This is a genomic window from Pseudoxanthomonas kaohsiungensis (assembly GCF_010211765.1).
In the GTDB taxonomy this organism is placed as follows: Bacteria; Pseudomonadota; Gammaproteobacteria; order Xanthomonadales; family Xanthomonadaceae; genus Pseudoxanthomonas; species Pseudoxanthomonas kaohsiungensis.
On sequence record NZ_PDWO01000008.1, the window covers coordinates 110,859 to 167,156 of the forward strand.

Sequence of the window (56,298 nt, forward strand, 5' to 3'; positions counted from 1 at the left end):
CCCTGCTGTACGGCGTCGGCCTGAACCTGGTCAAGCGCTACATGGTCGGGCTGCCGCCCGCCGCCTCGGCGGCCGTGACCCTGGGCTGTTCGGCGGTGCTGCTGCTGCCGCTCGCGCTCACGCACTGGCCGGCCGGCCCCGTGCCGGCACTGGCCTGGGCCGCGGCGGTCGGCCTGGGCGTGCTGTGCACCGGCCTGGCCTTCATCTACTTCTACCGCCTGATCCACCGGATCGGCGCGGCCCGCACCTCGACCGTCACCTACCTGATCCCGCTGTTCGGCGCGCTGTTCGCCTGGTGGCTGCTGGATGAGCCGGTGACGGCGACGATGCTGCTGGCGGGCGGCCTGATCCTCGGCAGCGTGGCGATCAGCCAGCGCGCGAACTGATCCCGGCCGTCGATCGCGTTCGCGTGGCCGCCGGTCGGCCCCGCGGGTCAGCTGCCGGCCACCCGCACCGGCAGCGGCACGTTGCACAGGTCGATGTGCCCGGCCGGGCGCTTGTAGAAGTCGTCGCGGCGGTTGCGGCGCGCTTCGACCATGTCGCGGAAGGTCTGCGTATCGGTGCGCAGCAGCTGCAGGCGAGTGCGTTCCTGCGGGGGGACTTCGCTGGCCAGGCGGACCGCGCGGATCGGCGTGCGTTGCGCCGGATCGGCGTAGAAGCCCATCGGTTCGGGGCCGCGGCGCAGAGCGCTGAGCAGTTCGATGCCCTGGATCACGCGCCCGACCTGGGTGATGTTGCGGTCCAGCTGGCGCGGCGACTGGCCGATGACCACGTACAACTCGGCGCCGATGCTGCTGTCAGCGTCCAGGTTGCGGCCGGCGCCGACCACGCCGTAGCAGTGCGCCATCCAGGCCTTGCCCGCGGCGGCGTCGCGTCCGGCGGCGAAACCGTCGGCGAACCCGACCTGCGGTGCCCAACCGTCGGCGTCGGGCAGCACGTCGAAGGCCAGGCCCTGGATGCCTCGTTCGAACTCGGCCGGCAGCTTGCGTTCCGCCGCGCCCAGGTCCTTCGCCTTGGCTGCATCCTCGGCGTCGGCGTCGCCGAACTGGGCGACGAAGTTGTCCTGCACCCGGTAGATGCTGGTGCCGTCCCAGAAACCGGCCCGGGCCAGTGTGCGGATGTTGGCCACATGTTGCGGGGCGAAGCCCGGCGCCAGTTCGATGACGACCCGGCCGGCATCGAGTTCCAGGTAGAGGACGTTTTCCGGTGCCGGCTCGCGCCAGTCCGAGGCGGGGGAGGCGTCCAGGATCTGCTGCATGCTTCGGTAGGGGGCGGCGGCCGCCGCGGGCGGCGCGAGGACGGCCAGGGCGCAGGCGAACAGCATCGGGCGCAAGGTCATGTCGGGTCTGCTGGCAGGAGATGGCTTGGATTCTCGCCGTGGCGGCCTGGCGCGCCAAGCGCGGCGGCGACTGGCCGGCCCGCATGGCGGTCCGTTCGGGCATGCCCCCGGTTGGGTGACTACCGGCACATACGCTATACCGAAGTTGAGAATAGAGTGGCCTCCAACGTAGCGACCCACGCACCGATGGAGCCGCCGCCATGGGCGAGATCGAAGCGCAACTGAAGAAGTTCCAGAAGGAGCTCAGCGCCGGCACGGTGTCGCTGGCGTTGCTGGCGGTGCTGGCGCGGGCCGCCGAGCCGCTGTACGGCTACCTGATCGCCAAGCGCCTGGAACAGGTCGGGGAGGGCGTGCTGAGCGGCAAGCAGAGCGCGCTGTACCCGGTGCTCCGCAACCTGGAAGGAGCCGGCTTGCTGGAAAGCCACGTCGAGCCGTCCGTGGCTGGCCCGCCGCGGCGCTACTACCGCATCACCGGCGAGGGTCGGCAGGTCCTTGGCCAATGGACCGCCGCCTGGCGCGCCACCCGCGATTCCGTCGATTCCGTGCTGGAGGGAGTATCCGAATGAACACCACCGCATCCCCGCAGCCGGCCACGGCGCGGCCCCTGCCCACCACCATCCCCGAATACCTGGAGCAGCTGCGCGAGGCGCTCAGGGGCGCCGATCCGGCGATGGTCCAGGACGCGCTGTACGACGCCGAGGAATACCTGCGCTCGGAACTGTCCGAACAGGCGGGCCGCACCGAGTCCGAGGTGATCGCCTCGGTCGCCGGCAGCTATGGCGCGCCTGAAGAGGTCGCCGACATCTACCGCGAGACCGAGGTGACGGTGAACCGCGCGCTGCGGCCGCCGCGCCCGCCGAAGCGGCGCTCGCTGGCCGGCCGCTTCTTCGGCGTGGTCGCCGATCCGTACACCTACGGCTCGCTGTTCTACATGCTGCTGGCGATGGCCACCGGCACGTTCTACTTCAGCTGGGTGGTCACCGGCGCCAGCCTCTCGCTGGGGCTGATGATCCTGATCGTCGGCATCCCGTTGCTGCTGCTGTTCCTGATGTCGGTGCGGCTGCTGTCGCTGGTGGAAGGCCGCATCGTCGAGGTGCTGCTGGGCGTGCGCATGCCGCGGCGGCCGCTGTACACCCAGCGCGACAAGCCGTGGCTGATCCGCTTGAAGGAACTGTTCACCGACTGGCGCACCTGGACGGCGATGGGTTACCTGCTGTTGATGCTGCCGCTGGGCACGGCGTATTTCAGCGCCGCGGTCACCCTGCTGGCGCTGTCGGCCGGCCTGATCGCCGCGCCGGTGGCGCTGGCACTGGGCCACGCCGGCGTGTTCTCGCTGGACAGTGTCGTCATCACGCCGGATTCGCCGTGGCTGTGGCCGCTGTGCTTCGTGGCCGGCGTGCTGATGCTGTTCGCGACCTTGCACCTGGCGCGCCTGGTCGGCCGCTTCCATGGCTGGCTGGCCAAGCAGCTGCTGGTGCGCGACCCGGTGGTCTGAGCACCCCGCGTAGAGCCGGGCCCGCCCGGCTGTTCACGCCTGGCGAAGCGATGAGAGGCAAGGGCAGCGGGGCAAGCCCCGCTCTACGATGCAAAGGAAAAGCCCCGCCGAAGCGGGGCTTTCTTTGTTCCGGCAAGCGATCGGTCAGTCCGCGTATTTGGCGATGAATTCGCGTACCTGCGGATAGACGTTCTCGCGCCAGCGACGGCCGCTGAAGATGCCGTAGTGGCCGGCGCCGTCGACGGTGAGGTGCTTCTGCCTGGTCTTCGGAATACCCGTGCACAGGTCATGCGCAGCCTGGGTCTGGCCCAGGCCGGAGATGTCGTCCAGCTCGCCCTCGATGGTCATAAGCGCCGTACCCCTGATCGCCGAGGGCTTCACCAGTTCGCCATTGACCTTCCACTTGCCGCGCGGCAACAGGAACTCCTGGAACACCGTGCGGATGGTGTCCAGGTAATACTCGGCCGGCATGTCCAGCACCGCGTTGTACTCGTCGTAGAAGCGGCGGTGCGAATCGGCGTCCTGCAGGTCGCCCTTGACCAGGTCCGAATAGAAATCCCAGTGCGACATGAAGTGGCGGCTGGGGTTCATGGCCAGGAAGCCGGCGTGCTGCAGGAAACCCGGATACACCTCGCGGCCTTCGCCCGGGTAGGGCTGCGGCACGCTGTGGATGACGTTGTTCTCGAACCACGACAACGGATTGCGCGTGGCCAGGTTGTTGACCGCCGTCGGGCTGCGGCGCGCGTCGATCGGCCCGCCCATCATCACCAGCGAGCGCGGCACCGCCTCGCCGCGGGCGGCCATCAGCGACACGGCGGCCAGCACCGGCACGGTCGGCTGGCAGACGCTGATCACGTTGAGGTTGGCTGCGCCGATGAGGCGGATGAAGTCCTCGACGTAGGCGACGTAGTCGTCCAGGCCGAAAGCGCCCTCGGTGGTGGGCACCATGCGCGCGTCGATCCAGTCGGTCACGTAGACCTTGTGGTCGCGCAACAGGGTGCGGACGGTGTCGCGCAGCAGCGTGGCGTGGTGTCCCGAGAGGGGGGCCACGACCAGCACCACTGGGTCGTCCTTCAGCGCCGCGATGGTCTGCGCGTCGTCGCTGTAGCGCTTGAAGCGCACCAGGCGGCAGAACGGCTTGCGCAGGATCTCCTGCTCCAGCACCGGTACCTTGTGGCCTTCGACCTCCACCTCGTGGATGTTCCACGGCGGCTTCTCGTAGTCCTTGCCCAGGCGGTGCACCAGCTCGTTGCCGGCGGCGATGCGCTCGGCGCCGGGCAGCGACGAAGCCCAGCTGGAGGGGTTGGAGAAGATCCGCGAATTGGCCTCGGCCAGATGGACCCAGGGGGCCATCATCGCGCGGTTGAGTTCATGGAGTTGGTAGAGCATGGAATGGCCACGCTTCCGGTTGGGGTGCTGCATCGCACCATGCTAACCGGATTCGCGCCGCGGCGGCAGCCGGGCCGCCCGTGCCCGCGGGCAGTCCTTCATCAACGTGAGCCGGGCCGTCACCTGACGGCCCGGTTCTTTCCAGAATCAACAACTTGCGTGCTATTCGTTGGCCGGTCTCAGCCACGCGTAGATGATCCCGCCCAGGGCGCCGCCGACCAGCGGGGCGACCCAGAACAGCCACTGCTGGCCGATCGCGCCGGAACCGGCGAACAGGGCCACGCCGGTGGAACGGGCCGGATTCACCGAGGTGTTGGTGACCGGAATGCTGATCAGGTGGATCAGGGTCAGGGCCAGGCCGATCGCGATCGGGGCGAACCCGGCGGCGGCCTTGCCGTGGGTCGCGCCCATGATCACGACCAGGAAGAACGCGGTCAGCACCAGTTCGCACAGGAATGCCGCGGCCAGCGTGTAGCCGCCCGGCGACATCACGCCATAGCCGTTGCTGGCGAAGGCGCCCGCCGCGGTCGGGTCGATGCTGAAGCCGCCACCGCCCCTGGCGATCTGCAGCAGGATGAAGCCGGCCACGATCGCGCCGACCACCTGGGCCACGATGTACGGCAGCAGGTCCTTCGCGGGGAAGCGCCCGCCCGCCCAAAGTCCCAGGCTCACCGCCGGGTTGAAGTGACCGCCTGAGATATGGCCGAACGCGAACGCGCCGGTCAGCACGGTCAGACCGAAGGCCAGCGCCACGCCGAGGAATCCGATGCCGAGCGGATTGCCGTCGCCGCCGAAATTCGCCGCCAGCACCGCGCTGCCGCAACCACCCAGCACCAGCCACAACGTGCCGAGGAACTCGGCCGCCAATCGCTTCGTCAGAGTCATGGTCATCCCCGATGGACAGCCCGGAACGGGCAGCGGCGAGGGTACGCTTGGCCGCGACGGGCAGCGTTAGGAAAAAGTCAAAGCCGGTGCGGCGCTGGAATCGCCCGCCGGATGGCGCTCAGCGCTGCGGCAGCGGTATGAACTCGTCGTCGCCCACGATCCGGCCGAAGCGGCCGTCCAGCCAGTCCTGCTTGGCCTGTTCGATCCGCTCCTTCGAACTGGAAACGAAGTTCCACCACAGGTGGCGGTGGCCGTCCAGTGGCTCGCCCCCGAGCAGCATCGCCTTCAACGGGGTCTTGGCGCGCAGTTTGGGACGGGTGCCGCGGTCGGGAATGACCAGGTGGCGGGCAGGGATGTCGACCCCGTCCAGCTGCGCCTCGCCTTCCAGGATGTACAGCGCGCGTTCGACATGGCCGTCGTCCAGGGCGACCTCCGCGTCCGGCGCCAGGTCCAGGGCCACGTTGAGGGTGTCGGCAAAAACCTTCACCGGCGACTCCTCGCCGTAGCTGCGGCCGGCGATCACCCGCAGCCACACGCCGTCGCGCTGCTGCTGCGGCAGGGTCGCGGCCGGATGGTGGAAGAACGCGGGGTCGGTTTCCTCGTGCGCCTTGGGCAGCGCCACCCAGGTCTGCATGCCGTGCGCCTGGCTACCCGCCGCGCGTTCGGGCGCCGGGGTGCGCTCGGAATGGGCGATGCCGCGGCCGGCGGTCATCCAGTTCACGTCGCCGGGCCGGATCACCTGCTCGGAGCCGAGCGTGTCGCGATGATTGATCGCGCCCGACCACAGGAAGGTCACCGTGGCCAGGCCGATATGCGGATGCGGGCGCACGTCCAGGCCGCGACCGCCCTCGAACACCACCGGCCCCATGTGGTCGACGAACACGAACGGACCGACGCTGCGTGCCTGGATCGAAGGTACGGCGCGGCGCACCAGGAAGCCATCGCCCAGGTCGTGCACGCGCGGTTCGATGATGGTGGTCACGGCACGATCCTCGGCTGGAAGTTCGGCGCAGGATCGCATGGATCCCGCGCCCCGGCCGGTACCTGCGTGCGACGATGCTTTCCGTCGACGGCCCTCAGGCCGGCGCGCGCGGCGCGTCGCGGCGCGAGGCCAGCCGGTCGGCGCGCCGCGTCGGTGCCGGCAGGCGGTAGCCGTCGAGGAAGTGCATCACCAGGACCACCGCCGAGTCCAGCGACACCCGGTGCCCGGGCGAGACGATCAGCGGGTTGCAGCGCGGCTTGCTGCGCAGCGCGTAGCCGACGGTGTCACCGCGATGGACCAGGCGGCTGCGGTCGCCCCGCTGCGGGCCCGGTTCTTCGTAGTGCCCCGCCAACCGTTTCTTGGCCACGCCGATGGTGGGCAGGCCGGTGGCTACACCCAGGTGCGCGGCGATGCCGAGGCGTCGCGGGTGGGCGATGCCCTGGCCGTCGACCATCGCCAGGTCCGGCGGCGCCGACAGCATCGACAGCACATCCAGCAACGCGGGCAGCTCGCGGAAGCTGAGCAGTCCCGGCACGTACGGCATCTGCGTCGGACGCCGCGCCACGTGCATTTCCAGGGTCTGCAGCGAAGTCGCATCCAGCAGCACCGCGGCCGCGCGCACGGTGTGGCCGCCGTCCTCGAAGCCGACGTCCAGGCCGACCACCGTGCGCGGCGGGTCATGGAAGTCGTCGTCGAGCCGCACCCGTGCGGCCAGCTGCGCCTGCAGGGCGCGGGCACCGGCGATGCTGCCGTCCCAGCCGGGGAAGGGATTGCTGGCGGTGGCGGCTTCGACCATGGCGCCAGTATGCCGGTCGCAGCGGTGAAGCCGGGGCGATGGATGCGCGCCGTCCGCGCATGGTTGCAGCGAAAACCGTGGCCGCGTGCGGCCGCCGGCGGGAGTTGCCGCTAGAATCGGCGTCCCGCAATCGAAGCACCGGAGAAACGCCCAGTGACCCGCAAGCTCGTCCTGCTGCGCCACGGCCAGAGCCAGTGGAACCTCGAGAACCGATTCACCGGCTGGGTCGACGTCGATCTCACCGAGCAGGGCCGCAGCGAGGCTGCCGCCGGCGGCAGGCTGATGCGCGAGGAGGGCCTGCGCTTCGACGTGGCCTACACCTCCACCCTCAAGCGCGCCATCCGCACCTTGAACCTGGCGCTGGCCGAACTGGACCAGGACTGGCTGCCGGTGCACAAGAGCTGGCGCCTCAACGAGCGGCACTACGGCGCGCTGCAGGGACTGGACAAGGCCGAGACGGCGGCCAAGCACGGCGAGGAGCAGGTCAAGGTCTGGCGTCGCTCCTACGACATCCCGCCGCCGCCGATGCCGCTCGACGATCCGGGCCACCCGGCCAACGACCCGCGCTATGCCGGCCTGGACCGCAATGCGCTGCCGTCGACCGAATCGCTGGCCACCACCCTGGACCGGGTACTGCCGTACTGGCACGACGCCATCGCGCCGTCGCTGAAGGCCGGCAAGACCGTGCTGGTCGCCGCGCACGGCAATTCGCTGCGCGCGCTGTACAAGTACCTCAACCACGTTTCGAAGGAAGAGATCCTCGAACTCAACATTCCGACCGGCATCCCGCTGCTGTTCGAGCTGGACGACGAACTGAGCGTCAAGTCGTACCGCTACCTCGGTGATCCGGAGGCGGCCAGGCGCGCTGCCGAGGCGGTGGCCAACCAGGGCAAGGCCAGGTAACGGCCGGGCCCATCCGGCGGCGATGGACGACACCCGGCCCAGGCCGGGTGTCTTCGTTTCAGGCCGGTGGATAGCGCCCTGTTGCAGAATGAGATTGATTCGCATTTAATATGCGCCCAGCCAACGACCCCGCCAGGCCCCCAGGCCGAGCGGGATGGGCAAGGCGACCTCCTGCGGTGACCGGCCGCACAACGTCACCGGCTCGCGGCGGGCGCGGGCGACCGGAGCGATCCGGTCGCCTTTGCGCGAATCCCCCTCATTCCATCAAGACAAGGCAGTTTCCTCGATGCGTCCGAACCGTTCCTCCCGCCCGTCCCGCAGCCGTCGCCCTGATCGCCGCGCGTTCGCCAATGGCCACCTGCCGCTCGCGATCGCGCTGGCCCTGGCCGGCCTGTCCGGCACGGCGCTGGCCGCACCGCAGGAGGCGGCCAGCGCACAGGAGGGCGACGCCTCCGCCACCGACCTGGACGCGATCATGGTCGTGGGCCAGCGTGCCAGCCGCGTCAGCAACGGCGCGACCAACCTGGACCTGGAGATCAAGGAAACCCCGCAGTCCATCAGCGTGGTGACCGGCGAGCAGATGCGCCTGTTCGGCGCGAACAGCGTCAACGATGCGCTGCGGCTGGCGACCGGCGTGCGCGTGGACGAATGGGAAACCAACCGCACCAGCTACAGCGCCCGCGGCTTCGACATCCTCAACACCCAGATCGACGGCGTCGGCCTGCCCAACAGCTGGGGCATCGCCACCGGCGCGCAGGACACCTTCGGCTACGAGAAGGTGGAAGTCATCCGTGGCGCCAACGGCCTGCTGACCGGCGTGGGCAACGCGTCCGGCACGATCAACTACGTGCGCAAGCGCCCGACCAACGAGGCGCAGGGGATGGTCGGCCTGAGCTACGGCTCGTGGGACACGGTGCGTGCCGAAGCCGATTACTCGACTCCGTTCACCGACGACGGCCGCTGGGCCGGGCGCGTCGTGGCCGCGTACGAGGAGGGCGATTCCTGGCTGCGGGCCAACCAGAACGACCGCACCTTCCTCTACGGCGTGGTCGATGGCCAGGTCGGCGACAACGGCACACTGACCGTCGGCTATTCGCACCAGCAGGCCAATTCGGACGGCATCATGTGGGGCGCGCTGCTGTTCATGAACAGCGACGGCACCCAGAACGAATGGCCGCGCGATGCCACCACCACCCAGGACTGGACCTACTGGGATACGACCAACGAAACCGCGTTCGCCGAATACGTCCACCAGCTCGGTGCCGACTGGCGGTTGAACGTGTCGTACAACTACCGGCGCGCCAGCGGCGACGAGGACATGTTCTACGCCTACCTGGCGGACACCGACCTCGACGGCACGCCCGACGGACTGGATCCGGCCACCGGCCTGGGCCTGGTCGGCTATCCGTGGAGCGGCAAGGACGAGGTGACCAGCCACCTGGGCACCGCCAGCCTCAACGGCGTCTACACCATGTTCGGGCGCCAGCACGAGGCGGTGATCGGCGTCAGCGCCTCGCGCAGCACCACCGAGAACTGGGAGCGCAGCGCGGAGTTCCCGCATCCGGCCTGGGGCCTGCTGCCGCCGTTCCCGTACCCGACCGACGCCATTCCCGAGCCGTCCTGGAGCGAATTCTCGCAATCGGCGGAACTGGACCAGGACCTCAAGCGCGTGTTCGGCGCCACCCGCATCGCCGTGACCGAACGCTTCAAGGCGATCATCGGCGCCAACTACGCCGAGTACCGCCGCGAGGGCGTCTCCTATGGCGTGGACTTCGACGAGACCACCAGCCATACCAGCCCCTACGCCGGCCTGACCTTCGATTTCACCGACCGCGTGCTGGGCTATGTCAGCTATTCGGACATCTACCAGCCGCAGGACCAGAGCGACGCCGACAACCGCCTGCTGGACGCCAGCAAGGGCGTGAACTACGAGGCCGGCATCAAGGCCGAGTGGCTGGACGGACGCCTCCTGACCACGCTGGCGGTGTTCAAGGCCGACCAGCAGGGCCTGGCGACGCCGACGGGCGAGTACAACGAGTTCGGCCAGACCATCTACGCGCCGGTGGACGTGCAGTCCGAGGGCGTGGAGTTCGAGGCGGTCGGCAAGCTGGGCGACAACGTCGACCTGGTGTTCGGCTACACCGCGCTGGAGATGGACGGCCTCAATGGCGAGGACACCTATCCGTGGGTGCCGCGCCGCAGCGCCAACCTGGTCCTGAGCGCGCGCGCGCCGGGCTACGCCCCGCTGTCGTACGGCGTCGGCGGGCGCTGGCAGAGCGGGATATCCAATACCGAGAGCAGCGGCTTCACCGTGCGCCAGGACAGCTACGCGGTCCTCAACGCCTTCATGGGCTGGAATTTCGTCGAGAACGCGAGCGTGCGCCTGAACGTCAACAACGTGTTCAACGAGAAGTACATCAACACCCTGCGCTACAGCGGCTATTACGGCGCGCCCAGCAACTACACCCTCACCCTTGACTGGCGGTTCTGAGCGATCATCCGCCGCGAAGAGACAGTAGCCTGACGCCATGTCCACGCCTTCCTCCACGATCGATCCGCGCCCGGCCACGACCCGCGCGCCGCGCCTGCGCGTCGCCGCGCGGGTGGGCGCGGCGGTGCTGGGCGGGTATGCCTTCACCTGGGGCCTGATCGCCCTGGCCACCGCGCTGCTGTCCAAGGCCGGCATGGGCTTCCACGACGCCGAGTTCCTGTCCAGTGCGGTCGGGCTGCTCGTGTTCCTGGTCGCCTTGCTGTGGACGATGGCCTGTCGCCGGGTGGCGCTGGCCTGGGCGCTCCTGCTCGGCGGCGGCGCGGCGATGGCCGCGCTTGCCTCGCTCGTGCAGAAGAGCATCCTTTGACGCCATGGCCAGGACCAAGGAATCCGTCGTGACCCAGAGCTTCCGCCAGGCGATGGCCTGGCTGCACACCTGGTTCGGCCTGGTGCTCGGCTTCGTGCTGATGGCCGCGTTCTTCTTCGGCGCGCTGTCGGTGTTCGACCGCGAGATCGACCGCTGGTCGATCCCCGCCACGCGCTTCGAACCGCAGCCGATGCCGTCGTACGAGAAGATCCTGCGCCCGGCGTTCGAGCGCATGCAGCCGCTGCCGGCGGCGGTGGAGGCGATGGCGCCGCGGGTCGACGGTCCGATGCCGCAGCGCTTCGACACCGTCGGCAGCTGGAGCGCCTACACCACCCACCGCGACCCGGTGCTGGCGCTGTTCGCCGGCTACGTGGTGCCCAACGCGAAGGACCCGGACGAGCAGGTCTGGGCCTACGCCACCATCGATCCGCGCGACGGCACTTCGCTGCCGGATGACCGCCTCAAGCTGGGCAGCGGATTTTTCTACCCGATGCACTACAGCCTGACCCTGGACTGGAAGAACCTCGGCTTCTGGATCGTCGGCCTGGCGGCGCTGGCCATGCTGGCCGCGCTGGTGAGCGGGGTGGTCATGCACCGCAAGCTGTTCCGCGAGCTGTTCACCTTCCGCCCGGGCAAGGCGCGCCTGCGCAGCGTGCTCGATCTGCACAACCTGACCGGCGTGGTCGCGCTGCCGTTCCACTTCTTCTTCGCCTTCACCGGCCTGCTGATCTTCGCCGCGACCTATTACTTCCCGGTCGGCCATACCCAGCTGCACGACCTGCACGACCGCTATGCGGAGATCGAGGCCAGCCAGACCGGCCTGCCGCACGAGCGCGCCGGCGTAGCCGCGGGCCTGGCCAACGTCGATGTGATGGTGGCCGAGGCGCAGCGGCGCTGGGAGGCGGCTGGCAAGGCCGGCGACGTCGGCTTCCTGGTGCTGATGCACGTGGGCGACGCCAATGGCTATGTCAGCGTGTACCGCGCCGGCACCGACCGCATCGCCCTGGTCGGCGACGGCATCCACTTCAAGGCCAGCACCGGCGAGCTGATCCGCGAGGATCCGGCGGCCACGCCGGTCGCCAAGGCCGCCGAGTTCCTGACCGGCCTGCACCTGCAGCATTTCCGCCACTGGCTGCTGCGCTGGCTGTACGTGCTTGGCGGACTGGCCGGGGCGGTCTGCATCGCCACCGGCTTCGTGTTCTTCGTCGAGAAGCGCAAGCGCCAGCACGCGCTGGCCGGCAGCCAGGGCGCGCGGATCGTCGATGCGCTGGCGGTCGCCAGCGTCGCCGGGATGGTCATCGCCACGCTGTCGATCCTGGTTGCCAACCGCCTGCTGCCCGATGACCTGACTGGCCGCGGTGACTGGGAGCGCTACGCCTTCTGGGGCAGCTGGGTGCTGGCGCTGCTGCACGCCGCCTGGCGCAGCGCGCCAGTGGCCCGCGGCCTGCCCAATCCGGCCTGGCGCGAGCAGTGCTGGGTGATCGCAGCCCTGGCCGTGGCCGCGATGCTGCTGAACTGGCTCACCACCGGCGACCACCTGCTGCGCACGCTCGCCGCCGGCTACTGGCCGGTCGCCGGCGTCGACCTGGCGTTGCTGGCCACCGCGGCGATCGCCGCCGCCGCCGGCCGCATGTTCGGCCGTCGCACCACTGCGCGCGCCGATGCGCGCATGCGCGAGCAGGAGGCCGCGCATGCCTGAGCCGAGCCACGCGGGCTGGTTGCTGGCCGCGGCCCTGGCGGCATGCCTGGCAGGCATGGGTTGGCTGGCGCTGGCGATGGAGGTCCATGCCCGCCAGGTCTGGGGCAGGGCGCTGGCACGCGGGAGCGCGAAGCTGCTGCGCCTGCTCGGCGCGACGGCACTGGCCGCCAGCCTGTGGCTGTGCCTGGCGGCCGACCACGCCACGATGGCGGTGCTGGTCTGGACCATGGCCGTGGCGGGTGCGGCGCTGGCCATCGCCTTGACCCTGGCCTGGCGCGCGCGCTGGCTGGCGCTGCTGGCGCCGTGGGTGCGACGCTGATCCTGGCGCGGCGCCCGTGGCGCATGCGCCGGGCAGGGCGCGTCCGGCCTGCCCGGGGCGCACTGCGGCCAGCATCGTCCAGAGACCAGGCAGCGGGGGCAATCCATGTCGTTCGATGATCCGCAGGCCGTGGCCAGCTACGCGCAGGGACCGCTTCGGCTGGTGCCGGGCTTCGAGGCCCTGCAGCGGATGGCGGCGTTGCTGCTGGAGGAATCGGTGCCCGTCGACGGACGGGTGCTGGTGGTGGGGGCCGGCGGTGGCCTGGAGCTGAAGGTGTTCGCCGACCGGCAACCGGGCTGGCGGTTCGCCGGCGTCGATCCGTCGCGCGAGATGCTCTCGCTGGCGCGGTCCACGCTGGGCGTGCAGGCCGGGCGCGTGGATTTCCACGAAGGCTACGTCGACACCGCGCCGGCGGGACCTTATGACGCGGCGACGTGCCTGCTGACCCTGCACTTCGTCGAGCCCGGAGAGCGGCTGGCCACGCTGGGCCAGATCCGGCGACGGCTGTGGCCCGGTGCGCCGCTGGTCGTGGCGCACCACAGCTTCCCGCAGTCCGGGCCGGACAAGGCGCGCTGGCTGGAGCGCTACGCGGCGTTCGCCATCGGTTCGGGCGTGCCCGCCGCCAATGCCCGCAAGGCCATCGAGGCGATCGCCCGGCAGCTTCCGGTGCTGCCGCCGGACGAGGACGAGGCATTGCTGCGACGGGCCGGTTTCGAGCGGGTGGAGCAGTTCTATGCAGGCTTCACGTTCCGCGGCTGGGTGGGCCTGAACGCCGGTCCCTGAGTCCTCCAGGCCGCGGTACACACGCCGCCGTCGCGCCGCGCCCCTACAATCGCCGCATCCCACGCGACCACGCACATGAAGAAGAAGCTCAAGTGGATCGGCATCGCGCTGGCGGCGTTCGTGGCCGCCTCGCTGCTGTCGCTGTACGCGTACGGCCGCTTTGCCGAGCGCGCGCGCGGGCCGGCGGCGTACGCGATGGACGTGCAGCCGGCCGGCACGCCGCTGGACCGGGCGATCTCGCCGCTGACCTCGGCCCGGCCCGAGGACGCGGGCATCGTCATCCTGTCCGACAACCTCGATGCGTTCGCTGTGCGCGCCGCCACCGCGCGCGCGGCCGGGCGCAGCCTGGACCTGCAGTACTACATCTGGCACGCCGACTTCACCGGCAACATGATCCACCACGAACTGCTGCAGGCCGCCGACCGCGGCGTGCGCGTGCGGCTGCTGCTGGACGACATGAACGTGCACGGCAGCAAATCGGTGCTGGCGGCGCTCGACAGCCATCCGCTGGTCGAGGTGCGCCTGTTCAACCCGACCCGCGCGCGCGAGGGCACGATCGCCCGCGGCGTGGAGCTGCTGCTGCGCTTCTTCAGCCTCAACCGGCGGATGCACAACAAGACCTGGATCGCGGACGGGCGGGTGGCGATCGTCGGCGGCCGCAACATCGGCGACGAATACTTCGACGCGGCCGCCGACATCAACTTCATGGACACCGACGCGGCGGTGATCGGGCCGCCGGTGAAACAGGCCGAGGCGATCTTCGATGCCTACTGGAACAGCGCGTCGGCCATCCCGCTGTCGGCGCTCGTCGAGCCCGGCACCGGCGCGCTGGAGCGGGTCCGTGCCAGCATCGACGCCGGCCTCGCCTCGCCGCGCGCCGCGCCCTACCTGCAGCGCCTGAAGGACTCGCCCGGGGTCAACGACCTGATGGGCGGCAAGGTCCGCATCCACTGGACCGCCGACGCGGCGATCGTCTCCGACCCGCCGGAGAAGGCCGAGGGCGCCACGCCGCAGCCGGACTGGATGACGCCGGTGCTGGTCGAGCACGTCTCGGTGGTGGAGCGAGACCTGCGACTGATCTCGCCGTACTTCGTGCCCGGCACCGAAGGCGTGAACTGGTTCGACAGCGTCCGCCGCCGTGGGGTCGAGGTAGGCATCCTGACCAACTCGCTGGCGGCCAACGACGTGATGGCCGTGCACGGCGGGTATGCCGGCTACCGGATCCCGCTGCTCGAGCGGGGCGTCTCGCTGTACGAGCTCAAGCCGCACGGCAGCACCAGCGCCAGCCTGTTCGGTTCCAGCGGCGCCAGCCTGCATACGAAGGCCTACGTGCTGGACGGGCGGCGCGGCTTCATCGGCTCGTTCAACCTGGACCCACGCTCGATGAACCTCAACACCGAGATGGGGCTGCTGTTCGAGAGCACCGACGCGGCCGCCGAGCTCGAGGCGCTGTACCGGCGGAAGACCGATCCGCGCACCAGCTACCGGCTCGAACTGGTCGACGGCGCGCTGCGCTGGCAGGACGACGCCGCGCAGCCGCCCCGGACCTGGGACCGCGAGCCCGAAGCCAGCCTCTGGCGCCGTGGCGCCGCCCGCGTGATCGGCTGGCTGCCGGTGGAATCCCAGCTGTAGCGGGTGCGTCGCACCGGCGCGTGGCACGCCGGCCTTGAACTTTGACCCGGCCGCGGACGAGGATGCCGGGAGTCCGCGGGCCCGCGGGCCGGATGCCGCACCCCCGGAGGCCCCATGCAGGTTGCGCAGGACGCCACGTTCCGCTGGCCGCTCCCCTGGTGGCGCTCCGGCCCCGTGGCCCTGCGCTGGCTGCTGGGACTGGTGGCGAGCCTGCCGCTGGCGTGGGCGGCACTGGCGATCGCCTACGGCCCGCTGCCGCTGCCTGGCCGGGGCTGGCTGGCGCTGGCCTTCGCGGCATTCGCCGGATGGGCGCTGTGGGGCGCGCGCAGCCGCTGGCCGATGGGCGTCGTGGTGCTGCTGTTCGCCGCGTTGCTGGCGGCCTGGAGCCAGGTGAGGCCGAGGCACGACCGCCAATGGCGGCCGGAGGTGGCGGTCACGCCGCGGATCGCGATCGACGGCGACCGGGTGCTGGTCAGCGGGTACCGCAATTTCGACTACCGTGGCCGGGAGGACTTCGACGAACGCTGGGAAGAGCGCGAGCTGCGCCTGTCCGAAGTGCAGGGCGTGGACTTCTTCGTCTCCTACTGGGAGCCGGACGGGGCGATCGCGCACACCTTCCTCAGCTTCGACGTGGCCGGCGCCGATCCGCTGGCCATCTCGATCGAGATCCGGCCCGAGCGCGGCGGTGACGAGCGCGACATCGTGCGCGTGCGCAGCAACCACCGTGGCGAGGAGGTGTTCCTGTACCGGACCACCGCCTCGGCCGACACCGCGCGCGCCCTGTTCCGTGTCTACGCGTCCCGGATCAACGCGCTGGCCGATGTCCCGGAGTTCTACAACGTGCTCAGCAACAACTGCACGGTCAACATCGTCCGCTATGCCAACCAGGTCGGCCGGCTCGGCCGCTGGGACACCCGCCACCTGCTCAACGGCTGGAGCGACCGCTACCTGTACGATGCCGGGCTGGTCGACACCTCGATGCCGTTTGCCGAGCTGCGCCGGCGCTCGCTGGTCAATCCCGCCGCCCGGGCCGCCGACCAGGACCCGGCGTTCGCCCGGGCAATCCGCGAAGGACGGCCGGTTCCTGCCGCCGGTACCGGCGCCGGCCCCGAGGCCGGAGGCGGGCGATGAGCATGGAACTGCTGCTGGTCCTCGGCCTGCTGGCGGCGGCCATCGTCCTGTTCTCGCTCGGGCGGCCACGCGCCGACGTGGTCGCGCTGCTGATGGTCGCGGCGCTGCCGTTCACCGGGGTCATCGACGTCGGCGAGGCCATCGCCGGCTTCTCCGATCCCAGCATCGTGCTGATCGCGCTGCTCTTCGTGCTCGGCGAAGGCCTCGTGCGCACCGGGCTGGCCCAGCACATGAGCACCCTGATCCTGCACGTGGCCCGCGGCAACGAAGCGGTGCTGGTGGTGGCGCTGATGCTGGCGGTGGGGGCGATGGGATCGGTGATGAGCTCGACCGGCGTGGTCGCGATCTTCGTCCCGATCGTGCTGCGGATCGCGCGCAGCAGCCGGATCGCGCCGGGCCGGCTGATGATGCCGCTGAGCGTGGCCGCGCTGGTCAGCGGCATGATGACCCTGGTGGCGACCGCCCCCAACCTGGTGGTCCACGGCGAACTGCTGCGCGAAGGCCATGCCGGCTTCGCCTTCTTCGACTTCCTGCCGTTCGGTGCGCCGGTACTGGCGCTGGCGATCGGCTACATGCTCTTCGCGCGGCGCTGGCTGGGCGGCGGGGCACCGGTGCCCTCGCCACGCGCGCCGCGGCTGCAGGACTGGATCGGCGAGTACCGGCTGGAGGGCCGCGCGTTCCGGGTGCGGGTCGGCGCCGGATCGCCGCTGGTGGGTCGCGTCGCCTCGGCGCTCGAGGACGACGAGCTGGCCGGCATGAACGTGCTGGCGATCGAGCAGCTCGGCCGCTTCGGCCAGCGCCTGCTGCTGTCGGCGCAGGGGCGACGCCTGATGCCCGGCGATGCGCTGCTGCTGGACCTGCACGAACCGGGGATCGACGCGCCAGCGATGTTCGACGCATTGCGGCTGGAGTTACTGCCGCTGGAAGGGGCCTACTTTTCCGGCTACGCCAACGACATCGGCATGGCCGAGATGATGGTCGCGGTGAACTCGCCGCTGGCCGGGGTGAGCGCGCGCCGCGCGCGCCTGCAGGAACGCCACGAGCTGGCGGTCATCGGCCTCAAGCACGGCCGCACGGCCGAGGTGCGCGACCTCGAGGACGAGCCGCTGGAAGTCGGCGACACGCTGCTGGTGGCCGGCCCCTGGCCGGCGATCCGTGCCCTGGGCGCCGGGCCGGACGGACTGATCCTGCTCAACCTGCCGCTGGAATCGGATGAAGTCGCCCCGGCGGCGGCGCGCGCGCCGTTCGCCCTGGCGTGCCTGCTGCTGACCATCGGCCTGATGGTCAGTGGCGCGGTACCCAACGTGCATGCGGCGCTGATCGGCTGCCTGCTGATGGGCCTCACCGGATGCCTGGACCTGCGCAGCGCCTACCGCTCGATCCACTGGCCGAGCCTGGTCCTGATCGTAGGGATGCTGCCGTTCTCGCTGGCGCTGCAGCGCACCGGCGGCGTGGACCTCGCCGCCGACCTGCTGCTGGAGGCGGTGGGCGGTGCCGGTCCGCGGGTGGTCCTGGCGGCGATCTTCGCCGTCACCGCGATCTTCGGCATGTTCATTTCCAATACCGCCATCGCCATGCTGATGGCGCCGGTGGCGCTGGCGATCGCCCAGCACCTGGGCCTGTCGCCGTACCCGTTCGCGATGACCGTGGCGCTGGCCGCCTCGGCGGCGTTCATGACGCCGGTATCCTCGCCGGTCAATGCTCTGGTGGTCGGTCCAGGCGGCTACCGCTTCGGCGATTTCGTCAAGGTCGGCACGCCGCTGGCGCTGCTGACGCTGCTGGTCGTGGTGCTGCTGGTGCCGTGGGTGTTCGGGATGTAGCGCCACGATGTGAATGCAACGGCAAGGGCAACGGCGTGGGACGTTGGCTCCGGAGGGAGTCCGCCGTTGCAGAGGGGGATGGCCCACCCCTCGGGACGACATCCTGTCTTTACTCGGGTCGTGGCACATCCATGTGCCACTTGGTCCATCCCCTCTGCAACGACGGCCTCCGGGCGCTTTGGGGCTTGTGCCTTCGGCGAGGAAGGACCAGGAGCTGCAGCCGGCGGTCCTTCATTCCGGCGTTAGCCGGATCGAAGGCTTCGTCTTCATGCCACGCTGAGCCGCACGGCGCGAATCCCACCGCATCCGAAGTCCGTCGGCGCCTGGCGCTATGGCCCAAGTGGCACATGGATGTGCCACGGCCCTTCGTAAAGACAGGACGTCGTCCCGAAGGGTGGGCCATAGCGCCAGGTGCCGACGGACTCTTCCCGGAGCCGACGCTGTGACCTTGACCTTGACCGTGGCTGTTGCTGTTGCCGCAGCCGCAGCCGCACGCGTCAACCCGGTGCCAGTGTAGTCAGCAGCGCGCGCGCGGCGTTGAAGCGGTCCGCCGCCTCCGGCAGCGGCACGCGGATGCGCAGCTTGTCGGGGCCGTCCATCGCGTACAGCTTCGGCTGCTGCTGGATCATGCGGATCACCGACATCGGGTCGACCCGCGGCTTGGCCTCGAACACGATGCGGCCGCCGTTCTCGCCCAGGTCCAGCTTGCGGATGCCCAGCGCGTCGGCCTGCAGCTTCAACTCGGCGATGGCGAACAGGTGCTTGACCGGATCGGGCAGCAGGCCGAAGCGGTCGATCATCTCCACCTGCAGCTCGCGCAGCGCCTCGCCGTCGCGGGCACTGGAAATGCGCTTGTACAGCGTCAGGCGGGTGTGCACGTCCGGCAGGTAGTCTTCCGGGATCAACGCCGGCACGTTGAGCACCACCTCGGCGCCGCGCACTTCCTCGCCCGCGTCCAGGTCCGGCAGCTTGCCCAGGCGGATGCTGCGCACCGCGCGTTCGAGCAGCTCGGTATACAGGCTGAAGCCGACCTCGGCCATCTGCCCGCTCTGGTCCTCGCCGAGCAGCTCGCCGGCGCCGCGGATCTCCAGGTCGTGGGTGGCCAGGGTGAAGCCGGCGCCGAGCTCGTCCATCGAGGCGATCGCTTCCAGCCGCTTCTCCGCATCCGGCGTCATCGAACGGCGATCGGGCACCAGCAGGTAGGCGTAGGCACGGTGGTGCGAGCGGCCGACGCGCCCGCGCAGCTGGTGCAGCTGGGCCAGGCCGAAGCGGTCGGCGCGGTTGATGACGATGGTGTTGGCGTTGGGAATGTCGATGCCCGACTCGATGATCGTGGTCGACAACAGCACGTTGAAGCGCTGCTTCTGGAAGTCGAGCATCACCCGCTCCAGCTCGCGCTCGGGCATCTGCCCGTGGGCGATGCCGATTCGCGCCTCCGGCACGAGTTCGGCCAACTGCTTCTGCATGCGGCCGATGCTTTCGACGTCGTTGTGCAGGAAGTACAACTGGCCGCCGCGGGCCAGCTCGCGCTGGAAGGCTTCGCGCAGCTGCGCATCGTCCCAGGGCACGACGAAGGTCTGCACCGCCAGCCGGTTGGGCGGCGGAGTCGCGATGATCGAAAGGTCGCGCAGCCCCGCCATGGCCATGTTCAGCGTGCGCGGGATCGGCGTGGCGGTCAGGGTCAGCAGGTGGACATTCGCACGAAGGGCTTTCAGCGCTTCCTTCTGGCGCACGCCGAAGCGCTGTTCCTCGTCGACGATGACCAGGCCCAGGTCCTTGAACTTCACGTCCGGCTGCAGCAGCCGGTGGGTGCCGACGATCACGTCGATCCCGCCTTCGCTGACCTTCTGCAGCTCGGCCTCGATCTCCTTCTTGGTCTTGAACCGCGACAGCACCTCGACCTTGAGCGGCCAGTCGGCGAAGCGGTCGCGGAAGTTGCGGTAGTGCTGTTCGGCCAGCAGGGTGGTCGGCACCAGCACCGCGACCTGGCGGCCGGCGCTGGCGGCGGCGAACGCCGCGCGCACCGCGACTTCGGTCTTGCCGAAGCCCACGTCGCCGCAGACCACCCGGTCCATCGGCTGGCTGGACTGCAGGTCGCGCAGCACCGCCTCGATCGCCGCGTGCTGGTCGGGCGTCTCCTCGAACGGGAAGCCGGCAGCGAAGCTTTCGTACATCGGCCGGTCGATCTCCAGCGCCAGTCCGGCGCGGGCGTGCCGCCGGGCCTGGATCTCGAGCAGCTCGGCGGCCACGTCGCGGACCTTTTCCTGCGCCTTGCGCTTGGCCTTGGCCCATTGCTCGCCGCCGAGCGAATGCAGCGGCGCGGTCTCCGGCGAGGCGCCGGAGTAGCGGCTGACCAGGTGCAGCTGCGCCACCGGCACGTAGAGGCGGTCGCCCTTGGCGTACTCGATGTCGAGGAACTCGCCCGGCATGCCGCCGATGTCCATTGCCACCAGCCCACGGTAGCGGCCGACGCCGTGGTCCTCGTGGACGATCGGAGCGCCCTCGGTCAGCTCGCCCAGGTCGCGGATGATCGCTTCCGGCTCGCGCCCGGCGCGGCGTGCGCGGCGCGGCTGGGTCGCGCGTTCGGGGAACAGCTGGCGCTCGGTGAGCACCGCCAGCCGTGGCGCATCGAGGGCGAAGCCGTCTTCCAGCGGCGCCACCGCCAGCGCGAAGGCGTCGCTGCCGGCGAGGAAGGCGGGGAAATCGGCCACGACCTTCGGTTGCAGGCTGGCGGCCTGCAGCACTTCCAGCAGCGCCTCGCGGCGGCCGGGGGAATCGGCGGCCACCAGCACGCGGCCCGGGTAGCTGCCGAGGAACGAACGCAGGGCTTCGCCGGCGACATGCGGGTCGCGGCCGGCGACCGGCAACGACGGCGCCGGCTGGTCGCCCAGCGGCGCCGCCTCTTCGGCGCGTGGGTGGTCGCTGCCGCAGACCTCGACGCGTATGCCCTGGTTCAGCCGTTCGCGCAGCGTGTCCGGTGGCAGGTAGAGCTCCTCCGGCGCGAGCAGCGGATGCTCGACATCGTGGCGGCGCTGTTCGTAGCGGTTGCGCGTCTGCTGCCAGAACGCGGCGGCCGCCGCATTGGCGCCGTCCGCCAGCACCGGCAGCACGCTGACCGGCAGGTAGTCGAGAAGCGTGGCCGTGGTGTCCGAGCCGTCGCGCGCAGGCGGGAAGAACAGCGGCAGGTAGTACTCGATGCCGGCCGGGGCCAGTCCGGCCTTGAGGTCCTGGTACAGCGCGCTGCGCCGGGTGTCGACGTCGAAGCGCTCGCGCAACGCGTCGAGCACGCGGGCGATGCTGGCCTCGTCCATCGGCAGTTCGCGCCCGGGCAGCATGCGTACCGCCTCGATCCGGTCCAGCGAGCGCTGGCTTTCCGGATCGAAGCGGCGGATCGAGTCGACCTCGTCGTCCAGCATTTCGATCCGCAACGGCGCGTCGGCACCCATCGGGTAGACGTCGAGCAGGCCGCCGCGCACGGCGAAGTCGCCGGGGTCCAGCACCTGCGGCACGTTGCGGTAGCCGGCGCTTTCCAGCCGGCGCTTCTCCGCGTCCAGGTCCAGGCGCTGGCCGGTAGCCAGGTCGAAGCTGCCGCCGGCGATGTAGCGCAGCGGCGGCAGCCGCTGCAGCAGGGTCTGCACGGGAACGACCACGATCCCGCGCTCGAGCTGCGGCAGGCGCTGGAGCGCGGCCAGGCGCTGGCTGATGATGTCCGGATGCGGGCTGAAGCGGTCGTAGGGCAGCGTCTCCCAGTCCGGGAACGGCACCACCGGCAGGGAGGCGTCGTTGCCGAGCAGGGTAAGCAGGTCCGATTCGACCTGGTGCGCCGAGTGGGTGTCGCGGGCCACGAACAGCAGCGGGCCCGGATGGGCACGCGCGGCCTGCACCAGGTGCCAGGGCAGGGCCGAGGGCGAGGCGGGTACGCGCCACCAGGCACGGGCCTGGCCGCGCTTGGGCATCGGGGGAGCGGGGGGCACGGGCGGGGACGCGGACGGCATGGACCGCGCATTGTAGCCGCGGTGCGATGAGGGGCGGCGCGTGCTCCTGCGTAGGAGCCGGGCTCGCCCGCGACGCGACGCCGTCTGCACAGGCGTCGCCGTCGTGGTTCCGACCGGCGTGTCGCCAGCAAGCTGTGCTCCTACACCCGGGATCCGGCGCGTGTGGGCCGCAGGACCCGGCGCGTGCGGGTCAGAGGTCCAGCACCAGCCGGGTCAGGCCCGGCGGGACGCCGCTTTCCAGGCTCGGGCGGAAGCCCATCGATGCAGCCAGGTCGAGCATCGGTCCGTTGCTGTCGGGCGTGTCGCCGTAGAGGCGGTCGAGGGAGCGCCCGCGCGACCACTTCACCAGCTTCTGCATCAGGTGCCGGCCCAGGCCCAGGCCTGCCACGTAGTTGCCGAGCAGGATCGCGTACTCGGCCTGGCGCGTGCCGGGGACGATGCGCGCACGGGCGAGCCCGGCGATCATCGCTTCACCTGGCGGCAGCGGTTCGGCGCCGACCAGGACCAGCTCGGTCTTCGGGTCCGGGCGCGACAGCTGCGCGGCGGCCGCGTCGTCGAGCGAGTCGCCACCGCCGAAGCCGGCGCGCAGTTCCGCCGGCCCGAGCATGCCGAACACGCCCTGCAGCGGCGAGGCATCCTCCGGGCGGATCGGGCGGATCAGGATCGCCCGCCGGTTGGGCAGGACGAACTCTTCGTGCCAGGGGGGGAGGCGGTTGCGGGGCATGGGAGGGATATTCCCACATTCACGGGCAGGCCGTCGCAGGGCGTCGGCCGGTGGCTTGCTAGACTCCGGCTCCAATCGGTCCAGGAGGCGATGCCATGGCAGGCGGTGGTGATTCGGTCCGCGCGATCTTCTTCGCGCTGGGAGCCAACTTCGCGATCGCCGTGGCCAAGGGCGTGGCGGCCTACGTCACCGGTTCCGGCGCGATGCTGGCCGAGACGGTGCACTCGCTGGCCGACTGCGGCAACCAGCTCCTGCTGCTGCTGGGCCTGCGCCAGGCCAAGCGCCCCGAGAGCCGCGAGCATCCGTTGGGCCACGGCCGCGCGATCTACTTCTGGTCCTTCCTGGTGGCGGTGATGCTGTTCAGCGTGGGCGGCATGTTCTCGGTATACGAGGGCGTGCACAAGCTGATGCATCCCGAGCCGCTGCAGCAGTGGTGGTGGGCGGTCGGCGTGCTGGTATTCGCGATCGTGGCCGAGTCGGTTTCGATGCGCGCCTGCCTGCAGGAAGTGGACAAGGCGCGCGGCGACCGCAGCCTGTGGGAATGGTTCCGCGAGAGCCGGCAGGCCGAGCTGGTGGTGATCTTCGGCGAAGACCTGGCGGCGCTCCTTGGCCTGCTGTTCGCGCTGGGCGCGGTGCTGCTGACGGTGTTGACCGGCAACCCGGTGTTCGACGCGATCGGCACCATCGCCATCGGCGTGCTGCTGATCGTGATCGCGGTGCTGGTGGCGATCGAGGTCAAGGCGATGCTGATCGGTCAAAGCGTGGACCCGCTGCTGCAGGCGCAGATCGAGGGCTTCCTCAAGGGACGTGCGGAGATCGCGCAGCTGCTGCGCCTGATCACCCTGCAGCAGGGCAACGAGGTGCTGGTCTCGATCCATGCGCGCATGCACCAGAGCCAGGACGGACGGCGCATGCTGCGCGAGATCGACCAGGTCGAGGTCGCGTTGAAGGCGCAGTTCCCGGTCGTGCGCTGGTGCTTCTTCGAACCCGAAGGCGAGGACGTGGCGGGCTGAAAGAGGCGCGCGGATTCTTGGCTGGCATCCAGCATCCGGCCAAGAACAGAGCGCTTGGGGCGTCGGCTTCGGCGGGAGCCGCGCCAGGCCCGGGGTATCGCTCTTCCCTCGACTGGACATCCTGTCCAGACTCGGGCGCGGGCCATCCATGGCCCGCTTGCCGCGACACCCCGGGCCTGCCGCGTCTTCGGCGACCGGTTGGTGCGTGGCTTCGTTCGCGCCGGTTGCGACGCGACACCGAAGTACGCGGTGGATACCCGTTACAAGCCCGAGCAAGGGCGAGGGGTGCACGAATGCGGTGGACGTTCGCGAATTTGTGACCGGCAATAGCGACCTGGGACCCGGGCGTGGAACGAAGCCACATCATCAATCTGCGATAGGACTTCGTCGTGCCGGGGTATGGCGCAAGTGGCACATGGATGTGCCACGGCCCCTCGTAAAGGCAGGATGCCGTCCCGAGGGGTAAGCCATACCCCGGTATGGCGAAGGCCCCATCCGGAGCCGGCCAGGCTGCTGTTGCTGTGTTGCTGTGCTGTTGCTCCCGCTGAATCAGCCAGCCGGAACCTCAGCCCTCGTCGCGCTTCAGCCACTCCAGCCGCGTGGAGGTGCCCCGTTCGCCCAGCTTGTCCCCGAGCACCGGCAGCACCGGCGCGATCGCCTCGTCCAGCTTCCACGGCGGATTGACGATGGCCATGCCGCTGCCGTTGAGCCGCAGGGGCGAATCGTCTGGGCGCACCAGCAGTTCGGTGAGCAGCACCGATCGTGCCGGCAGCCCCTCGAGCTTGCGGAAGAACGGCTGCAGGCTGCGCCGCTGCTTGATCGGGTACCAGACCGCGCAGGTCGCCTGCGGCCAGCGTTCCAGCGCCTCGCGCACCGCGCGGGCGACCCGCGGGTATTCCTCGTCCTGCGCCTCGTAGGGCGGGTCGACCAGGACCAGGCCGCGGGCGATCCGGGTGCCATCCACGCGCGGCGGCAGCAGCGCATGCACCGCGTCGTAGCCATCGCGGGCATGCACGGCCACGCGCGGATCACTGGCGAACAGGGCCTTGAGCGCGGCTGCCTCCTCCGGCTGCAGCTCGCAGGCGGCCAGCCGGTCCTGCGCGCGCATGGCCTGGGCGGTGAGCAGCGGCGAGCCGGGATAGACCAGCAGCGCGTCCACCGGATTGTCCGCCGCGACCGCGCGCAGGTAACGGGCCAGCAGCGGTGGCGGATCCTGCAGGCCCAGCAGCGGCAGGATGCCGGTGGTCGCCTCGCCGGTGCGGCCGGCGGCCTCGCCCTTGAGCAGGTAGCGGCCGCGGCCGGCATGCGTGTCGAGGACGAAGAACGGCGCCTCCTTGCGCAGCAGCGCATCGAGCAGCCCCAGCAGGACGACATGCTTGAGCACGTCGGCGTGGTTGCCGGCATGGAAGGCGTGGCGGTAGTTCATGCGCGCAGCATAGCCGCCATGGCGGGCCCGGACTATGCTTGGCCCATGCCAACGATCCTGGTCGCCGACGACGAACCGGCCATCGCCGAGGCGCTGCTGTACGCGTTGCGCAGCGAGGGCCTGGAGGCCGAGCACTGCCTGCTGGGCGGGCAGGCGCTGGAGCGGGTGCGCGCCGGCGGGATCGACGTGCTGGTGCTGGACGTCGGCCTGCCCGACCTCAACGGCTTCGACGTCTGCCGGCAGTTGCGCGGCTTCAGCGAGGTGCCGGTGATCTTCCTGACCGCGCGCAACGACGAGATAGACCGCGTACTGGGCCTGGAGCTGGGTGGCGACGACTACGTGACCAAGCCGTTCTCGCCACGCGAACTGGTGGCGCGGGTGCGGGCGCGGCTGCGGCGCAGCGCCGTGCCGGCGGCCGGGGAAAGTTCCGGCGACGGCTGGGTGGAGCGGGGCGAGTTCGCAGTCGATCGTGGCGGCCACCGCATCCGTTACCGCGGCCAGGCGCTGGACCTCACCCGCTACGAATTCGTGCTGCTGGAAGCGCTGCTGCAACGCCCCGGCGCGATCCTCAGCCGCGCCCAGCTGATGGACCGGGGCTGGGACAGCGACGCCGACAGCGGCGACCGCACCGTGGACACCCACGTGAAAACCCTGCGGGCCAAGCTGCGCGCCGCCGGCGCCGAGCCCGACCCGATCCGCACCCACCGCGGCCTCGGCTACGCGATCGAGGCCTGAGTGCGGCTCGGCCTGCGCCTGTTCCTGGGCTTCTTCCTGATCGTTGGCCTGGCCGCGTTCTTCGTGATGCGGGTGTTCGTCGACGAGGTCAAGCCGGGCGTGCGCCAGGCGATGGAATCGACCCTGGTGGACACCGCCAACGTGCTGGCGGCGATGGCCGCCGACGACCTCAAGGCCGGCCGCATCGCCGAGGGCCGTTTCGCCGGCGACCTGGCCCGGGTCCGCGACCGCGACCCGGAGGCGACGATCTGGCGGTTCCCCAAGCGCAGCATCGACTACCGGGTCACGGTGACCGATGCGCGCGGGATCGTGGTGTTCGATTCGGAAGGCCGCGACCTGGGGCGCGACAACTCGCGCTGGAATGATGTCTACAGGACCCTGCGTGGCGAGTACGGCGCCCGTTCCAGCCCGGAGTCGCCGGGCAGCGAGCGCACGGTGATGCACGTGGCCGCGCCGGTCTTCGATCCCGAGGCGCCGGGGACGCTGATCGGGGTGCTGACCGTGGCCAAGCCCAACCGCACGCTCGAGCCGTTCATCGAGGCGAGCCAGCGCAGCATCCTGGGCAAGGGCGCGTGGCTGATCGGCCTGTCGGCGCTGGTCGGGCTGCTGATGACGTGGTGGCTGGCGCGCCGGATCGGCCGGCTCAACCGCTATGCGCAGGCGGTGGCGGCCGGGCAGCCGGTGGCACCGCCGCCGCGGCGGCGCGACGAGATCGGCGACCTGGCCCGCGCGCTGGAGGACATGCGCCGCAAGCTGGAAGGCAAGGCCTACGTGGAGCAGTACGTGCAGTCGCTGACCCACGAGATGAAGAGCCCGCTGGCGGCGATCCGCGGCGCGGCCGAACTGCTGCAGGAACCGCTGCCCGAGGCCGAACGGCGGCGCTTCGCCGCCAACATCCAGGCCCAGCAGCAGCGCCTGACCGAAACCATCGACAAGCTCCTGGCACTGGCCGAGGTCGAGCAGCACGGCTGGTTGCAACGGCGCGAAGCGCTGGACCTGTCGGCACTGCTGCGGCAGCTGGCGGCCTCGGTCGAACCGCAGCTGGCCGCGGCCCGGCTGCAGCTGCGCGTCGAGGGCGCCGACTCGCCGCTGGTGGTGCGGGGCGATCCGTTCCTCGTGCGCCAGGCGCTGGCCAACCTGGTCGACAACGCGATCGCGTTCTCGCCGGCCGGCGGTTCGATCCTGCTCGGCATCTCCGTGGCCGAGGGGCGGGTGCGGGCCACCGTGCGCGACGCCGGCCCGGGCGTGCCCGACTACGCGCTGGGGCGCGTTTTCGAGAGGTTCTACTCCCTGGCCCGTCCGGACGGTGGCGGCCGCAGTTCCGGCCTCGGCCTGCCCTTCGTCCGCGAAGTGGCGCGCCTGCACGGCGGCGAAGCCTGGCTGGGCAACCGCGATGGCGGCGGCGCCGAGGCCGGGCTGAGCCTGCCACTGGCCTAGCCGGCGCGCCGCACGCACCTCACGCCGTCCACTTCACGCCCGCTTCAAACACCGGCCATGCCCGCCCCACGCGGCCGCCGCACGCTGCGCGCGGTCATCCATCCGGGGCGAACCCATGAAATCGTTGCGACTGCTGTTGCGCTTCCTCACCGTCGGCGGCCTGGTACTGGTGCTGCTGGTGCCGCTGAGCATGATCCGCGGCCTGATCCAGGAACGTACCCATTACCGCGGCGAGGCGATCGAGCGCGTCTCGCAGAGCATGGCCGGGCCCCAGCAGCTGGTCGGGCCGTTGCGCGTGGTGCCGTGGAAGGAAGTCCGGCGGGTCAACGCCGCGGCGCAGGACGGGCGGATCGAAGTGCGCGCCGAAACGGTGGAAGGCTACCTGCTGCAGGCCCCGGAGCTGTTCCAGGCGCGCGGCACGATCGCCCCGGACGTGCGCCGCGTCCGTCTGTACGACGTGCGCGTGTTCCAGTGGCAGGCGGAAGTGACGGCGCGCTTCGAGGCGATGCCGGTGCCCGCGGTGGAGGGCCGCGAATACGGCGAGCCTTACCTGGTGGTGGGCCTGGCCGACGTGCGCGGACTGGTCGGGACTTCGCGGTTGCGGGTGGACGGCAAGGAGCTGGAACTGCTGCCCGGAACCGCCTCGCTATCCGGGCGGATGGACGGTGTCCACGCGCCGCTGCCCGCACCGGGATGGAACGCGGTCGCGACCGGCGTGGACGGCGGCGACGCCGTGGCATCCGCGCGCAGGCTGCCCGCCAGCGAGGTGCAGCTGGAGATGGCCATCGCCGGCACCCAGTCGCTGGGCATCGTGCCGGTGGCCGACAGCAATCGCATCGAGCTCCAGTCCGGCTGGCCGCACCCGCAGTTCAGCGGACGCTTCCTGCCCAACCAGCGCAGCATCGGCGACGACGGTTTCCGGGCCTCCTGGAACATTTCCTCGCTGGCCAGCGCGGCGCAGTCGCAGGTGCTCGACCCGTCGATCAAACGGTTGACCCCGCGCGCCGGCGAGGTGGAGCAGGGCACGAGCGTGGACAACGTGACGGTGGCGCTGGTCGATCCGGTCGACGTCTACACGCAGGTCGACCGCGCGAGCAAGTACGGGATCCTGTTCGTGCTGCTGACCTTCGTCGGCTTCGCCCTGTTCGAGCTGGTCAAGCAGCTGCGCATCCATCCGCTGCAGTACCTGCTGGTGGGCCTGGCGCTGGCGATCTTCTTCCTGCTGCTGCTGGGCCTGTCCGAGCACATGGCGTTCTGGCAGGCCTACGTGCTGGCGGCGGCGGCCTGCATCGGGCTGCAGTTCGTCTACCTGTCGGGCGTGTTGCGCGGCTGGTGGCGGGCCGGCGCGTTCGCGACGATGCTCACGGCCCTGTATGGCGCGCTTTACAGCCTGCTGGTGTCGGAGGACAACGCGCTGCTGATGGGCTCGCTGCTGCTGTTCGGCATCCTGGCCGTGGTCATGCTGGTCACCCGCAGGATCGACTGGTACGAGCGGTCGGCCACCCTGGGCTGAGGGGCGCGCAGGCAGGCGAAGGGCGCCGTCCGCGGCGCCCTTGGCGCGTCTCAGCGCAGCAGGTCGCGGGCGGCGTGGTCGAAGCGGTCCAGCGCCGTCATCGACTCCGGGGTGCGGCGCAGCAGCTCCACCGCCGCCCCGAGACGGCGCGCACCGACCAGGCCGCAGCCGGCCTGGAGCCGGTGCAGGCGCGAGCGCAGCGCGCCGGCGTCGCCGCGGCGGGCGCTGCTCAGGACCTCGTCGCGGGCGCCCGGCAGCTCCTCGAGGAACAGGCGGCGCAGGGCCTGGACGTTGGCCGGGTCGTGGTTGAGCGCCATCGCGGCGGCGGCGTTGTCCCAGTCGGGCAGGTCGCCGGCGTCGGCCAGGGCGCTGCGCACCGCGCCCGCCAGTTCGGCCGTGGCCAGTGGCTTGACCAGCACGTCGCGGAAGCCGGCCTGGAGGGCGGCCACGCGAACCGCGGGGTCGGCATCGGCGGTGTGGGCCAGGGCGGGAGGTGGCTGCGGCCAGCGCGCCCGCAGCCGCTGGAGCAGGTCCGGGCCGGAGCCGTCGGGCAGGTTCAGGTCGACCAGCCAGAGATCGTGGCGGACGGTCTCGGCCCGCGCCAGCGCGCAGGCCTGGGTGGTGACCGCGTCGACCGCCGCCGGCAGCGCCTCGAGCACGGCGCGGAAATAGGCCTGGCTGATGGTGTCGTCCTCGACCAGCAGGACGCGGGGAAGGGAAGGGGGCTTCCGGGTTTCCATGCGGCTGACTCCATGTCGGCTGCGGCCATAGTAGCGCTATCACCGGGTCGGGCAACGGCCACAGGTCATGCCCGCGGCCGGCGCCCGCGGATGGGCCGGAGGCGGCCGATCTGGGACAATGGCCGGCCTTTTTGCCCGCAGCCTGCGCCACGTGGCCCGACTCGACCGCACTCCGTTCCAGCTCCAGATCCTCGACCTCAGCCACGACGGCCGTGGCGTCGCGCGCCGCGACGATGGCAAGGCCGTGTTCGTCGCCGGCGCGCTGCCTGGCGAGACCGCCGTGGTCGAGCAGACCGCGCGCAGCCGCCATTTCGACGAGGCGCGCACGCTCGAAGTGCTGGACGCCTCGCCCGATCGCGTGCAGCCGCGCTGCCCGCACTTCGGCACCTGCGGCGGCTGCGTGCTGCAGCACCTGGCTGAAGACAAGCAGATCGTCGCCAAGCAGCGGGTACTGCTCGACAACCTGGAGCGGATCGGCAAGGTCGCGCCGGGCACGGTGCTGCCGCCGCTGACCGCCGACAGCTGGGGCTACCGGCGCAAGGGCCGCTTCTCGGTGCGGCGGGTCAACAAGAAGGACAAGACCCTGGTCGGCTTCCGCGAGCAGGATCCGCGCTTCGTCGCCGAGCTGCGCGAGTGCCATACGGTCATTCCGGAGATCGGGATGAAGATCCAGGCGCTGGCCGCACTGGTGGATGGCCTGCAGGCGCGCGAGCAGATCCCGCAGATCGAGTTCATCGCCGGCGACGCGGCGATCGCGCTGACCGTGCGCCACCTGGTGCCGCTGGGCGAGGCCGACCGCGCCGCGCTGGCCGCCTTCGGCCGCGAACACGGTTTCGCGATCTTCCTGCAGCCCAAGGGCCCGGACAGCGTGCAGCCGCTGGAGGGCGAGGCGCCTGCGCTGTCGTTCCGGCTGCCGCAGTGGGACGTGGAGCTGGCGTTCGAGCCGCTGGACTTCATCCAGGTCAATGCGCGGCTCAACGACGGCATGATCGCGCGCACGCTGGAGATGCTCGACCTGCAGCCCGGACACCGCGTGCTGGACCTGTTCTGCGGGCTGGGCAACTTCACCCTGCCGCTGGCGCGCCGGGTGCGCGAGGTGGTCGGCGTGGAAGGCGATGCCGGCCTGGTCGCGCGCGCCCGTGCCAATGCGCAGCGCAACGGCCTGCACAACGCGCAGTTCTTCGCCGCCGACCTGACCCAGGACCAGCGCGGCACGCCGTGGATGCGCCAGGGCTTCGACCGCCTGCTGCTGGATCCGCCGCGCTCGGGCGCCGACGCGGTGCTCAAGCAGCTGCCGCTGAAGGACATCCGGCGCATCGTCTACGTCAGCTGCCACCCCGGCTCGCTGGCGCGGGACGCCGGCTTCCTGGTCAACGAGCGCGGCTACCGGCTGGTGTCGGCGGGGGTGATGGACATGTTCCCGCATACCGCGCACGTGGAGAGCATCGCGCTGTTCGAGCGCTGAGCGGCGCGGCCTGGGCCAAGCCGACGCGGAGCTCGAGCGAAGCGGAAGCGGAGATGGAAGCACGGTTGGCGTCGGCTTCGGGGGGAGCCGCGGCAGTGCGGGTGCCGGGCGCATCGCCCGATGCTGCCGTCCGTGGCTGCAACGGGCGAACGCAGGCCATCCATGGCCTGCTTGCGCCCGACACCCGCACTGCCGCGTCTTCAGGTGCGTTGGGGTGGTGGCTTCGTTCGTTGTGCTGCGAGGGGCGTTGGCTGCCTTCGTGCGGAGCGTCGATGCGCCGTCCCCTGCAGCGATGGTCACGTCGGGGTCTTCCGGACAACCGTCCCGACAATGACCGGATGGTGTTGTTGTCGCCGGCCAGATCGTGTCGCTGTTGTAGGAGCCCATCCTCATGGGCGACCCCGCGCCTCCGAACGCCACCCGCCACCCTGTTCCGGCGGCGGGAGCAGCGGGCCAGGCCCCCCCCACCGGAGCCGGTGCCTTTGCGCCTGGCCGTGGGCTCGGGCAAGCGAGCGCCAAGAAAAACGCCACGGTCTGCACCGTGGCGTTCGCCGTGACGCGGGGAGAGAAGCGCGTCGTCAGAACTTGAACAGCACCTTGACCGTGCCGTCCACCGCGCCGTCGTCGATGTAGCCGATCGCGCCCGGAGTCGAGGCGACCTTCGCCTTCACCGCCGCGTCGCCGGACAGCTCCTCCGGTGCCTTGGCCTTGCCGGTGAAGATCAGCTTCGACCAGTAGCCGGCCAGGTCGGCGCCGGAGCGGCCCAGCACGCCCGACTCGAACGCCGACTTGGTGGCGCCGGCCTTCTGGTACACGACCACGGCCGGCTTGCCGCCGACGGTGGCTTCGCGGCCCAGGAACACGCGCTTGACCGCCTCGGCATCCAGCGCGCCGGCCGGCGAATCGGCGCCGACCACCACCGAGCCGGCCAGGCAGGGGAAGCTCAGCGCGCACAGCGCCAGGCCCATGAAGAACTTGCGATTCATGTCCGCTCCGGGTCAGTAGGTGAAGACGACGCCAGCCGCGACCAGGTCCGCATCGGAGCCGGCGAGGATGGTGCTCTTGTAGTGGGTGTAGTCGACCTTGACCGCGATGTTGGGGTTGACGTCGTAGCGCACGCCCACCGCGCTGAACTCCTTGTCGCCTTCCTGGCTGGCCAGCAGGCCGGCCACCGTCTGGTACAGCGGATGGGCCGGCGGCACCGGCAGCAGGCCGAGCGCGGTGGTGTCCGCCTCGGTGCGGCTGCGCGACCAGCTCGCGTACGGGGTCCAGTCGCCGGCGCGATAGGCGGCGTTGACCGCCACGGCCTTCTGCCCGCCAATGTAGTTGTCGCCGTAGTCGATGTCGGTAAGCTCCACGCCGACGGTGACGCCGCCGCGGTTGATCTCCGCGCTCAGGCCCAGGAACGACGCATCATCGCGATCGAACGCCAGCGCCGCGCCGGCCTGCGGGCTGGCCGCCATCACCGCGGCGATCAGCGGATCGGCCGCGGCCACCTGCACCGATGCCTCGCCGACCACGTAGCTGCCGCGCAGCGACAGCCACTCGTCGTACTGCGCCTCGAAGGTGATGCCGCCCTGGTCGCGGACTTCCACGTGCAGGTCGTCCTGCGACTCGTCCACGGTGCCGTAGATCAGCTGGGTGCGCAGGGTCCACTTGTCGAAGTTGCGCGCGCCGATCAGGTTGACGCCGTTGTAGTTGCTGTAGGGGAGGTTGTAGACGCCCAGCGGCACGCGCATGAACGGATACGCCGCGCCCACTTCGAGGTAGTCGGAGTAGTGGAAGTACGGGGTGCGCTGGCGGCCGGCCTTGACCGACCACGACGGGCTGAACTGGTAGCGCACGTAGGCCCAGGCGAACTCCGGGTCCCAGCCTTCGTCGCCGCGGGCGACGACCTGGGCCACCGCGTCGGCGCGCTCGCCCAGGGTGGCGGTGGCCTGCAGGGCGAACAGGGATTCGGGGTCGAAGCTGACGCTGTCGTCGTAGGACAGGCCGGAAACGGTGCTGCCGTCGTCGAGCGTAGCGCCGGCGACCACCTGGCCGAAGCCGTTGAAGGTGACTTCGGCCTGCGCGGCGGGAGCCACGGCCAGCGCGAGCAGCGCCACCGCGGGGAAATGCTTGGTCTTCACTTCAGTGTACTTCCTGGCTGGAGGGAGCCCCGGGCGGGGCGTGCCTCCGTATCGGCGGCGTCATAACGCAGCTTTAACGGATTGGAGCCCGGCTCCTGAACGCCGTTCAGGCAGCGGATTCAAGCAACCGGCACGCCATGCCGATACCCACGCCGGACGGCACCGTCCGCCGCCCGTCCGCCTGCCCGGAGTTCTCCCATGTCGTCCGTTCGTGGAAGCTTCAAGAAGCTTCCCCTGCCCAAATTCGCCGTGGCGCCGGTCGTGAACTCGGCCTCGCGCCGGCTGCGCTTCCTGTCGATCCGCAGCAAGATCCTGCTGCTGCCGGCGATCGCGCTGGCCGGCCTGCTCGGCTACTTCCTCTACTCGGCGCTGGTGCTGCGCGCCAACACCGAAACGCTCGACGGGTTCGCCGGCCGCACGCTGCCGGTGATGACGCTGGCCGCGCAGGCCAACCAGGGCCTGGTGGAGACCCAGGGCCTGTTCACCCAGGCGCTGGGCGATCGCGACGAGTTCCTGATCGAGGATGCCAACAAGCAGGCGGCCATCACCCGCGAGCGCCTGCAGCAGATCAAGGCCACCGACCCGGCCTACGCCGCGCGCATGGACAAGCTGGCCGCGCTGTGGGACCGCTACGTCGAACGCAGCGGCACGGCGGTGACGGGGATGATCGCCGGCAGCGGCGACATGGAGGCGTTCCAGGCGCTGGCCGCCGAGAAGCAGGCCGCGTTCGAGGAAGTGCGCAGCGAGCTGGCGCGCCTGGCCAAGGACAGCGAGGCCTCCTCGCAGGCGGCCCTGGCCGGCGCCACCGCGCGTTCGCGCGGCGCATTGCAGGTGGGCCTGGCGATCGTGCTGGTGCTGGGCTTGCTGGCGGTGGTCGCCGTGGTCCTGGTCGACGCGGCGATCCGCCATCCGATCGAACGCCTGGACCAGGCGATCGCCGAGGTCGCCCGCGGCAACTTCGGCGTGCGCGTGGAGGCCGAGGGCCGCGACGCCATCAGCGCGATGTGCCATTCCTTCAACCGGCTGCTGGAGGCGCTCAACGCCGCCATCGCCGAGTCCAACGACGTGCTGGCCGCGGTCGGCCGCGGCGATTTCGGCCGCCGCGTCGACGCCGACCTGCCTGGCGACCTGGCCCGGCTCAAGGCCGGCGTGAACGCCAGCGCCGACAGCGTGCAGAAGACGATGGAGGCGCTGGACGCGGTGATGGACGCGATGGCCCGCGGCGACTTCTCCGCGCGCATGAGCCAGGACGTGGAAGGCGGATCCAGGGCCAAGGTCGATCGCGCGATGGGGTTGTTGCAGCAGTCGCTGGGCGCGCTGGAGCAGGCGCTCAGCGGCGCGGCCGACGGCGACTTCTCGCAGCGCATCGACGCGCAGCTGCCGGGCGACCTGGACCGGCTCAAGGGCGCGGTCAACCGGTCGCTGGAGGCGCTGGAAGCGGCCTTCGACGAGATCGGCGACACCACCCGGGCGCTGGCCGAGGGCGACCTCACCCGGCGCATCCGCAGCGACTACCGGGGCACGCTCAAGGCCTTGACCGACGCCCTCAACCGCGCGCTGGACAGCGTCTCGCAGGTGATCCGCGAGGGCATCTACAACGCCGACGAAGTGGGCGTCGGCATCGAGGAAATCGCGCGCGGCAACGCCGACCTGTCCGGCCGCACCGAGCGCCAGGCCAGTGCGCTGCAGGAAAGCGCGGCCAGCATCGAGCAGCTGCTTGCCGCCGCGCGCAATGCCGCCGACAACAGCCGGCAGACCAGCGGCCTGACCCATGGCGTGCTGGACAATTCGCGCCATGGCGTGCACGTCGCCGGACAGGCCAGCAGCTCCATGGTGTCGATCACCGAGGCCAGCCGGCGCATCGGCGAGATCATCTCGCTGATCGATTCGGTCGCCTTCCAGACCAACATCCTCGCGCTCAACGCGGCGGTGGAGGCTGCGCGCGCCGGCGAGCACGGCCGCGGCTTCGCCGTGGTCGCCACCGAAGTGCGCAGCCTGGCGCACCGGACCGCGACCTCGGCCAAGGAGATCCGCGACCTGATCGCCGACGCCACCGCACGGGTCGGCGAAGGCAGCGGGCTGGTCGACGAGTCGCGCCGGCAGCTGGAAGCCATCGCGCAGTCCAACGAAACCATCGCCGGCCTGGCGCAACAGGCGGCCGATTCGGCCCAGGAGCAGTCGCAGGGCCTGCAGCAGCTGAGCCGCTCGGTCGGCGACCTGGAGTCGGTCAACCAGCAGAACAGCGCGCTGGTGGAGGAAGTGGCCGCCGCCAGCGCCTCGTTGCGCGAACGCGCGCAGGCCTTGCGCGCGGCGATGGCGCAGTTCCGGCTGCAGCCGGAAGCCGAGCAGACGATGCGGGCGGCCTGAACCGGCCCGCCGGCGGCGGTCCCGGCAGCGGCGTGCCACTGCCAGGCCCGAAGTCCTACAGGGGCCGCTTGCCGGTGTCGCCCGGTATCTCGCGGACCAGCTTCGGCACCAGGTAGCCGGAAAGGCGCGCGGCCAGCGCCGCGTGCAGCGCCCGGGCTTGCTCGTCCGGAACCTCGAAATGGGCCACGCCCTGGACCCGGTCGAGCTGGTGCAGGTAGTACGGCAGCACGCCGGCGGCGAAGCAGCGCTGCGACAGGTCGGCCAGCGCGTCGACGTGGTCGTTCACCCCGCGCAGCAGCACGGCCTGGTTCAGCAACTGGACGCCGGCGCCGCGCAGCGCCGCCAGCGCCGCATCGACGGAAGCGTCGAACTCGTTGGCATGGTTGGCATGGATCACGAACGCCACCGGCCAGGGCAGGGCTGACAGCCAGTGCAGCAGCTCGGCATCGACGCGCTCGGGCAGCACCACCGGCAGCCGGCTGTGGATGCGCAGGCGCCGCAAGTGCGGGATCGCCGCCAGCCGCGCGGTCAGTTCGGCCAGTTTGGGCGTGGCCAGCGACAGCGGGTCGCCGCCGGAGAGGATGACCTCGTCGATCGACGGATCTTCGGCGATCGCCGCCACCGCCGCGGCCCAGCCGTCGCGCGCGGCGGTCTCCTCGGCGTAGGGGAAATGGCGGCGGAAGCAGTAGCGGCAGTGCACCGCACAGCTGCCGGTGGCCACCAGCAGCGCCCGTCCCCGGTACTTCTGGATGACGCCCTCCGCCTTCCGGGCCGCGCCGTCGCCGACCGCGTCCAGGCTGAACCCCGGCACGATCCGCTCCTCCAGGTCGACCGGCAGCACCTGGCGCAGCAGCGGATCGGCCAGGTCCCCCGGCCGCATGCGGGCGACGAAGCCGCGCGGCACGCGCAGCGGGAATCCGGCTGCAGCGGCGTCGGAAATCCCCGCTGCGGCGGCGTCCAGCCCCAGCAGCCCCAGCAGCTCGCGCGGGTCGCGCACGGCGTCGCGCCACAGCCGCTGCCAGCGCGGCGCGGAGGCGGGGCTGGCGGTGGCGGCCGCCGGAAGCGGTTCCGGCTGCAGGGGCAGGGGGGCTGCAGGTATCATGGGCGGTCTGTGAGACGCCTGCCGGGCTCCGGTGGCGCGCTTTCGATGAAGATGCCCGCATTCTAACTGCCCGGCCGCCGTCTTCCGCGGTGGCCCTGCCATACCCCAAGGAGTTCCCATGGCCTCTTACGGCATGAACGACGTCAAGAACGGGATGAAGATCCTGGTCAACAACGAACCCTCGATCATCACCGACACCGAGTACGTCAAGCCGGGCAAGGGCCAGGCCTTCACCCGGGTGAAGTACCGCCAGATCCGCACCGGCCGCGTGCAGGAAATCACCATGAAGTCGACCGACTCGGTGGAAGCGGCGGACGTGGTCGACACCGACATGCAGTACCTGTACTCCGACGGCGAATACTGGCACTTCATGCAGCAGGAGACCTTCGAGCAGGTCCAGGCCGACAAGGCCGGCGTCGGCGATGCGGCCAAGTGGCTCAAGGGCGAGGAGCAGTGCGTGGTGACCCTGTTCAACGGCAATCCGATCCAGGTCACCCCGCCGAACTTCGTCGAACTGAAGATCGTCGAGACCGATCCGGGCGTGAAGGGCGACACCGCCGGCACCGGCGGCAAGCCGGCCACCCTGGAGACCGGCGCGGTCGTGCGCGTGCCGCTGTTCGTCGCCCAGGAAGAGGTGATCAAGGTCGACACCCGCTCGGGCGAATACGTCTCGCGCGTGAAGTAAGCCGATGACCGAAGCCGGCCTGCACGACGCCTCCGAACCGCAGGCCCGCGACCTGCAAGCGTGTGACCTGCTCATCGAAGCGGGCTGGGTGGTCCCGGTCGAACCGCACGGCGTGGTCCTCGAGGACCACGCCGTCGCCGTTTCCGGGGGCAGGATCGTGGCCGTGCTGCCGACCGCGCAGGCGCGTTCGCGGTTCGCCGCCGCCGAAGTGGTGCAGCGCCCGGACGCGGTGCTGATTCCCGGCCTGGTCAACGCGCACACCCACAACCCGATGACCCTGCTGCGCGGCATCGCCGACGACCTGCCGCTGATGACCTGGCTGCAGCAGCACATCTGGCCGGTGGAAGCGGCCGTCATCGGGCCGGAGTTCGTCGCCGACGGCATGGCCCTGGCCATCGCCGAGATGCTGCGCGGCGGCACCACCTGCGCCAACGAGAACTACTTCTTCCCCGACGTGCAGGCGGCCGTGTACAAGCGGCACGGCTTCCGCGCCCTGGTCGGCCTGCCGGTGATCGACTTCCCGACCGCCTGGGCCAGCAGTTCCGACGAGTATTTCGACCGCGCCGGCGAGGTCCACGACCAGTGGCGCGGCGACGCGCTGGTCGGCACCGCGTTCGCCCCGCATGCGCCCTACACCGTCAACGATGCCAACTTCGAGCGCATCCGCATGCTGTCGGACCAGCTCGACGTGCCGGTGCACCTGCACACGCACGAGACCGCGCAGGAGATCGCCGACTCGATCCGCGACCACGGCCAGCGGCCGCTGGCCCGGCTCGACCGCCTCGGCCTGGTCAACGACCGCCTGATCGCGGTGCACATGACCCAGCTGACCGAGGCGGAGATCCACCTGTGCGCCGAGCGCGGCGTGTCGGTGGCGCACTGCGCCGAATCCAACCTCAAGCTGGCGTCGGGCTTCTGCCCGGCCTGCGCGCTGCAGCGGGCGGGCGTCAACCTGGCGATCGGCACCGACGGCTGCGCCAGCAACAACGACCTGGACATGTTCGGCGAGATGCGCACCGCCGCGCTGCTGGCCAAGGCCGTGGCCAACGACGCCACCGCGCTGGATGCGGCCAGCGCATTGCGCGCGGCCACGCTGGGCGGCGCGCGCGCGCTGGGCTTCGGCGAACGCACCGGTTCGATCGAACCGGGCAAGGAGGCCGACCTGGTCTGCGTGGACCTGTCCGAGCTGGAAACCCAGCCGCTGCACCACGTGCTGTCGCAGCTGGTCTATGCGACCGGCCGGCAGCAGGTGAGCGACGTCTGGATCGCCGGCCGCCGCAAGCTGGACCAGCGCGAGCTGGTCGACATCGACACCGCCGCCCTGATCGCCAACGCGCGGCAGTGGCGCACGCGCATCGCCGCGCTGGGCCACTGAGCCGGCCCACGCAGGAGGACTTTCCAGTGAGCGAAACGAGCCAGGCCGCCCCCGGGGCGCCGCACAACTACCACCAGGCCGAGCTGGACAAGTTCGCCGCCCTGGCCAACCGCTGGTGGGATCCGGACGGCCCGCAGCGCGCACTGCACGTGCTCAATCCGGTCCGCCTGGACTACGTCAGGCAGCGCCTGGCACCGAACGGACTGCAGGGCAGGCACGTCCTCGACGTCGGCTGCGGTGGCGGCCTGCTCAGCGAGGCGCTGGCCCGCGCCGGCGCGCAGGTGACCGCGATCGACCTGGCCCCCGAGCTGGTCAAGGTCGCGCGCCTGCACACGCTCGAGTCGGGCGTGCAGGTCGACTACCAGGTCAAGGCGGTGGAAGTGCTGGCGGCCGAGCGCCCGGGCAGCTTCGATGCCATCACCTGCATGGAGATGCTCGAACACGTGCCCGACCCGGCCTCGATCATCGCCGCCTGCGCCACGCTGTTGCGTCCCGGCGGGCGCCTGTTCCTGTCCACGCTCAACCGCACGCCGGCCGCGTTCGCGCTGGCCATCGTCGGGGCCGAGTACGTCGCGCGCCTGCTGCCCAGGGGCACGCACCGCTACGCCGATTTCATCAAGCCTTCGGAGATGGCGGCATGGCTGCGCGAGGCAGGCCTGCAGATCGAGGACGTCAGCGGCCTGTTCTACGACCCGCTGCGCCAGCGCGCGCGCCTGTCGTCTCGCACCGAAGTGAACTACCTGGCCTGCGCGCGCAAGGCGGAGGCCTGAGATGGCCGACGCTTCGATGACGAGGCGCTTCCCGCGCGTGGCCCTGTTCGACCTGGACGGCACCCTGCTGGACAGCGCGCCGGACATGCTCGCCACCGCCAACCGCATGCTCGCCGCGCGCGACCGCGCACCGACCACCCTGGCGATGCTGCGCCAGCACGTGTCCAAGGGCGCGCGGGCGATGGTCGCGGCGACCTTCCCCGAACTGGACGAGGCCGGCCGCGACGCGCTGGTGCCGGAGTTCCTGCAGGTGTACCGCGAGGAGCTGGGTCGGCACAGCGTGCTGTTCGACGGCGTCGCCGCGATGCTGCAGGCGCTGGAGGACGATGGCGCGCGCTGGGGCATCATCACCAACAAGGCCGAGTACCTGGCCCGCGATGTCGTCGCCGGGCTGGAATGGGAGTCGCGCTGCGCGGTGCTGGTGGGCGGCGACACCTATCCCGAGAAGAAGCCGCATCCGCTGCCGCTGCTGGAAGCGGCACGCCAGCTGGGGGTTGCCCCGTCCGACTGCGTATACGTGGGCGACGACGAACGCGATGTGGTCGCCGCGCGCGCGGCCGGCATGCCCTCGATCGCGGTGACCTGGGGCTACCGCCTGGACGACGAGGATCCGGAAACCTGGCAGGCCGAGGCGATCGCCCGTGAGCCGCTGGAACTGCTGGACCCGGCGGCCTGGCCGCGCACCATCCTGTAGGCGCTGATTCATCGGCGACCCGACGCCGCGTGGTTGCCGGTGCTCTCTCCTGGCCGGCGTCCTCGGGTCGCCGATGAATCGGCTCCTACAAAAAGCTGACATGCCGTGAACCAGGGCAGCCTCCCTGGGCCACGGCACGAATCCCCCCTGAACCCCATGACCACGCCCACCGCCCTCGACAGCTTCCTCGACAAATGGCGCAGCCGCTGGCCGGAATGGGCGGTGGCCGAGGTATTCGTCCCCGAGGACCGGCGCGCTGCCACGCTGGCCTGGTTCGCGCTGCTCCAGGAGTTCGACGACATCCTCAACATCGCCGGCGACCCGCTGCCGGCCGACGCCAAGCTCGGCTGGTGGGGCACCGAGCTGCGCGACTGGTCCACGCACCGCTCGCGCCATCCGCTCGGCCGCCTGCTCGAACCGGTGCCCGCGCCCTGGTCGGCGCTGGCCGACGCGCTGCCCACCCTGGTCGCCGCGCGCGAGCGCCCGGCCGATGGCGCCGCGGCGCTGGCCGCGCTGGCGGGTTACGGCGGGGCAGTGGCCGCGGTCGAGGCGTCCGTGCTCGGTGGAACGCCACCGCAGGCGCAGGCGATCGCCGCGCAGGTGCTGGCCACCCGGCTGGCCGAGGCCGGGCTGCAGGCGGTGCCGCAGGCACGGCAACCGGGCGACGCCGATGCCACCGCGGCCCGCGAGCGGGCCCAGCGCGACTGGGCCGCCGAGTTGCTGGCCGCCTGGCCGGCCAAGGCGGGCGGGTCGCCCGCACGCCGCATGTGGGGCGCTTTCGCCCGCCATCGCCTCGGACGGTTCGCGCAGGGGCACGTGCCGCAGCCGGGCCGGCAGCCATTGGGCCTGCTGTGGCGGGCCTGGCGCGCCGCGCGGGGATGAGTGGGCCGGATTGGCCGGACGGGCCGGACAGGGAGCAGGGCACGCGTTTCCTTTCCCGCCCCGGCGTTGCGTGCGACAGTCCGTTGCATGGCGTTCGGGGGCCGGCAGGACCGCAGCAGCTACAATCCGCTCCGGAATCCGTCCCAGACCGGTCCTGATTCGGCGGCCTGACCTGAAGGCCCCGTACCCGGCGCCCGCCCCGGCACGAAGTTCCAGAGGCTCGTTCCGCAAGCCGCATCGCCGGTTCGCGGATCGGCGCCACTCCCCCCGATCCTGCGCAAGCCAAAGTCCATGTCCGTTCCCGCCTCCGGTTCCCACGCCGCCTCGTTGCCCGACGTCGCCCAACAGCCCGCCACCCTGGCGCGGCCGCTGGACTGGGTCGGCATGGAAGGCATCGCCATTCCCGTGCGCGTCTCCGACGGCGCCGGCGGGCATGTCCAGGTCGCCGCGCAGGTCGACCTGTCGGTCGACCTGAAGCAGGCCGGCGAGCGCGGCATCCACATGTCGCGGCTGTACATGCGCCTGCAGGAAGAGCTCGCGCGCCACGAGGTCACCCCGGCCGGCCTGCGCCACGTCCTGCAGGCCAGCATCGATTCGCAGGCTGGCCTGTCCGGCAGCGCGCGGCTGCGGCTGCGCTACGAGGCGCTGCTATTGCGCCGCGCGCTGCGCAGCGACAATGCCGGATGGAAGCGCTACCCGGTCCAGATCGAGGCGCTGCTGGAAAACGGCCACCTCAAGCTGGTGCTCGGCTTCGGCGTCGAGTACTCCAGCACCTGCCCATGCTCGGCGGCGCTGTCGCGGCAGGCCAATGCCGAACGCTTCGCCGAGGACTTCGCTGGCGCCCATCCCATCTCCACCGGCGTGGTCCGCGACTGGCTGGCCTCCGAGCGCGGCATGGCCGCCACCCCGCACGCGCAGCGCAGCGAGGCCAAGGTGAGAGTGGAGCTGCGCCCGCAGTTCGACGAGCTGCCGCTGGTGGCGCTGGTCGACGCGCTGGAAGCCTCGCTGGGCACGCCGGTGCAGACGGCGGTCAAGCGCGAGGACGAACAGGCCTTCGCCATGCTCAATGCGGCCAACCTGATGTTCTGCGAGGATGCGGCCCGTCGCGTGGCCTCGGTGCTGTCGGCCGACCCGCGGATCGAGCGCTACGAGGCCACCGTTTCGCACTTCGAAAGCCTGCATCCGCACGACGCGGTGGCCAGCGTGAGCGGTCGCGGCCCGACACCCTGATCCGCCGCCTGCACCCCACGTAGAGCGGGGCTTGCCCCGCTGCTCCTGGCCGGTGTCGTACGGAAGCAGCCGGGCAAGCCCGGCTCTACGGACGTATCCGTACCGCCACCAGGTCGATGCGGACGTCGAACCGCGCCACGATGCGGACGAACCGCCTGGATGGAAAACGCGCCGCCGCGCGCGCGTCGATGGGTTGCCGGTGCGTTTGTTACGGGCGCTCCAGCACCAGCAGCGGGTCGATGCGGACGTCGAACCGCGCCACGATGCGGATGAACCGCCTGGATGGAAAACGCGCCGCCGCGCGCTGCGTCGGTGGGTTGCCGGTGCGTTTGTTACGGGCGCTCCAGCACCAGCAGCGGGTCGATGCGGACGTCGAACCGCGCCCCGATGCCGATGAACCGCCTGGAGGGACGAACGCGCCGCCGCGCGCTGCGTCGGCAGGTTGCCCGCGCTGTTGTTACGGGCGCTCGAGCACCAGCAACGGATCGATGCGGACATCGAACCAGTTCATCCCCCAGTGCAGGTGCGGCCCCGTCGCCCGGCCGGTCGCGCCGACCGCTCCGATCGTCTGCCCCTGCGCGATGCGGTCCCCCACCTTCACGTCGATCCGCGACAGGTGCAGGAAGTTCGAGCTGATGCCGAAGCCGTGGTCCAGCAGCACGGTGCCGCCGGTCAGGTACAGGTCCGGCGCGGCGAAGGTGACCACGCCGGCGGCCGGCGCCTTCACCGGGGTCCCGGTGGGTGCGGCGATATCCATGCCCGAATGCGGCGAACCCGGCTTGCCGTTGTAGACCCGCTGGTTGCCGAAGCGGCCGCTGACCCGCCCCTGCAAGGGCCAGGCGAAGCGCTGGGCGAAGTCGGCGCGGTCGTCGTCGCGCGCGCGCGCGGCCACGACCTGCGCCTGCTCGCGGCGGATGCGTTCGGCGATCTCCGGCGGTGGATCGACCGTCTTCGGCGGCACGCCGTCGACGCGCTGCACCGGCCAGTCGCGCGCGCTGACGGCAATGCTCGCCTCGCTGCGGCTGCCGTCCGGGCGCACCACCGTGACCGTGACCGGTCCGGCCTCGTCGCGGCCGATGCCGAACACCACGGTGCCATAGCCGGTCGTGCGCAGCGTGCGCCGGGCGTACTCCACCCGGCTGCCCGGCGGGACCTTGCCGAGCACCATCGCGCCCTGCGGCGCGCTGGCGGGGAACACCACGCGATCGTCGGCCTGCGCGGCCGCGGGGCGGGGCAGGGAGGCGGCGAGCAGGGCGAGCGCCAGCAGGCTGCCGGCGCGGCGCGTGCCCGCCATCAGCGGTCGAATTCCAGCCGCTGGCCGGCCGGCGTGCCGATCAGTTCGCGGCCGTTCCAGACCAGCCGGCCGTTGACCCAGGTCGCACCGATCCGGGAACGGAACGTCGTGCCCTCGAACGGCGACCAGCCACACTTGGACAGCACGTCCTCGCGGCGCACCGTCAGCGGCTCGTCGTCGACCAGGACCAGGTCGGCCCAGTAGCCTTCGCGCAGGTAACCGCGCTCCTTGACGTCGAACAGCTGCGCCGGCGCGTGGGCGGTCTTCTGCACGACGCGGGTGATGTCCATGCGCTTCTCGTGGACCAGCTCGATCGCCGCCAGCAGCGCGTACTGCACCAGCGGCAGGCCCGAGGGCGCCTGCAGGAACGGCTTCTGCTTCTCTTCCAGCGTGTGCGGCGCGTGGTCGGTGGCCAGCACGTCGATCACGTCGTCGACCAGCGCCTTGATCAGCGCCTCGCGATCGGAGGCGTCCTTGATCGCCGGGTTGCACTTGATCAGGTTGCCCAGCCGCGCGTAGTCGGCGCGGTCGAAGCGCAGGAAGTGCACGCAGGTCTCGGCGGTGATGCGCTTGCGCGCACCATCGGGGTGGACCAGCGGGCCGCGCTGGAACAGGGCCAGTTCGTCGGTGGTGGAGATGTGCAGCACGTGCAGGCGCGTGCCGTGCTTGCGCGCCAGCGACAGCGCCAGGCGGGTCGACTTGATGCAGGCCTCGCGCGAGCGGATGTCCGGGTGCATCTCCGGGGTCAGGCCATCCTCGCCGTACTTCGCCTTGAACTCGGCGAGGGTGCGGTCGATGGTCGGCGTGTCCTCGCAATGGGTGATGATCGGCGTCGGCGCCTCGCGGAAGATGCCGTCCAGGGTCTCGGGATTGTCGACCAGCATGTTGCCGGTGGAGGCACCCATGAACACCTTGATCCCCGGGGCGGACTTGGGGTCGAGCGTGCGCACCGCCTCGAGGTTGTCGTTGCTCGCGCCCAGGTAGAAGCCGTGGTTGCCCCAGGCGCGGCCCCTGGCCAGGGCGTACTTGGCTTCCAGCGCCGCCGCGTCGAGCGTGGGCGGGTTGGTGTTGGGCATGTCCATGAAGCTGGTCAGGCCACCGGCCACGGCGGCCGCCGACTCGCTGGCGATGTCGCCCTTGTGGGTCAGTCCCGGTTCGCGGAAATGGACCTGGTCGTCGATCATGCCCGGCAGCAGCCAGCGGCCGGCGGCGTCCACCACCTTCTCGCCGGCGCGTGCCTGCAGGCCGCTGCCGATCGCGGCGATGCGCCCGTTCTCGATGCGCAGGTCGCCGTCGAACTGGCGGCCTTCGTTGACCAGGCGGGCGTTGGTAATCAGGGTGGTCATCGATGGTGTCCCGTGCAGGAGCAGGAAGGGGAGTGGCCGGGCTTTTCCGGCACCGGATCGACGCCGCCGGGATGCAGCGGGTGGCATCGCGCCAGCCGCCGCGCCGCCAGCCAAGCGCCGTGCCAGGCGCCGTACCGGCCGATGGCCTGCATCGCGTACTCCGAGCAACTGGGCACGAAGCGGCAGCGCGGGCCGAGCAGGGGACTGATGAAGCGCTTGTAGCCGCGCAGCAGCAGGATGAGCATGCGGTCGATCACCCGCTCATGATACCCGTGGGCGTATAAGGTTGCCCGGTCCGGTGCCGTGAGCTATAAAGGCCCGCTTTCCCGGGAACGGGAAAAACCTCAGAGAGGAACCTTCGTACGTGGCTGCCAAGAAACCCGTGAAGAAGGCCGTCAAGCCGGCCAAGAAGCCCGCTGCTCCCGCCAAGAAGGCTGTCGCCAAGAAGGCTGTCGCCAAGAAGCCCGCTGCCAAGACTCCGCAGAAGGGCGGCAAGACCGCCGCGGCAGCCAAGCCCGCCAAGAAGCCCGCGCCCAAGCCGGCGGCGAAGAAGGCGGTGAAGGCTCCGGCCAAGCCGGTCGCCAAGGCGGCCAAGAAGGTCGCCAAGGCGCCGGCCAAGAAGGTTCCCGCCAAGACCGCGCCCGCCAAGAAGGCGCCGGCGCCCAAATCCGCCAGCAAGCCGGCATCCAGGCCGGCTGCCAAGCCCGCTGCTGCCGAAGGGTTACCGCCCGACGGCGGACGAGGAATACATGAGCCCCCTCCAGCAGGAATACTTCCGCCAGCGGTTGCTGCAGTGGCGCGGCGACCTGGTGGAGGAATCCAAGCAGACCATCGAGAACCTCAAGGACGAAGTGCGCGACATCGGCGACGAGGCCGAGCGCGCCACCCGCGAGACGGAGAACTCGCTGGAGCTGCGCACCCGCGACCGCTACCGCAAGCTGATCGGCAAGATCGACAGCACGCTCAAGCGCCTTGAAGCGGGCGACTACGGCTACTGCGTCGACACCGGCGAGGAAATCGGCCTGGAACGCCTGGAGGCGCGCCTCACCGCCGAGCGCACGATCGACGCGCAGGAACGCTGGGAGCACCTGCAGAAGCAGCAGGGCGAATAAGCGCCGGCCGCCGCTGCCAGGCGATCCGCGAAGCCCGCCCACCGGCGGGCTTCGTGCTTTCTGCATTGCTGCCGCAGCATGCCACCTTGCGGGAGCCGATTCGTCGGCGACCCGACGCCGTCGGCTCAGGCGACTCCCTCGTAGTCCAGGCGCTCGTGTCGCCGATGAATCGGCTCCTACAGGTTCCGCAGGTCCAGCCGCCGCAGGCGCGGCGCCTTGAGCGCGGTGACGCCGACCACGCCCAACGTGACGAAGCCACCGAGGACCACCGCCGGCACCAGGCCGAGCAGCCGCGCCATGGATCCGGCATAGAACGCGCCCAGCTCGTTGGACGATCCGATGAAGATGCCATTGATCGACGCCACCCGACCGCGCATGCCGTCGGGCGTGACCAGCTGCATGATCGTCGAGCGCAGCACCACCGATACGCCGTCGCAGATGCCCGACATCAGCAGGAACAGCGCCGACAGCCAGAAGTGCCGCGACAGGCCGAAGCCGATGATGCACACACCGAACCCGGCCACCGCCCACAACAGCAGCCGCCCGGCATGGCGGCCCGGTGGACGCCGAGCCATCACGATGCCCACCGCCACCGCGCCCAGCGCCGGCGCACCGCGCAGGATGCCCAGGCCTTCCGGGCCGTAATGCAGGATTTCGGTGATGAACGCCGGCGCCAGCGAGATCGCGCCGCCGAACAGCACCGCGAACAGGTCCAGCGCCTGGGCGGCGAGCATGATCTGGTTGTTGAACACGAAGCGCAGGCCCACGCCGATGCTGGCGAATACCGGCGCGCGCGGTCCGTCGGCGCGCGGTTCGGCCACCCGCAGCCATAGCAGTACCGCCCCGGCGGCCAGCGCGAGCACCGCGGCCAATGCGTAGGCGGCGGTCTTGCCGGCCCAGCCGACCGTCAACCCGCCCAGTGCCGGGCCGCAGACCAGGGCGGTCTGGAAGGCGATGCTGCCGATGCTGGCGCCGCGCGCGAACTGCTCGCGGCGAAGCACCTGGGCGAACAGTGCGGTGTAGACCGGCGTCAGGAACGAGCGCACCAGCCCGGTCAGCACGATCGCCGCATAGATCGGCCAGGTCCGGCCCGGCGCCAGGTGGCCGGCCGAGATGGCGGCGAGCAGCAGCGCGGTGCTGGCCAGCCCGGCGCAGGCCAGCGCGCCCAGGCGGCGCTTGGGCAGGTGGTCGACCAGGTAGCCGGCGAACAGCGCCATGCCGATGTACGGCACCACCTCGGCCAGGCCGACCAGGCCCAGCGCGAACGGATTGCGGGTCAGCTCGTAGACGTGCCAGCCGACGGTGACCGCGACGATCTGGTAGGACAGGATCGCGCACAGGCGGTAGCCGAGCAGGACGCGATAGCCGGGCTCGCGCAGCGGCGAAGTCGCTACCGGGCCGGGTGCGGCATCCACCTCAGGCCTGGCGGCGCGCGGTGTCGCGGATGAAGGCCAGCAGCGCGGCGAGGCCGTTGCTGCGGGTCGGCGACAGGTGCCTGGCCAGGCCGATGTCGGCGATGTAGTCCGGTTCGGTGGCCAGGATCTCGGCGGCCGAGCGGCCCGAGTAGACCCGCAGCGCCAGGAAGATGAGGCCCGAGACGATCGCCGAGTCGCTGATGGCGTGGAAGTCCAGGCGCTGCGCATCGCCCTGCGGCACGATCCAGACCAGTGACTGGCAACCCAGCAGCCGGTGCTCCTCGGTCTTCCACGCGTCGGGGAACGGCGGCAGCTTGCGGCCCAGGTCGATCAGGTACTGGTAGCGCTCGGACCAGTCGGCGAAGAACGCGAACTCCTCCTTGATCGCGGCCTGGGCCTGCGCGGCGGTGGGTTCGAGCGGGAAGGGGCTATCGGTCATGGGGTCGGGTCTGCGTGGGGGCAGTTCTGGTGGTTGCGTTCTACTTGCAGGAGCCGGGGAGACCGGACATGCGTCCGTGGGAAGCGCCCGCGACGCGACGGTCATGGGCCAGGCGACGCCTGCATGGTTCCAACGCCCGCGTCGCCAGCAAGCTGGGCTCCTGCAGGTCCGTCAGCCGCGCTTCCAGCGTACGCCCTGCGGCGTGTCTTCGAGCAGGATGCCTTCGGCGGCGAGCTGGTCGCGGATCGCATCGGCGCGGGCGAAATCGCGCGCCTTCTTCGCCGTGGCACGCTCGTCGACCAGCGCCTGGATGCGCGCGTCGTCCTCGTCGGAGGCGCCGCGGTTGAACCAGGTGCCTGGGTCTTGCTGGAGCAGCCCCAAGGCCAGCCCGGCCGCGCGCAGCTTGCCCGCCAGGGCTGCCAGTTCCCTGATGCGATCCGGGTCGGGCTGGCCGCCTGCATGCGCCAGTTCGGTTCGAAGCTGGCGTGCTGCTGCGCCAAAGCCCGCCAGGACGGAGAGGGCCTTCGGCGTATTCAGGTCATCGTCCAGTGCAGCCTCGATCTCCGCGGGTATCTTCCCGTCCTGGAGCTCCGGATCACCTGCGCCACGCGGAATGCTGGGAAGTCCCAGCGCGTCGCAGTCCCGCAGCGTGCCGTAAAGGCGGTCCAGCGTGTTGATGGAGCTTTCGATCAGCGCATCCGACCAGTCCAGCGGCTGCCGGTAATGGGCCGACAGCAGGGCGTAGCGCAGCGCCTCGGGCGGGTGCCGGCGCACCAGGTCGTGGACCTTCTCGATGTTGCCCAGCGACTTGCTCATCTTGGCGCCGCCGAAGTTGAGCATGCCGTTGTGCAGCCAGAAGCGGGCGAACACCGCGCCGCCGTGCGCGCATTGGCTCTGCGCGATCTCGTTCTCGTGGTGCGGGAACTGCAGGTCGATGCCGCCGGCGTGGATGTCGATGGTCTCGCCCAGGTGCGCGGCGGCCATGGCCGAGCACTCGATGTGCCAGCCCGGACGGCCGCGGCCCCAGGGCGAATCCCAGCCGGGCAGGTCGCCGGTGGAGGGCTTCCAGAGGACGAAGTCGCCCGGATCGCGCTTGTACGGGGCCACTTCGACCCGCGCACCGGCGAGCATCTCCTCCGGATCGCGGCGGGAGAGCTGGCCGTACTGCGGGAAGCTGGCGACCGAGAACAGCACGTGGCCTTCGGCCGCGTAGGCATGGCCGGAGTCCACCAGCTGCGCGATCATCGCCACGATCTGTGGCATGTGGGTGGTGACTTCCGGCTCGATGTCCGGGGCCACCACGCCCAGCGCCGCCATGTCCTCGCGGTAGGCGGCGGCGAAGCGACCGGTGATCGCCGAGATCGGCACGCCCTGCTCGGCGGCGGCGGCGTTGATCTTGTCGTCCACGTCGGTGATGTTGCGGGCGTAGCGCAGGGCGCCATGGCGCCGGCGCAGCAGCGCGGCCAGCACGCCGAACACGACCGGGCCCCGCGCGTTGCCGATGTGCACGTAGTTGTAGACCGTCGGCCCGCAGACATACATGGTCGGGCAGGCCGGATCGAGCGGCTCGAAGGCCTCGACCTGGCGGGAGAGGCTGTTGTACAGGCGCAAGGGCATCGGCACGGGCGGCGAGACGGGCGGGCCGTGGATTCTAGCGTGCCCGGGCATGCCTGCCGGTCCGGGCCGGCAGGCGATGCGGCGCACGGGCACGGTTCAGCGGGCTGCAAGCCGCCTCGCCTACACTGTGCGCTGGACTATGTCGTCACCGGACCCGATGCGCCGCTTGCTGGAGTTGACACTGCTGTGCACGGCCTGCTGCGTCCTGCCGCCGGCCCTGGCGCAGGAAGCGGGCGAGGGCCGGGACGACGGCCGTATCCGCGTGGTCCCCGCCGAGAACGTCAAGATCGAGTACGCGCAGGTGCTGCGCGTGGAGCCGGTCTACCAGACCCTGCGCGCCTCGCGCACCGAGGAACGCTGCGACGAGCCGGCGCCGGCCGCCAAGGAGCAGCCGGCCGGCGAACCGAAGGACCCGGGGGTGTTCACGCGCATGTTCGACTCGGTCAAGGGCATGTTCACCGACGAGAAAGAAGCCCCGCCCGCGGCGCCTGCGCCCGTGCCGCCGCGCAACTGCCGGCTGGTCCAGGTCGATCGCCAGTTCCAGCGGCCGATCGCCTACGACGTCGACTACGTCTACAAGGGCACCAAGTACCGGTCGCGCCTGGCCGAAGACCCGGGCAACCGCCTTCGCATCCGCGTCTCGGTCACGCCCTGGGAAGCGGACGCGCCGTTGCCGGCGACCCCCTGAGTCCGCGGCAGTCCGGCGGCTCGGCCGCCGCACGCTTGCGCGCCCGCCAGCACGCGTGCGACCATGCCCGACCCATGAATACCGACCTGCAGCCGCACGCCGCAAGCGCCGCCCGGATGGCCTCCGGGATGACCTCGCGCGCGCGTCGACCGGAATCCCACATTTCCGCTGGGTGACCGGGGCGTCGTGCTGTCCGTTCGGAAAACCCAGCCCCCGGCTGGGTTTTTTCGTTTCCGGGCCGGCAAAAGTTTCAGTCGCAAGAAAACCGCAGCAGCCAGGCCCGGCCACCGGGCATCCACCACCGCAAGGGAACGATCGATGCCGCTCAAGCACTTCCTCAACACCCAGGACTGGAGCCGTCCGGAGCTGGACGCGCTGCTGACCCAGGCCGCGCTGTTCAAGCGCAACAAGCTCGGCGGCGAGCTCAAGGGCAAGTCGATCGCGCTGGTGTTCTTCAACCCGTCCATGCGCACCCGCACCAGCTTCGAGCTGGGCGCGTTCCAGCTCGGCGGCCACGCCATCGTGCTGCAGCCCGGCAAGGATGCCTGGCCGATCGAGTTCGACCTGGGCACGGTGATGGACGGCGATACCGAGGAGCACATCGCCGAAGTGGCCCGCGTGCTGGCCCGCTACGTGGACCTGATCGGCGTGCGCGCGTTCCCGAAGTTCAAGGACTGGCGCTACGACCGCGAGGACCACGTGCTCAAGGCGTTCGCGAAGTACTCGACCGTGCCGGTGATCAACATGGAGACGATCACCCATCCGTGCCAGGAGCTGGCCCACGCGCTGGCGCTGCAGGAGCACTTCGGGACCTCCGACCTGCGCGGCAAGAAGTACGTGCTGACCTGGACCTACCACCCCAAGCCGCTGAACACCGCGGTGGCCAATTCCGCGCTGACCATCGCCACCCGCCTGGGCATGGACGTGACCCTGCTGTGCCCGACGCCCGAGTACGTGCTCGACGAGCGCTACATCGGCTGGGCGAAGGACAACGTCGCCGAAAGCGGCGGTTCGTTTCTGGTCAGCCACGACATCCAGTCCGCCTACGCCGGTGCCGACGTCGTCTACGCCAAGAGCTGGGGCGCGCTGCCTTACTTCGGCAACTGGGAGCCGGAAAAACCCATCCGCGACCGGTACAAGCACTTTATCGTCGACGAGGCCAAGATGGCCCTGACCAACAACGGCGTGTTCTCGCACTGCCTGCCGCTGCGCCGCAACGTGAAAGCGACCGACGCGGTGATGGATTCGCCCAACTGTATCGCCGTCGACGAGGCCGAGAACCGCCTGCACGTGCAGAAGGCGGTGATGGCCGCGCTGGTTCCCTGATCCCGCTTCCCTGTCCACGTACCCCACGGAAACACCCCAATGAGCAGCCCGAACACCTCCCGCGACATCGTCCTGGCCTTCTCCGGCGGCCTGGATACCAGCTTCTGCGTCCCCTACCTGAAGGAGCAGGGCTGGAACGTGCACACCGTCTTCGCCGACACCGGCGGGGTCGACGCCGAGGAGCGCGCCTTCATCGAAGCGCGCGCGACCGAGCTGGGCGTGGCCAGCCACGTGACCGTCGATGGCGGCGAGGCGATCTGGAGTGGCTTCGTCAAGCCGTTCGTCTGGGCCGGCGAGGGCTACCAGGGCCAGTATCCGCTGCTGGTTTCAGACCGCTACCTGATCGTCGATGCGGCGCTGGCGCGCGCGGCCGAACTGGGCACCAATGCGATCGCCCACGGCTGCACCGGCATGGGCAACGACCAGGTGCGCTTCGACCTGGCGGTCAAGGCGCAGGGCGACTACCGCATCGTGGCGCCGATCCGCGAGATCCAGAAGCAGCACACGCAGACCCGCGCCTACGAGCAGAAGTACCTGGAGGAACGCGGCTTCGAAGTGCGGGCCAAGCAGAAGAGCTACACGATCAACGAGAACCTGCTCGGCGTGACCATGTCCGGCGGCGAGATCGACAAGTGGGAGGCCCCGGGCGAGGGCGCCCGCGGCTGGTGCGCGCCGCGCGCGGCCTGGCCGGCCGAGCCGCTGCAGGTCACCCTGAAGTTCGTCAACGGCGAGGCGGTGGAACTGGACGGCAAGCCGCTCGAGGGCGCGAAGATCCTGGCCAGGCTCAACACCATGTTCGCCCAGTACGGCGTCGGCCGCGGCATGTATACCGGCGACACCGTGATCGGCCTGAAGGGCCGGATCGTGTTCGAGGCGCCGGGCATCACCGCGCTGCTGGCGGCGCACCGCGCGCTGGAAGAGGCGGTGCTGAGCAAGCAGCAGAACCGCTTCAAGCCGGAGGTGGCGCGCAAGTGGGTGGAGCTGGTCTACGAAGGCTTCTACCACGATCCGCTCAAGGCCGACCTGGAAGCGTTCCTGGCGACCTCGCAGTCGCAGGTCAACGGCGAGGTGGTGCTGGAAACCCGCGGCGGCCGCGTGGACGCGGTGGCGATCCGTTCGCCGCACATCCTCAACGCCAAGGGCGCGACCTACGCGCAGTCGGCCGACTGGGGCGTGGAGGAGGCCGAGGGCTTCATCAAGCTGTTCGGCATGAGCAGCACCCTGTGGGCCGAGGTCAACCGCTGAGGCGATGACCCGGTGAGCGAGGCGACCGCCAGCTTCGAGGTGCGCAACGCCGGCCTGGACGACCTGCCGGCGCTGGCCGCGCTGTTCGACGGCTACCGTGTGTTTTACGGGCAGCCGTCCGATCCGGTGCGTGCCGGCGCGTTCCTGCGCGAGCGGCTGGAGCGTGGCGATTCGCACCTGCTCCTGGCGATGGATGCCCGGGGCGGCGCGCTCGGCTTCGTCCAGCTGTATCCGTCGTTCACTTCGGTGGGTACCGCGCCGATCGAGATCCTCAACGACCTGTTCGTCGACCAGGCCGCACGCGGCGTCGGCGTGGCCCGTGCGCTGTTGCGCAGGGCCGCCGACGACGCGCGTTCGCGCGGGGCGGTGAAGCTGGTCCTGTCGACCGCGCTGGACAACACGTCGGCCCAGTCGCTCTATGCCAGCGAAGGCTGGGAGCGCGACACCGGCTTCGTCGAGTACGCCAGGAAGCTCTAGGCCCATGGACGCATTGCGCATCAGTACCGACCGCGGCGAGCTGGACGTCGGCATGGTCCACCGGTTCCTCGCCGAAGACGCGTACTGGAGCCGAGGCATCCCGCGCGACGTGGTCGAGCGCGCCATCGCCGGGTCGCTGTGCTTCGGTGGCTACCTGGAGGGCGCCGGGCAGGTGGCCTTCGGTCGCGTCGTCACCGATTCGGCCACCTTCGGCTACCTGGCCGACGTATTCGTGCTGCCGGCCCATCGCGGCCATGGCCATGGCCGTACGCTGGTCGCGGCGATGCTGGCGCATCCGCAACTGCAGGGTCTGCGCCGGCTCATGCTGGCCACCTCCGATGCGCATGGCCTGTACGCCGGGTTCGGCTTCGAGGCCGCCAGGCCCGGCAAGCTGATGGAAATCGTCCACCCCGATCCTTACCGCACCGCGCCTGCCGCGGCCTGACCCGACCCGTCCCACCAGAACGCTGCCGCATCGCACCGACCATGACCGACCTGCTCGACGCCACCCTCGCGCACCTGGACAAGCTGGTGTCCTTCGACACCCGCAATCCGCCGCGTGCCATCGCCGCCGAGGGCGGGATGTTCGGCTACCTGCGCGCGAACCTGCCGGGTTTCAATGTCGAGGTGATCGACCACGGCGCCGGCGCGGTCAGCCTGTACGCGGTGCGCGGCACGCCGAAGTACCTGTTCAACGTGCACCTGGACACGGTCCCGGACTCCCCGCACTGGAGCGCAGACCCGCACGTGATGCGCCGGCTGGACGACCGCGTGGTCGGCCTGGGCGTGTGCGACATCAAGGGCGCGGCGGCCGCGCTGGTGGCCGCGGCCAACGCCGGCGACGGCGACGCCGCTTTCCTGTTCTCCTCCGACGAGGAGGCCAACGATCCGCGCTGCATCGCCGCGTTCCTGGCGCGCGGAATTCCGTACGAGGCAGTGCTCGTGGCCGAGCCGACCATGGGCGAGGCGGTGCTGGCCCACCGTGGCATCTCCTCGGTGCTGATGCGGTTCACGGGCCGCGCCGGCCACGCCTCCGGCCAGCAGGATGCCGCCGCCAGTGCGCTGCACCAGGCGGTGCGCTGGGGCGATCGCGCGTTGGACCACGTGCAGTCGCTGGCGCATGCGCGCTTCGGCGGGCTGACCGGGCTGCGCTTCAACATCGGCCGCATCGAGGGCGGGATCAAGGCCAACATGATCGCGCCGGCGGCCGAGCTGCGTTTCGGTTTCCGTCCATTGCCTTCGATGGACATCGACCAGCTGCTGGCGACCTTCGCCGGTTTCGCCGAACCGGCGGCCGCGCATTTCGAGGAGACGTTCCGCGGGCCGAGCCTGCCCTCCGGAGACATCGCCCGCGCGGAGGAGCGGCGCCTGGCCGCGCGCGACGTCGCCGACGCGCTGGAGCTGCCGATCGGCAACGCCGTCGACTTCTGGACCGAGGCCTCGCTGTTCTCCGCCGGCGGCTACACCGCCCTGGTGTACGGCCCGGGCGACATCGCCCAGGCCCATACCGCCGACGAGTTCGTGACGCTGGCGCAGCTGCAGCGCTACGCCGAGTCGGTCGACACGATCATCAACGGCGGGCGCTGATCCACGCCTTTCCCCATCTCCCACGACATCCCCGGCAGACCCGACCTACGTGAACGTTCCCGCGACCCAGACCCAGACCCGCCAGACCATCGTGCGCCTGCTCTCGAGCATGGCCAGCGCGAAGGAGATCAGCCAGTACCTCAAGCGCTTCTCGCAGCTGGACGCCAAGCGCTTCGCCGTGGTCAAGGTCGGCGGCGCGGTGCTGCGCGACGACCTGGAGTCGCTGACCTCTTCACTGACCTTCCTGCAGGAAGTGGGCCTGACCCCGATCGTGGTGCACGGCGCCGGCCCGCAGCTGGACGAGGAGCTCTCGAAGGCCGGGATCGAGAAGAAGACCGTCAACGGCCTGCGCGTGACCACGCCCGAGGCGCTGGCGATCGTGCGCCGGGTGTTCCAGGCCTCCAACCTGCAGCTGGTCGAGGCGCTGCAGCAGGCCGGCGCGCGCGCCACCTCGATCACCGGCGGCGTGTTCGAGGCCCGGTACCTGGACCGCGACACCTACGGCCTGGTCGGCGAGGTGCAGGCGGTGAACCTGGCGCCGATCGAGGCCAGCCTGCAGGCCGGCTCGATCCCGGTGATCGCCAGCCTCGGCGAGACCGCCGGCGGGCAGATCCTCAACGTCAACGCCGACTTCTCGGCCAACGAGCTGGTGCAGGTGCTGCAGCCGTACAAGATCATCTTCCTCACCGGCACCGGCGGCCTGCTGGACGAAGAGGGCAAGGTGATCGATTCGATCAACCTGTCCACCGAGTTCGAGCACCTGATGCAGCAGCCGTGGATCAACGGCGGCATGCGGGTGAAGATCCAGCAGATCAAGGACCTGCTCGACCGCCTGCCGCTGACCTCGTCGGTCTCCATCACCCGCCCGGCGGACCTGGCCAAGGAGCTGTTCACCCACAAGGGTTCGGGCACGCTGGTGCGCCGCGGCGAGAAGGTGCAGCGTGCCACCTCCTGGGACCAGCTCGACCTGCCGGCGCTCAGGACCCTGATTGAATCCAGCTTCGGCCGCCAGCTGCTGCCGGACTACTTCGAACGCACGCCGCTGCTGCGGGCCTACGTCAGCGAGAACTACCGCGCCGCGGTGATCCTGGTCGACACCCCGGAAGGCGTCTACCTGGACAAGTTCGCCGTGCTCGACGACGCGCAGGGCGAAGGCCTGGGCCGGGCGGTGTGGAACGTGATGCGCGAGGAGACGCCGGGCCTGTTCTGGCGTTCGCGCCACCACAACCAGGTCAACATCTTCTACTACGCCGAGTCCGACGGCTGCATCAAGCAGGAGAAGTGGAAGGTGTTCTGGTACGGCATCGACGGCTTCGACCGGATCGAACGCTGCGTGGCCCATTGCGCCATCCGCCAACCGACCCTGCTGGGCTGAGGAGCGACCATGACGACGAAGAAGACCCTGGGCATCGTCGGCGCGCGCGGCCACACCGGCGCCG

At 70.5% G+C, this 56,298-nt stretch carries 50 protein-coding genes and 1 pseudogene (2 of these 51 running past the window's edge); 33 read left to right on the forward strand and 18 right to left on the reverse strand.

The window, feature by feature from the left end; all coding sequences use genetic code 11:
• Positions 1-386 carry the end of a DMT family transporter gene (locus tag CSC66_RS10265; protein ID WP_162377297.1) on the forward strand. The gene continues 526 nt to the left of window position 1, outside the view, so the window shows 386 of its 912 coding nt (coding positions 527-912); its start codon lies off the left edge, out of view; it ends in the stop codon at positions 384-386.
• 47 nt (positions 387-433) lie between these two features.
• Here the strand turns inward: CSC66_RS10265 and CSC66_RS10270 are convergent, their stop codons facing one another.
• Complete coding sequence (locus CSC66_RS10270) at positions 434-1,339, reverse strand: peptidylprolyl isomerase (RefSeq protein WP_162377298.1); 906 nt, start codon at positions 1,337-1,339, stop codon at positions 434-436.
• A 200-nt stretch (positions 1,340-1,539) separates the two neighbouring features.
• Between CSC66_RS10270 and CSC66_RS10275 the strand changes: the two genes are divergently transcribed.
• Together CSC66_RS10275 and CSC66_RS10280 are read left to right on the forward strand one after the other, a co-directional pair.
• Positions 1,540-1,905, forward strand: coding sequence for a PadR family transcriptional regulator (locus CSC66_RS10275; protein WP_162377299.1), 366 nt, complete (start codon positions 1,540-1,542; stop codon positions 1,903-1,905).
• Positions 1,902-2,834: a sensor domain-containing protein gene (locus CSC66_RS10280; RefSeq protein WP_162377300.1), complete on the forward strand. Its 933-nt coding sequence runs from the start codon at positions 1,902-1,904 to the stop codon at positions 2,832-2,834. The genes CSC66_RS10275 and CSC66_RS10280 overlap by 4 nt, the downstream gene beginning before the upstream one ends.
• 144 nt (positions 2,835-2,978) lie before the next feature.
• Here the strand turns inward: CSC66_RS10280 and CSC66_RS10285 are convergent, their stop codons facing one another.
• From CSC66_RS10285 to nfi, 4 genes are all read right to left on the reverse strand, one after another.
• Positions 2,979-4,223 (reverse strand): polyhydroxyalkanoate depolymerase, encoded by a 1,245-nt coding sequence (locus CSC66_RS10285; RefSeq protein WP_162377301.1) that lies wholly within the window; start codon positions 4,221-4,223, stop codon positions 2,979-2,981.
• Positions 4,224-4,385: 162 nt separating this feature from the next.
• Positions 4,386-5,108, reverse strand: coding sequence for an aquaporin Z (aqpZ, locus tag CSC66_RS10290; protein WP_162377302.1), 723 nt, complete (start codon positions 5,106-5,108; stop codon positions 4,386-4,388).
• Between the two features lie 118 nt (positions 5,109-5,226).
• The gene (locus tag CSC66_RS10295; protein ID WP_162377303.1) at positions 5,227-6,090 is read right to left on the reverse strand and encodes a pirin family protein; all 864 of its coding nucleotides are present in this window, start codon (positions 6,088-6,090) and stop codon (positions 5,227-5,229) included.
• 94 nt (positions 6,091-6,184) lie between these two features.
• On the reverse strand, positions 6,185-7,069 hold the full coding sequence (gene nfi / locus CSC66_RS10300; protein WP_379655907.1) for a deoxyribonuclease V: 885 nt from the start codon (positions 7,067-7,069) through the stop codon (positions 6,185-6,187).
• Here nfi and gpmA point away from each other — a divergent pair.
• The 9 genes from gpmA to CSC66_RS10345 all read left to right on the forward strand — a co-directional run bounded on the left by gpmA (position 7,040) and on the right by CSC66_RS10345 (position 18,031).
• Positions 7,040-7,789, forward strand: coding sequence for a 2,3-diphosphoglycerate-dependent phosphoglycerate mutase (gene gpmA, locus CSC66_RS10305; protein WP_162377305.1), 750 nt, complete (start codon positions 7,040-7,042; stop codon positions 7,787-7,789). The genes nfi and gpmA overlap by 30 nt on opposite strands.
• A gap of 286 nt (positions 7,790-8,075) precedes the next feature.
• Entirely contained in the window at positions 8,076-10,280 is a 2,205-nt protein-coding gene (locus CSC66_RS10310; protein ID WP_162377306.1) for a TonB-dependent siderophore receptor, read from the forward strand.
• A gap of 37 nt (positions 10,281-10,317) precedes the next feature.
• The gene (locus CSC66_RS10315; protein ID WP_202935626.1) at positions 10,318-10,647 is read left to right on the forward strand and encodes an iron uptake protein; all 330 of its coding nucleotides are present in this window, start codon (positions 10,318-10,320) and stop codon (positions 10,645-10,647) included.
• Positions 10,648-10,651: 4 nt separating this feature from the next.
• Entirely contained in the window at positions 10,652-12,346 is a 1,695-nt protein-coding gene (locus CSC66_RS10320; RefSeq protein WP_238394360.1) for a PepSY-associated TM helix domain-containing protein, read from the forward strand.
• Positions 12,339-12,665 carry a DUF3325 domain-containing protein gene (locus CSC66_RS10325; RefSeq protein WP_162377307.1) on the forward strand — a complete coding sequence of 109 codons (327 nt, stop codon included), beginning with the start codon at positions 12,339-12,341 and terminating at the stop codon, positions 12,663-12,665. The genes CSC66_RS10320 and CSC66_RS10325 overlap by 8 nt, the downstream gene beginning before the upstream one ends.
• Before the next feature lie 105 nt (positions 12,666-12,770).
• Complete coding sequence (locus tag CSC66_RS10330; RefSeq protein WP_162377308.1) at positions 12,771-13,448, forward strand: class I SAM-dependent methyltransferase; 678 nt, start codon at positions 12,771-12,773, stop codon at positions 13,446-13,448.
• Positions 13,449-13,523: 75 nt separating this feature from the next.
• On the forward strand, positions 13,524-15,080 hold the full coding sequence (locus tag CSC66_RS10335) for a phospholipase D family protein (RefSeq protein WP_162377309.1): 1,557 nt from the start codon (positions 13,524-13,526) through the stop codon (positions 15,078-15,080).
• A gap of 114 nt (positions 15,081-15,194) precedes the next feature.
• Positions 15,195-16,211 (forward strand): lipoprotein N-acyltransferase Lnb domain-containing protein, encoded by a 1,017-nt coding sequence (locus tag CSC66_RS10340; RefSeq protein WP_162377310.1) that lies wholly within the window; start codon positions 15,195-15,197, stop codon positions 16,209-16,211.
• Positions 16,208-18,031, forward strand: a complete 1,824-nt coding sequence (locus CSC66_RS10345) for an SLC13 family permease (RefSeq protein ID WP_162377311.1) — start codon at positions 16,208-16,210, stop codon at positions 18,029-18,031. Before CSC66_RS10340 ends, CSC66_RS10345 begins: the two co-directional genes overlap by 4 nt.
• Before the next feature lie 497 nt (positions 18,032-18,528).
• Here the strand turns inward: CSC66_RS10345 and mfd are convergent, their stop codons facing one another.
• Together mfd and CSC66_RS10355 are read right to left on the reverse strand one after the other, a co-directional pair.
• Positions 18,529-22,026, reverse strand: coding sequence for a transcription-repair coupling factor (gene mfd, locus CSC66_RS10350; RefSeq protein WP_162377312.1), 3,498 nt, complete (start codon positions 22,024-22,026; stop codon positions 18,529-18,531).
• 190 nt (positions 22,027-22,216) lie between these two features.
• Positions 22,217-22,750, reverse strand: coding sequence for a GNAT family N-acetyltransferase (locus CSC66_RS10355; RefSeq protein ID WP_162377313.1), 534 nt, complete (start codon positions 22,748-22,750; stop codon positions 22,217-22,219).
• Between the two features lie 95 nt (positions 22,751-22,845).
• On the opposite strand from CSC66_RS10355, the gene CSC66_RS10360 reads away from it, so the two are divergent.
• Positions 22,846-23,763, forward strand: a complete 918-nt coding sequence (locus CSC66_RS10360) for a cation diffusion facilitator family transporter (RefSeq protein ID WP_162377314.1) — start codon at positions 22,846-22,848, stop codon at positions 23,761-23,763.
• A 565-nt stretch (positions 23,764-24,328) separates the two neighbouring features.
• Here CSC66_RS10360 and CSC66_RS10365 read toward each other — a convergent pair.
• Positions 24,329-25,189 carry a 23S rRNA (adenine(2030)-N(6))-methyltransferase RlmJ gene (locus tag CSC66_RS10365; protein WP_162377315.1) on the reverse strand — a complete coding sequence of 287 codons (861 nt, stop codon included), beginning with the start codon at positions 25,187-25,189 and terminating at the stop codon, positions 24,329-24,331.
• A gap of 45 nt (positions 25,190-25,234) precedes the next feature.
• Between CSC66_RS10365 and creB the strand changes: the two genes are divergently transcribed.
• The 3 genes from creB (at position 25,235) to creD (ending at position 28,874) form a co-directional block, all read left to right on the forward strand.
• Positions 25,235-25,924, forward strand: coding sequence for a two-component system response regulator CreB (gene creB, locus CSC66_RS10370; RefSeq protein ID WP_162377316.1), 690 nt, complete (start codon positions 25,235-25,237; stop codon positions 25,922-25,924).
• Complete coding sequence (creC, locus tag CSC66_RS10375; protein ID WP_162377317.1) at positions 25,925-27,361, forward strand: two-component system sensor histidine kinase CreC; 1,437 nt, start codon at positions 25,925-25,927, stop codon at positions 27,359-27,361. It begins immediately after the preceding gene.
• 115 nt (positions 27,362-27,476) lie between these two features.
• Entirely contained in the window at positions 27,477-28,874 is a 1,398-nt protein-coding gene (gene creD, locus CSC66_RS10380; RefSeq protein ID WP_162377318.1) for a cell envelope integrity protein CreD, read from the forward strand.
• A gap of 50 nt (positions 28,875-28,924) precedes the next feature.
• Here creD and CSC66_RS10385 read toward each other — a convergent pair whose 3' ends face one another.
• Positions 28,925-29,614, reverse strand: a complete 690-nt coding sequence (locus CSC66_RS10385) for a response regulator (protein WP_162377319.1) — start codon at positions 29,612-29,614, stop codon at positions 28,925-28,927.
• A gap of 118 nt (positions 29,615-29,732) precedes the next feature.
• Between CSC66_RS10385 and rlmD the strand changes: the two genes are divergently transcribed.
• On the forward strand, positions 29,733-31,079 hold the full coding sequence (gene rlmD / locus CSC66_RS10390; protein ID WP_162377320.1) for a 23S rRNA (uracil(1939)-C(5))-methyltransferase RlmD: 1,347 nt from the start codon (positions 29,733-29,735) through the stop codon (positions 31,077-31,079).
• 578 nt (positions 31,080-31,657) lie between these two features.
• Here the strand turns inward: rlmD and CSC66_RS10395 are convergent.
• Together CSC66_RS10395 and CSC66_RS10400 are read right to left on the reverse strand one after the other, a co-directional pair.
• Positions 31,658-32,065: a type 2 periplasmic-binding domain-containing protein gene (locus CSC66_RS10395; RefSeq protein WP_136249442.1), complete on the reverse strand. Its 408-nt coding sequence runs from the start codon at positions 32,063-32,065 to the stop codon at positions 31,658-31,660.
• Between the two features lie 12 nt (positions 32,066-32,077).
• Positions 32,078-33,208, reverse strand: coding sequence for a porin (locus CSC66_RS10400; protein ID WP_162377321.1), 1,131 nt, complete (start codon positions 33,206-33,208; stop codon positions 32,078-32,080).
• A gap of 198 nt (positions 33,209-33,406) precedes the next feature.
• Between CSC66_RS10400 and CSC66_RS10405 the strand changes: the two genes are divergently transcribed.
• Complete coding sequence (locus CSC66_RS10405) at positions 33,407-35,575, forward strand: methyl-accepting chemotaxis protein (protein WP_162377322.1); 2,169 nt, start codon at positions 33,407-33,409, stop codon at positions 35,573-35,575.
• A gap of 55 nt (positions 35,576-35,630) precedes the next feature.
• On the opposite strand, the gene epmB is transcribed toward CSC66_RS10405, so the two are convergent.
• Positions 35,631-36,677, reverse strand: a complete 1,047-nt coding sequence (epmB, locus tag CSC66_RS10410; protein ID WP_162377323.1) for an EF-P beta-lysylation protein EpmB — start codon at positions 36,675-36,677, stop codon at positions 35,631-35,633.
• Positions 36,678-36,795: 118 nt separating this feature from the next.
• Here epmB and efp point away from each other — a divergent pair, with 118 nt between their 5' ends.
• The 6 genes from efp to folE2 all read left to right on the forward strand — a co-directional run bounded on the left by efp (position 36,796) and on the right by folE2 (position 42,313).
• A complete protein-coding gene (gene efp, locus CSC66_RS10415; RefSeq protein WP_162377324.1) occupies positions 36,796-37,362 on the forward strand; it encodes an elongation factor P in 567 nt (188 codons plus the stop codon).
• A 4-nt stretch (positions 37,363-37,366) separates the two neighbouring features.
• Positions 37,367-38,737 (forward strand): TRZ/ATZ family hydrolase, encoded by a 1,371-nt coding sequence (locus tag CSC66_RS10420; protein WP_162377325.1) that lies wholly within the window; start codon positions 37,367-37,369, stop codon positions 38,735-38,737.
• Between the two features lie 26 nt (positions 38,738-38,763).
• Positions 38,764-39,507, forward strand: coding sequence for a bifunctional 2-polyprenyl-6-hydroxyphenol methylase/3-demethylubiquinol 3-O-methyltransferase UbiG (gene ubiG, locus CSC66_RS10425; RefSeq protein ID WP_162377326.1), 744 nt, complete (start codon positions 38,764-38,766; stop codon positions 39,505-39,507).
• A 1-nt stretch (position 39,508) separates the two neighbouring features.
• The gene (locus CSC66_RS10430) at positions 39,509-40,201 is read left to right on the forward strand and encodes a phosphoglycolate phosphatase (protein ID WP_162377327.1); all 693 of its coding nucleotides are present in this window, start codon (positions 39,509-39,511) and stop codon (positions 40,199-40,201) included.
• A 156-nt stretch (positions 40,202-40,357) separates the two neighbouring features.
• The gene (locus tag CSC66_RS10435; RefSeq protein ID WP_162377328.1) at positions 40,358-41,083 is read left to right on the forward strand and encodes a squalene/phytoene synthase family protein; all 726 of its coding nucleotides are present in this window, start codon (positions 40,358-40,360) and stop codon (positions 41,081-41,083) included.
• A 291-nt stretch (positions 41,084-41,374) separates the two neighbouring features.
• Positions 41,375-42,313 carry a GTP cyclohydrolase FolE2 gene (gene folE2, locus CSC66_RS10440; RefSeq protein ID WP_162377329.1) on the forward strand — a complete coding sequence of 313 codons (939 nt, stop codon included), beginning with the start codon at positions 41,375-41,377 and terminating at the stop codon, positions 42,311-42,313.
• Between the two features lie 457 nt (positions 42,314-42,770).
• Here folE2 and CSC66_RS10445 read toward each other — a convergent pair whose 3' ends face one another.
• Genes CSC66_RS10445 through yidD form a run of 3 tightly spaced genes read right to left on the reverse strand, consistent with a single transcriptional unit; the run spans position 42,771 to position 45,198 of the window.
• Entirely contained in the window at positions 42,771-43,607 is an 837-nt protein-coding gene (locus tag CSC66_RS10445; protein WP_162377330.1) for a M23 family metallopeptidase, read from the reverse strand.
• Entirely contained in the window at positions 43,607-44,953 is a 1,347-nt protein-coding gene (locus CSC66_RS10450) for a dihydroorotase (RefSeq protein WP_162377331.1), read from the reverse strand. The genes CSC66_RS10445 and CSC66_RS10450 overlap by 1 nt, the downstream gene beginning before the upstream one ends.
• Positions 44,950-45,198, reverse strand: coding sequence for a membrane protein insertion efficiency factor YidD (gene yidD, locus CSC66_RS10455; protein ID WP_162377332.1), 249 nt, complete (start codon positions 45,196-45,198; stop codon positions 44,950-44,952). Before yidD ends, CSC66_RS10450 begins: the two co-directional genes overlap by 4 nt.
• A gap of 122 nt (positions 45,199-45,320) precedes the next feature.
• Here yidD and dksA point away from each other — a divergent pair.
• Positions 45,321-46,065, forward strand: a pseudogene (dksA, locus tag CSC66_RS17735) (RNA polymerase-binding protein DksA); the annotation flags it as partial.
• A 176-nt stretch (positions 46,066-46,241) separates the two neighbouring features.
• Here dksA and CSC66_RS10470 read toward each other — a convergent pair.
• From CSC66_RS10470 to cysS, 3 genes are all read right to left on the reverse strand, one after another.
• Entirely contained in the window at positions 46,242-47,480 is a 1,239-nt protein-coding gene (locus tag CSC66_RS10470; RefSeq protein ID WP_162377333.1) for an MFS transporter, read from the reverse strand.
• Position 47,481: 1 nt separating this feature from the next.
• Entirely contained in the window at positions 47,482-47,919 is a 438-nt protein-coding gene (locus CSC66_RS10475; protein WP_162377334.1) for a SufE family protein, read from the reverse strand.
• A gap of 171 nt (positions 47,920-48,090) precedes the next feature.
• A complete protein-coding gene (gene cysS, locus CSC66_RS10480; RefSeq protein ID WP_162377335.1) occupies positions 48,091-49,536 on the reverse strand; it encodes a cysteine--tRNA ligase in 1,446 nt (481 codons plus the stop codon).
• Between the two features lie 157 nt (positions 49,537-49,693).
• Here cysS and CSC66_RS10485 point away from each other — a divergent pair, with 157 nt between their 5' ends.
• The 8 genes from CSC66_RS10485 to argC all read left to right on the forward strand — a co-directional run.
• Complete coding sequence (locus CSC66_RS10485) at positions 49,694-50,224, forward strand: hypothetical protein (RefSeq protein WP_162377336.1); 531 nt, start codon at positions 49,694-49,696, stop codon at positions 50,222-50,224.
• 318 nt (positions 50,225-50,542) lie between these two features.
• A complete protein-coding gene (locus CSC66_RS10490; RefSeq protein ID WP_162377337.1) occupies positions 50,543-51,550 on the forward strand; it encodes an N-acetylornithine carbamoyltransferase in 1,008 nt (335 codons plus the stop codon).
• Positions 51,551-51,589: 39 nt separating this feature from the next.
• Complete coding sequence (locus CSC66_RS10495; RefSeq protein WP_162377338.1) at positions 51,590-52,795, forward strand: argininosuccinate synthase; 1,206 nt, start codon at positions 51,590-51,592, stop codon at positions 52,793-52,795.
• Between the two features lie 12 nt (positions 52,796-52,807).
• Complete coding sequence (locus tag CSC66_RS10500) at positions 52,808-53,272, forward strand: GNAT family N-acetyltransferase (RefSeq protein ID WP_162377339.1); 465 nt, start codon at positions 52,808-52,810, stop codon at positions 53,270-53,272.
• Positions 53,273-53,276: 4 nt separating this feature from the next.
• On the forward strand, positions 53,277-53,717 hold the full coding sequence (locus CSC66_RS10505; protein ID WP_162377340.1) for a GNAT family N-acetyltransferase: 441 nt from the start codon (positions 53,277-53,279) through the stop codon (positions 53,715-53,717).
• A gap of 41 nt (positions 53,718-53,758) precedes the next feature.
• Positions 53,759-54,859: an acetylornithine deacetylase gene (locus CSC66_RS10510; protein ID WP_162377341.1), complete on the forward strand. Its 1,101-nt coding sequence runs from the start codon at positions 53,759-53,761 to the stop codon at positions 54,857-54,859.
• A 49-nt stretch (positions 54,860-54,908) separates the two neighbouring features.
• On the forward strand, positions 54,909-56,234 hold the full coding sequence (locus CSC66_RS10515; RefSeq protein ID WP_162377342.1) for an acetylglutamate kinase: 1,326 nt from the start codon (positions 54,909-54,911) through the stop codon (positions 56,232-56,234).
• A gap of 9 nt (positions 56,235-56,243) precedes the next feature.
• Positions 56,244-56,298, forward strand: partial view of an N-acetyl-gamma-glutamyl-phosphate reductase gene (gene argC, locus CSC66_RS10520; RefSeq protein WP_162377343.1) — the 5' portion only. Its footprint extends 902 nt past the window's final position; only the first 55 of its 957 coding nucleotides appear in the window; its start codon is at positions 56,244-56,246; its stop codon lies off the right edge, out of view.

What these genes read in the sequence shown, in the direction of transcription:
- CSC66_RS10275 (WP_162377299.1), top strand. Translation starts at nt 1,540, where the DNA reads ATGGGCGAGATCGAAGCGCAACTGAAGAAGTTCCAGAAGGAGCTCAGC.
- CSC66_RS10445 (WP_162377330.1), bottom strand. Translation starts at nt 43,607, where the DNA reads ATGGCGGGCACGCGCCGCGCCGGCAGCCTGCTGGCGCTCGCCCTGCTC.
- creB (WP_162377316.1), top strand. Translation starts at nt 25,235, where the DNA reads ATGCCAACGATCCTGGTCGCCGACGACGAACCGGCCATCGCCGAGGCG.
- CSC66_RS10405 (WP_162377322.1), top strand. Translation starts at nt 33,407, where the DNA reads ATGTCGTCCGTTCGTGGAAGCTTCAAGAAGCTTCCCCTGCCCAAATTC.
- CSC66_RS10435 (WP_162377328.1), top strand. Translation starts at nt 40,358, where the DNA reads ATGACCACGCCCACCGCCCTCGACAGCTTCCTCGACAAATGGCGCAGC.
- CSC66_RS10325 (WP_162377307.1), top strand. Translation starts at nt 12,339, where the DNA reads ATGCCTGAGCCGAGCCACGCGGGCTGGTTGCTGGCCGCGGCCCTGGCG.
- CSC66_RS10505 (WP_162377340.1), top strand. Translation starts at nt 53,277, where the DNA reads ATGGACGCATTGCGCATCAGTACCGACCGCGGCGAGCTGGACGTCGGC.
- CSC66_RS10490 (WP_162377337.1), top strand. Translation starts at nt 50,543, where the DNA reads ATGCCGCTCAAGCACTTCCTCAACACCCAGGACTGGAGCCGTCCGGAG.
- CSC66_RS10485 (WP_162377336.1), top strand. Translation starts at nt 49,694, where the DNA reads ATGCGCCGCTTGCTGGAGTTGACACTGCTGTGCACGGCCTGCTGCGTC.
- CSC66_RS10395 (WP_136249442.1), bottom strand. Translation starts at nt 32,065, where the DNA reads ATGAATCGCAAGTTCTTCATGGGCCTGGCGCTGTGCGCGCTGAGCTTC.
- CSC66_RS10510 (WP_162377341.1), top strand. Translation starts at nt 53,759, where the DNA reads ATGACCGACCTGCTCGACGCCACCCTCGCGCACCTGGACAAGCTGGTG.
- CSC66_RS10365 (WP_162377315.1), bottom strand. Translation starts at nt 25,189, where the DNA reads ATGAACTACCGCCACGCCTTCCATGCCGGCAACCACGCCGACGTGCTC.
- CSC66_RS10335 (WP_162377309.1), top strand. Translation starts at nt 13,524, where the DNA reads ATGAAGAAGAAGCTCAAGTGGATCGGCATCGCGCTGGCGGCGTTCGTG.
- CSC66_RS10355 (WP_162377313.1), bottom strand. Translation starts at nt 22,750, where the DNA reads ATGCCCCGCAACCGCCTCCCCCCCTGGCACGAAGAGTTCGTCCTGCCC.
- CSC66_RS10280 (WP_162377300.1), top strand. Translation starts at nt 1,902, where the DNA reads ATGAACACCACCGCATCCCCGCAGCCGGCCACGGCGCGGCCCCTGCCC.
- creD (WP_162377318.1), top strand. Translation starts at nt 27,477, where the DNA reads ATGAAATCGTTGCGACTGCTGTTGCGCTTCCTCACCGTCGGCGGCCTG.
- CSC66_RS10495 (WP_162377338.1), top strand. Translation starts at nt 51,590, where the DNA reads ATGAGCAGCCCGAACACCTCCCGCGACATCGTCCTGGCCTTCTCCGGC.
- CSC66_RS10345 (WP_162377311.1), top strand. Translation starts at nt 16,208, where the DNA reads ATGAGCATGGAACTGCTGCTGGTCCTCGGCCTGCTGGCGGCGGCCATC.
- epmB (WP_162377323.1), bottom strand. Translation starts at nt 36,677, where the DNA reads ATGATACCTGCAGCCCCCCTGCCCCTGCAGCCGGAACCGCTTCCGGCG.
- CSC66_RS10450 (WP_162377331.1), bottom strand. Translation starts at nt 44,953, where the DNA reads ATGACCACCCTGATTACCAACGCCCGCCTGGTCAACGAAGGCCGCCAG.
- mfd (WP_162377312.1), bottom strand. Translation starts at nt 22,026, where the DNA reads ATGCCGTCCGCGTCCCCGCCCGTGCCCCCCGCTCCCCCGATGCCCAAG.
- CSC66_RS10315 (WP_202935626.1), top strand. Translation starts at nt 10,318, where the DNA reads ATGTCCACGCCTTCCTCCACGATCGATCCGCGCCCGGCCACGACCCGC.
- CSC66_RS10385 (WP_162377319.1), bottom strand. Translation starts at nt 29,614, where the DNA reads ATGGAAACCCGGAAGCCCCCTTCCCTTCCCCGCGTCCTGCTGGTCGAG.
- CSC66_RS10270 (WP_162377298.1), bottom strand. Translation starts at nt 1,339, where the DNA reads ATGACCTTGCGCCCGATGCTGTTCGCCTGCGCCCTGGCCGTCCTCGCG.
- cysS (WP_162377335.1), bottom strand. Translation starts at nt 49,536, where the DNA reads ATGCCCTTGCGCCTGTACAACAGCCTCTCCCGCCAGGTCGAGGCCTTC.
- rlmD (WP_162377320.1), top strand. Translation starts at nt 29,733, where the DNA reads ATGGCCGGCCTTTTTGCCCGCAGCCTGCGCCACGTGGCCCGACTCGAC.
- CSC66_RS10285 (WP_162377301.1), bottom strand. Translation starts at nt 4,223, where the DNA reads ATGCTCTACCAACTCCATGAACTCAACCGCGCGATGATGGCCCCCTGG.
- CSC66_RS10310 (WP_162377306.1), top strand. Translation starts at nt 8,076, where the DNA reads ATGCGTCCGAACCGTTCCTCCCGCCCGTCCCGCAGCCGTCGCCCTGAT.
- CSC66_RS10340 (WP_162377310.1), top strand. Translation starts at nt 15,195, where the DNA reads ATGCAGGTTGCGCAGGACGCCACGTTCCGCTGGCCGCTCCCCTGGTGG.
- CSC66_RS10420 (WP_162377325.1), top strand. Translation starts at nt 37,367, where the DNA reads ATGACCGAAGCCGGCCTGCACGACGCCTCCGAACCGCAGGCCCGCGAC.
- CSC66_RS10475 (WP_162377334.1), bottom strand. Translation starts at nt 47,919, where the DNA reads ATGACCGATAGCCCCTTCCCGCTCGAACCCACCGCCGCGCAGGCCCAG.
- CSC66_RS10430 (WP_162377327.1), top strand. Translation starts at nt 39,509, where the DNA reads ATGGCCGACGCTTCGATGACGAGGCGCTTCCCGCGCGTGGCCCTGTTC.
- efp (WP_162377324.1), top strand. Translation starts at nt 36,796, where the DNA reads ATGGCCTCTTACGGCATGAACGACGTCAAGAACGGGATGAAGATCCTG.
- folE2 (WP_162377329.1), top strand. Translation starts at nt 41,375, where the DNA reads ATGTCCGTTCCCGCCTCCGGTTCCCACGCCGCCTCGTTGCCCGACGTC.
- yidD (WP_162377332.1), bottom strand. Translation starts at nt 45,198, where the DNA reads ATGCTCATCCTGCTGCTGCGCGGCTACAAGCGCTTCATCAGTCCCCTG.
- CSC66_RS10320 (WP_238394360.1), top strand. Translation starts at nt 10,652, where the DNA reads ATGGCCAGGACCAAGGAATCCGTCGTGACCCAGAGCTTCCGCCAGGCG.
- aqpZ (WP_162377302.1), bottom strand. Translation starts at nt 5,108, where the DNA reads ATGACTCTGACGAAGCGATTGGCGGCCGAGTTCCTCGGCACGTTGTGG.
- CSC66_RS10360 (WP_162377314.1), top strand. Translation starts at nt 22,846, where the DNA reads ATGGCAGGCGGTGGTGATTCGGTCCGCGCGATCTTCTTCGCGCTGGGA.
- CSC66_RS10330 (WP_162377308.1), top strand. Translation starts at nt 12,771, where the DNA reads ATGTCGTTCGATGATCCGCAGGCCGTGGCCAGCTACGCGCAGGGACCG.